Below are 49,574 nucleotides of genomic sequence, written 5' to 3'. Positions count from 1 at the left end.
GCAAATGATTTAGCGAAAGCTAACCGAATGCGGAGCGGTAGTTCAGTCGGTTAGAATACCGGCCTGTCACGCCGGGGGTCGCGGGTTCGAGTCCCGTCCGCTCCGCCACTAACAAGAAGCCCAGTCGATTGACTGGGCTTTTTTTATTTCAGTTTGCTCCCATCTCATCTTTATTTGCCCGCTTATGCTGTACGACCCCGATTCACGGCCATCTGACATTCGCCGCCGCCCATGGTTGTCGCTATAATGGCCGCCCTCAATCAAGGTGGTGGTATGAAAGCAGAGTATCTACAGCGATTCGGGGGCATTGCCCGTCTTTATGGTCAGAGTGCGCTGCGCTCCTTCAGCCAGGCGAAAGTCTGCGTGGTTGGGATCGGCGGCGTCGGCTCCTGGGCGGCAGAGGCGCTGGCCCGTGCTGGCATCAACCAGATCACCCTGATCGACATGGATGACATCTGCATCACCAACACCAACCGCCAGATCCACGCCATGCAGGGCACGGTTGGTCGCCTCAAGACGGAGGTGATGGCCGAGCGTATTCGCGCCATCAACCCGGATTGCGAGGTGATCGAGGTGGATGACTTCGTTACCGCCGACAACCTGGCCGAGCATATCAAGCGGGAGTTTGACTATGTGGTGGATGCCATCGACTCGGTCAAGGCCAAGGTGGCGTTGATTGCTTTCTGCAAGCGCAACAAGATCCCGGTGATAGTGGCGGGTGGTGCAGGCGGGCAGATGGACCCGACCCGGATCACCGTGGCCGATCTGGCCAAGACCATTCAGGATCCGCTGGCCGCCAAGGTGCGCTCTGACCTGCGCCGGCTACACAACTTCAGCAAGAATCCGGCGCGCAAGTTCGGAGTGGAGTGTGTCTTCTCAACCGAGCAGTTGAGCTACCCGGATGGTAATGGCGGCACCTGTCAGGCCAAGGCGGCCAGCGACGGCAACATGAAGATGGATTGCGCCTCTGGCTTTGGCGCCGTGACGCCGGTGACGGCGACCTTCGGTCTGGTGGCCGCCTCCCGGGTATTGAAGAAGATTGCCGAACGGGGAGCCCGTGCCGAGCAAGAGGCTGGGAATGAAGACACAGGGTCGATTGGTGAGGCCTGATCGACCACTGAACAAGGCGGGTTAGACGGCCTGTTGCCGGATCGCCAACACGATTGCCCTGAGCCCGTTGCCCCGCGACGGGCTCAGGTGTTTCTCAAGCCCCAGTTCGGTGAAATAGTCCTCCATGTCGAAGGACTGAATCGCCGCCGCAGGTTGGTGGTTAAGCGCCGCCAGCACGATGACGATGAGGCCACGCACGATGCGGGCATCGGAGTCGCAAGCAAAGTGCCAGTTGCCGTCCTCACTTTTTTCTCCCTTTAGCCAGGCCTGGCTTTCGCACCCTTTCAGGCGGTGCTCTTCCTGTTGCCACTCTGCGGGCAAGGCGGGTAGCAGCTTGCCGAGCTGGATGATGAGGCGGTACTGGTTCTCCCAGCCGTTCGCCGCAGCAAACTGCTGGCGGATGGTATCGGCGTCGGGCTCAAGGCCGATCCGGGTATAGGTTGCGAGGCTGTTCATCGGGTTGTCTGCCTTAGAAGAAGTCACTGAGTTTGTGCAGGGCGGCCAGCAGGGCGTCTACATCGTCACGGTTGTTGTAACAGGCCAGCGAGGCTCGCATTGTGCCGCCTATGCCAAGGCTCTCCATCAACGGCATGGCGCAGTGGTGGCCGACCCGCAGGGCGATCCCCTGCATGTCGAGCAGGGTAGCCGCATCCTGGGGGTGGATATCCGCTAGCAGGAAGGAGACCGCGCCGGCGCGTTGGCGAGGTTCGCCGACAAGATGCAGCCCCGGCACCTGCCGCAGGCCGGCGACCAGATAGTCGGTCAGCACCGCTTCATAGCTGGCCAGCAACCCCCGGTCTTGCTCCATCACAAAGTCGATGGCGGCGGCCAGGCCGATGGCGCCGGCGATATGGGGCGTACCCGCCTCGAACTTGAAGGGCAGGCTATTGAAGGTAGTACCGCTGAAGCTGACTCTGTCGATCATCTCGCCGCCGGCCTGCCAGGGAGGCATCCGCTCCAGCAGTGCAGTGCGCCCCCACAGTACGCCGATGCCGGTCGGGCCGTAGAGCTTGTGGCCGGAGAAAGCGTAGAAGTCGCAGCCGATGGCCTGCACATCTACCTCTAGGTGAGCCACTGCCTGGGCACCGTCGATCAGGGTCATGGCACCGACCGCCTTGGCGGCCGCCACTATCTGCTCAACTGGATTGACGGTACCGAGGGCATTGGAGACGTGAGCCACGCTCACCAGTCGGGTACGTGGTCCCAGCATGGCCAGATAGGCAGCCATGTCGAGATTGCCCCGCTCATCGAGGGGGATGACCCGGATGACGGCGCCGGTGCGCTGGGCGACCAGTTGCCAGGGGACGATGTTAGCGTGGTGTTCCAGGGTGCTGAGCACGACTTCATCCCCCGCCCTCAGCTCGCTCACCCCCCAGCTCTGGGCCACCAGGTTGATCGCCTCCGTGGTGCCACGGGTCCATATCACCTCGTGGCTGCGAGGGGCATTGATAAAGCGGGCGACAGTCTCGCGGGCATCTTCGAAGGCGCGGGTGGCCCGGTCGCTCAGGGCGTGGGCGGCACGGTGCACATTGGCGTTGTCGGCCCGATAGTAGTGATTGATCGCATCCAGCACGGCTTGCGGCTTCTGGGTGGTGGCGGCGTTGTCCAGATAGACCAGCGGGTGGCCGTTGACCTCCTGCGCCAAAGCCGGAAACTGGCTGCGCAGCCGGTCGTGCTGTTGCTGGTTCATGCTCCCCTCACTGTCTGGAAAAGTGGTCATCATCTCGAAAAGTCGGTCATGATCCTGAAAACCGCCGCCGAATACAAGGCATCTGGCGAGCTATTGCTCGATGGGGCTGGCCGGGTGATTTCTGTTACAATGCCGCCCCTCATCATAAGCCAAGAGATCCGGCCCATGAAGCTCAACCCCAATCAGAACGAAGCGGTCAAGTATGTCTCCGGCCCTTGCCTGGTGCTGGCGGGTGCCGGATCGGGCAAGACCCGCGTCATCACCAACAAGATTGCCTATCTGGTGCAGCAGTGCGGCTACAACGCGCGCAACATAGCGGCGGTCACCTTTACCAACAAGGCGGCGCGAGAGATGAAGGAGCGGGTCGGACAGACCCTGGGCCGCAAGGAGGCGCGGGGGCTGATGGTCTCCACCTTCCATACCCTGGGGCTCGAGATCATTCGCCGCGAGCACAAGAGCCTGAATCTGAAGGCGAACTTTTCCCTGTTCGACGATACCGATCAGTTGGCCCTGCTCAAAGAGCTGACGGAAGCCGAGCTCGACAACGACAAGGATAAGCTCTCGGCCCTCATCAGCCAGATCTCCAACTGGAAGAACGATCTCATCCTGCCGGCCAGAGCCATGCGCATCGCCCGCGGGCCGGAAGAGGTGCTGATGGCCCAGCTCTACGAGCGTTATCACCGCCAGATGGTGGCCTACAACGCCCTGGATTTCGACGACCTCATCGTGATGCCGACCCTGCTGCTCAAGAGCAACCAGGAGGTACGCGAGCGCTGGCAAAACAAGATCCGCTACCTGCTGGTCGACGAATACCAGGACACCAACACCAGCCAGTACGAGCTGGTGAAGCAGATTGTCGGCGAGCGGGCCCGCTTCACCGTGGTGGGGGATGATGACCAGTCCATCTACTCCTGGCGCGGGGCAAAGCCGCAGAACCTGGTGCTGCTGAACGAGGATTTCCCCAATCTGCGGCTCATCAAGCTGGAGCAGAACTACCGCTCCAAGCGGCGCATCCTCAAGTGCGCCAACATCCTGATCGCCAATAACCCCCACGTCTACGACAAGGCGCTCTTCTCCGAGCTGGACGAGGGGGTGAAACTCAAGGTGCTGTTTGCCAAGAATGAGGAGCATGAGGCGGAGCGCATCGCCGCCGAGCTGATGGGCCACAAGTTCATGAATCGCACCCGCTTCAAGGACTACGCCATCCTCTACCGGGGCAACCATCAGTCGCGCATCTTCGAGAAGGCGCTGATGACCAACCGCATTCCCTACCGCATCTCGGGGGGCACCTCGTTTTTCTCCCGCACCGAGATCAAGGACATCATGGCCTACCTCAAGCTGCTGGTGAATCCGGATGAGGACACCGCCTTCCTGCGGGTGGTGAACCTGCCGCGCCGCGAAATCGGCCCCACTACCCTGGAAAAACTCGGCCAGTACGCCAATCAGCGCGGCAAGAGCCTGTTTGCCGCCAGTTTCGAGCTGGGGCTGGAGCAGCACCTCTCCGGGCGTGGCCTCAGTGCGCTGCAGGCCTTCACCAATTGGTTGGTGCGGCTCGGCGATCAGGCCCTGCGTGGCAATCCGGTCGAGGCGGTGCGGGATATGATCAAGGAGATCCACTACGAGGAGTGGCTCTACGAGACCTCACCCAGCCCGAAGGCGGCCGAGATGCGGATGCAGAACGTCTCGACCCTCTATCGCTGGATCACCGAGATGCTGGAGGGGGACGAGCTGGAAGAGTCGATGACGCTCGCTCAAGTCGTGACCCGTCTCACCCTGCGCGACATGATGGAGCGCAACGAGGGAGAGGATGAAGCCGATCAGGTACAGCTGATGACCTTGCACGCCTCCAAGGGGTTGGAGTTCCCCTATGTCTACATGGTGGGTATGGAGGAGGGGTTGCTGCCTCACCAGACCAGCATCGACGAGGACAACGTGGAAGAGGAGCGGCGCCTCGCCTACGTGGGCATCACCCGGGCCCAGACCGAGCTCACCTTCACCCTCTGCAAGGAGCGGCGCCAGTTTGGCGAGTCGGTGCGACCGGAGCCGAGCCGCTTCCTGCTGGAATTGCCCCAGGATGATCTAGAGTGGGAAAACCAGAAGAAGGTGACCGCCGAGGAGCGCCAGCAGAAGGGGCAGATGGCGGTGGCCAACCTGAGGGCCATGTTCAAGAAGGATTAGGCCTGCGGGCTGTCCGGGGTCAACAAGGGGATGATGTCCGTTCCCGGCATTGGGGGGGAGATATAGCGCCCTTGCCCCATCTGGCAGCCGATATCGATCAGCTTCTGCAACTGCTGCTGGTTCTCGATCCCCTCGACTACCATGGTGTAATCGAGATCCTGACAGATATCCCTCATGGCGCGGATCAGGGCCAGATCCTTGGGGGATTGCAGCATGCGCTGGGTGAAGCTGTCATCCACCTTGATGTAATCCACCGGGAAGTGGAACAGGGCGTTGAGGGAGGAGAAGCCGGTCCCGAAGTCATCCAGGCTGATCTGGATTCCCTTGGCCCTCAGATCGTGCAGTGATGCTAGGGCGTCCGAGTCTTGCCGCGACAGCTCCCGCTCATTGAATTCAAAGATGAGGTAGCCGTGGGAGATCCCTTCCTCCTCGATGATCTTCATCAGCCGCATGATGTGCTCATGGTTGACCAGGTGCTTGCCAGAGAGATTGATCGCCACCTTGAACTTGCCTGGCCCTGACAACGGCAGCCAGTTTTTCAGCTGCTGGCAGGTGTGGCGCAGGATCTGGTAATCCAGCTCCAGGATCAGGCCGCACTGCTCTGCCAGCGGGATGAAGTCGAAGGCATCCTTGATAACCCCCTCTTCGGTTAGCCAGCGGGCCATCACTTCCAGCCCGGTCAGGCGGCTGTCCTGCAACCGGATCACCGGCTGGAAATAGGGCACGATCCGCCCGTCCCGCAGGGCCCTGGCCAACATCTCTTCCGGCGAGTTCCAATTCTGGCTGATGCACTCTTCCGAGTAGGTGACGATGCGGCTGCGACCATTGCGTTTGGCCTGATACATGGCGAGATCGGCCTGATGGAGCAACTGGCTGATGTCCGTGGTCTGCTCGGATACGCTTGAAACTCCCAAGCTGACGGTGATGCCCAGTTCGTTACCCATCAGCCGGAACGGGTAGGAGAGCCGGCTGACGACGCGGTTGAGTACCGGGCTGATGTCATCTTCGTGCCTGCTGTTGTCCAGATAGATGACGAACTCGTCTCCCCCCAGCCTGGCCACCATGTCATTTTGCCGGATGCAGGTCTGCAGGCGGCGGCTGATCTCCTTGAGCAACATGTCTCCCGCGCTATGGCCCAGGGTGTCGTTGATCTGCTTGAAATGATCCACATCGATGAAAATCAGGGAAAATCCCGGCGACTTGTAGCGATTGAAGTGGGTCATGGCGTGGTTGAGGTGGTTCATCAGCAGCGCCCGGTTGGGTAGCTGGGTCAGCGGATCGTGGAGGGCGTCGAATTGCAGGCGCCGTTCCAGCTCCTGATGCTGCTTGAGCTGCTTCTGCAGCCTTATGTTGGTTTGGCGCAGCTGTTGCAGCCGCTGGTTGATGGACTCTTCCGAATTGATTTCATGGAGCTGCTGACGGATCCGCTTCAGTTCCAGCAACAGGGTCAGTTGAGCGCGAAGGAAATCGAGAAACAGCTTGTCGTCTGTCTCCAGTGGCTGGGATGTGCTGATGATGAAATGAGCGAAATATTGTTGCTGTAGCCGCAGTGGCATGCTGTGCCAATAGTGTGACTCTCGGTTGACCTCGATATTGCTGGTGCCATGGCACAGTCCGCTGATGAAGGCGTCACTCTGGTGAGGATGAGTGGGGTAGATCCGTTCCAGCTTGTGGTTGTTGAGCCGTACCAGCAGCATGTCATCGATGGCCAGCATTTGGCGCAAAACGGCTTCCAGCTGGGAAAAGAGCGCTTGACCGGGCAGGGTATTGGCCAGTCGCATGATGCGGCTGATGCTCTCTATCTTTTTTTTCCAGTTCGGATCCTTGCGGATCAGGGGGGAAGGAGGCTCGGCAAGGTGGGTGCCCGCCTGGGTTTCGGTCAACCGTTTGGCCAGACACTCCAACAACAGACGCAGAGTCGGGAGATCGGCCGGGGTGCCCCGTGCCAGCAGCCACTGCACCTGGCCATGTTCGATAGGGAACACGCACCAGCCTTCCACTTCATCCAGCTGGGTGAGCTGTTCCGTGATGCGGGACTGCTCCCGCCCCAGCTGCTGTTTGAAGGCGTTGCTGATCTTGTAGGCATAGAGCCAGTGCAAGCCTGAGCCAGAGAGGCCCAGCATGCCAAAGTGCTGCAGTGGGCAAAGCTCGTCGATCTGGTGGATGAGGGCGTCGTAATCCTGGGTCGTGGCGGTATGGGGCGCAGGGAAATCCATGATAGTGGAAACCAACGCCAGCAAGGGAGTCGAATAATGGGGTTCGATGGATTGGGCCGACATGAGCAACTCCCGAGGTATCTACCCTACAAGAGTAGCCGGAAGCCGAGAGATTAAAAGGGCCGCAATTGCGGCCCTTTCAAATACTTAGAGGTTGTCGGTCATGTAATGAATCGCGTTTTCAATCTCTTCATCGCTACAATTCGCGCAAGTCCCTCTCGGCGGCATCATACCGGATTTGCCAGTGAAGCCTTCGATGGCATGTTTCTTCAGTGTGTCTATCCCCTGGGCAACACGGGGTTCCCAGGCGGCTTTGTCACCGCGTTTGGGGGCACCGGCAGCGCCCGTATCGTGGCAGGCAAAGCAGGCGCCCTTGTAGACGGCTTCACCATCACGGGGACCGGATGCGGCCGCCGCGGCCGGGGCTGCACCCGCACCGGCAATGCCTTCCAGATCCTTGGCGGTGTAGACTTCACCGACCGGTTTGATCCGCTCGGCAATCGCTTCCGGTGACAGTTCATCGGCAGCCAGTACGGCACCAGACAAGCTGGCGGCCGTCATCCCGACAGCCAGCAAATAGCTCAGTTTTTTCAACACGCTCATATACTCCCAGCAGTCTTTTATTATCCCTGTAAACGACGGGATTATAACCGAATAGTTACAGCCATTTAAACGCTTGTGTGTGAAGTGTTAAACACTCTGCGTACAAAGTTTTGCCCGTATCGGGTCGTGTCAGGGAGCCCTGATCGTAAAAAACCCGGCATTGAGCCGGGTTTCGTGGTCACAGGCGTAGAAACGCTTATTTGTCCCAGCTCAGGATCACCTTGCCGGATTGGCCAGACCGCATGGCATCGAAGCCTTGCTGGAAGTCGTCGATGTGGAAGCGATGGGTGATGATGGGGGAGAGGTCCAGCCCGGACTGGATGAGGCTTGCCATCTTGTACCAGGTTTCGAACATCTCGCGGCCGTAGATCCCCTTGATGAACAAGCCCTTGAAGATCACCTTGCCCCAGTCGATGGCCATGGTGGAGGGCGGAATGCCGAGCATGGCGATTTTGCCGCCGTGGTTCATCTTGTCGATCATGTCCTGGAAGGCGCTGGGTACGCCGGACATCTCCAGCCCCACGTCGAATCCCTCGGTCATGCCGAGCTCACTCATCACATCGGAGAGCTGCTCCTTGGCCACGTTGACCGCGCGGGTGGCGCCCATCTTGCGAGCCAGTTCGAGTCGGTACTCGTTGACGTCGGTGATCACCACGTGGCGGGCACCGACATGGCGGCAGACGGCAGCAGCCATGATGCCGATAGGGCCGGCGCCGGTGATGAGCACGTCCTCACCCACCAGGTCGAAGGAGAGGGCGGTGTGTACCGCATTGCCGAACGGATCGAAGATGGCGGCCAGGTCATCCGGGATGTTGTCCGGCAGTTTGAAGGCGTTGAAAGCGGGGATCACCAGATACTCGGCAAAAGAGCCGGGACGGTTGACGCCGACCCCTATGGTGTTGCGGCAAAGATGGGTGCGACCGGCACGGCAGTTGCGGCAGTGACCACAGGTGATGTGACCCTCACCTGAGACCCTGTCGCCGACCGCGAAGCCGCGCACTTCCTGACCCACTGCGACTACTTCGCCTACGTATTCGTGGCCGACCACCATGGGGACCGGGATGGTCTTCTGGGACCATTCGTCCCAGTTGTAGATGTGGATATCGGTGCCGCAGATGGCGGTTTTGCGGATCTTGATCAGCAGATCGTTATGGCCGAGTTCGGGGGCCGGGACGTCCGTCATCCAGATGCCGACTTCTTTCTTGAGCTTGGAGAGGGCTTTCATGCTTGTTCCTCCTTCACGATGAATACAGAAAAAGGGGCGCTTGGCCCCTTTTGTTCAAATCAGATGACGCCGAGTTCGCGGCCGATGCGGATGAAGGCATCGATGGCCTTGTCCAGCTGCTCGCGGGTGTGGGCGGCAGACATCTGGGTACGGATACGGGCCTGGCCCTTGGGTACTACGGGGAAGGAGAAACCCACCACATAGATGCCGGCAGCCAGCATGCGACTTGCCATCTCGGACGCCAGTTTGGCATCCCCCAGCATCACCGGGATGATGGCGTGATCGGCACCGGCCAGAGTGAAGCCGGCGGCGCTCATCCGCTCGCGGAAGTATTGGCTGTTCTCTTTCAGGCGGGCGCGCAGGTCATGCCCTTCGGCCAGCATGTCGATCACCTTGATGGTGGCCGCGACGATGGAGGGGGCCAGGGAGTTGGAGAAGAGGTAGGGGCGGGAGCGCTGACGCAACCAGTCGATCACCTCTTTCTTGCCGGAGGTATAGCCACCGGAGGCGCCACCAAGCGCCTTGCCCAGGGTGCCGGTGATGATGTCTACCCGATCCATGACGCCACAGTATTCGTGGGTGCCGCGGCCATTCTCGCCGATGAAGCCGACGGCGTGGGAGTCATCCACCATCACCAGGGCGTCGTATTTGTCGGCCAGATCGCAGATGGATTTCAGATCGGCGATGACGCCATCCATGGAGAAGACACCGTCGGTGGCGATCAGTTTGAAGCGGGCTCCATCGGCGTCGGCCTGCTTGAGCTGGGCTTCCAGTTCGGCCATGTCGTTGTTGGCATAGCGATAGCGCTTGGCCTTGCACAGGCGTACGCCATCGATAATGGAGGCGTGGTTGAGAGCATCGGAGATGATGGCATCTTCGGCGCCAAACAGGGTCTCGAAAAGACCTCCGTTGGCATCGAAGCAGGAGGAGTAGAGGATGGTGTCCTCGGTGCCGAGGAAGGCGGACATCTTCTGCTCCAGCTCCTTGTGCTGGTCCTGGGTGCCGCAGATGAAGCGCACCGAAGCCATGCCGAAGCCGTGGCTGTCGAGCCCCTGATGGGCTGCCGCGATAAGGTCCGGGTGATTGGCCAGCCCAAGGTAGTTGTTGGCACAGAAGTTCAGAACCTGTTCGCCTGCGACGGCAATGCTTGCCTGCTGGGCGGAAGTGATGACGCGTTCCTGTTTGTACAGGCCCTCGGTTTTGACCTGGTCGAGCTGCTCGGTCAGGTGACGATAGAATCCGTTAGACATCCTCGATCCTTATTGGCTATTTCAGCTGCGTATCAACAGAGAGCAACATTTTACTGCAATTTGTTGCGCGTAATTCAAATGATTGTGCTGATTTTCAACAAATGTGAAAAGGATCTCACCTGGCTGGTTGGGCCAGCTGGCGGTAATGGTGCTCCAGCTGACGGATCTGGTTAGCCACCTGGGGCTGTACGTAGGGACGCAGCAGGAACAGCACCTTCAATACGCCCTGATAAAGCAGGGGCTTGGTGATGCGGGTATTGGGGGCCTGGGCGATCTGGAACGGGATCCAGCAGGTGACCACCATCTTGATGGTCTGACCGAGATCCGGCAGATCCTCGTCGTTGACGTCTATGATGCCGCCCTCGCGCAGGCTTTTGAGCAGGGCGACCACGGAGGCGCGCATCTGCTCCTGGGCTTTGAGATATTTCTGCTGGAGCGGCTCGTCGCGGCTCAGGATGTCCGGCAAGTTGGCGTAGAAGAAGCGGAACTGCCACATCAGGTAGAAGATGGCATCCAGATAGCCCATCAAATCCTGCAGGGTGATCTCGCGGTTGCGTGCCGGGACGAAGCTCTCGCTCAGGTGGCGGGCATATTGATCGAAGATGGAGTGGATGATGTCTTCTTTATTGCGGAAGTGGTAATAGAGGTTTCCCGGGCTGATGCCCATGTGTGCCGCAATGTGGTTGGTGGTGATGTTGGGCTCACCCTGATCGTTGAACAGCTCGGTCGCGCTGTGAATGATCCTGTCTCTGGTTTTCATCACGCCTCTCTCCTGCGGGATTCGCCCGGGTCGACTTAACGTGGTCGAATCCCCTGACTGCCCATGATAAACTTTTCGGCAATTTCAAATTGGCTCACTATACACAGCTTTAACAAGCAGTCACATGTAGCCATCAACGTACGCGAGGCAAACTCCATGATCGTAGTAACTGGCGGTGCTGGCTTTATCGGTAGCAATCTGGTCAAACAGCTGAACGCTCAAGGACGGACCGATATCGTGGTCATCGACGACCTGACCGACGGCACCAAGTTCGTCAACCTGGTCGACCTGACCATCGCTGACTACATGGACAAAGACGAATTCCAGGCGCGGATCGTCTCCGGTGATGAGTTTGAAGAGTGGGATGACGGTATCGAGGTGATCTTCCACGAAGGTGCCTGCTCTGCTACTACCGAGTGGAACGGCAAGTTCATCATGGAGGTCAACTACGAGTACTCCAAGGATCTGTTCCACTACTGCATCGAGCGGGAAGTTCCCTTCATCTACGCTTCCTCCGCCGCTACCTACGGTGGCCGCAACGACAACTTCATCGAAGATCCCAAGTTCGAGCAGCCGCTTAACGTCTATGGCTACTCCAAGCAGCTGTTCGATCAGTACGTGCGCCGCCTGATGCCGGAAATCAATTCCCAGGTGGTGGGCCTCAAGTACTTCAACGTCTATGGCCCGCGCGAGCAGCACAAGGGTTCAATGGCTTCCGTTGCCTTCCACCTCAACACCCAGGTGAAGAAGGGCGAAAATCCCAAGCTGTTTGAAGGTTGCGATGGTTTCCCGAACGGCGGCCAGATGCGCGACTTCATCTATGTGGATGACGTCTGCAAAGTGAACCTGTGGTTCTGGCAGAACCCGCAGCACTCCGGCATTTTCAACTGCGGTACCGGCCGCGCCGAGCCGTTCCAGAACGTGGCAGAGGCGGTGATCAAGTATCACCAACAGGGGTCTGTCGAATACATCCCCTTCCCGGATCACCTGAAAGGCCGCTATCAGAGTTTCACCCAGGCCGATATGACCAAGCTGCGCAGCGTGGGTTATGACGCCGAGTTCATGACAGTGGCCGAAGGGGTGGCCGATTACATGGCCTGGCTCAATAGATAACGCGTAATAGCAATATATTGATACTGTTAGTGAAACCGGAAGCGGACTCTACTCCGCTTCCGGTTTTTCTGGGCTGACTTTCCCTTTCTGCAACGAGTAACCACGCAATGAATATCTTGATGGCACTCTCCCAGCTCGAAGTAACGGGCGCAGAGGTCTATGCCACCACGGTCGGTAACGAACTCACCCGGCGTGGTCACAATGTTTTCTATGTGTCAGATACTCTGACCAAGCCCACGTTGGGCCCGGTATTCAAGCTGCGGTTTAACAAGCGCAGCATTCTGCGCCGTTTCTGGCACGTTTTTTACCTCATCTATCTCATCAAGAAGCATCACATCCAGCTGGTTCATGCCCACTCTCGTGCCTCCGGCTGGAGCAGCTATGTGGCTTGCAAGCTGACCGGTACACCCATGATCACCACAGTGCATGGCCGCCAGCCGGTGCATGCTTCCCGCAAGGCCTTCCATGCCCTCGGCTATCGGGCTGTGGCGGTGTGCGAAGATATCGCCAGTCAGATTATCGACAATCTGGGAGTCGAACCGGCCATCGTTCAGGTACTGCGCAACGGCATCGAGACCGACAAATTTCAGCCCGCCGCCGCGCCCGCCAATGACAAGCCGGTGATCGCCATCATTGGTCGCCTGAGTGGTCCCAAGGGGGAGCTCTGTTATCGCCTGCTGGACGAGGTGCTGGATCTGGACGCCTGCCAGGTGCGGGTAGTGAGTGGCAGCCAGGTGCCCGAGCGCTTCGCGCGTTTTCGTGACCGGGTCGACTTCGTCGGTTACGTTGACGATGTCCCCGCTCTGATGGCGCAGTGCGATCTGGTGATCGGTGCCGGCAGGGTGGCGATGGAGGCCCTGCTGTGTGGTCGCCCGGCGTTTGCCATCGGCGAGGCCAAGGCCATCGGCCTGGTGACGGAAGAGAATCTGACCGAGGCGCTCGCCAGCAACTTCGGCGATATAGGCCCCAAGGATCTGGCGATCGATTTTGTCGCCCTCAAAGCCAGTATTGCCCCTGCGCTTGCCAGCAAGGAGGTGCCGGAGGCGATCCGCCAGCGTATCCAGGACGAGTATGGCTTGCAGGGGGTTGTCTCTGGGCTGGAGTCCATCTACCAGGATGCAGTGGTCGAAACCCTGCGCCGGGAGATGCCGGTCATCATGTATCACCGCTTTATCGAGCATGAGAGCGAGAAGGGGGTACACGGTACCTGGATGCCGATCACCATGCTCGAGAAGCACCTTCGTTTAATGAAGTGGCTCGGCTATGAGACCCTGACGTTTGGTGATTTGGCTGACAAGGGCTTTATCCATCGTCTGCAGTACGGCAAGAAGTATCTGATGATCACCGCCGATGACGGCTATCAGGACAACCTGACCCGTATGCTGCCGCTGCTGGAAAAATACGGTTATAAAGCTGTGGTATACGTGGTCACGGGGGAAGGATATAACCGCTGGGATGTGGAACATGCAACCAATCCGGATACCCGGGTGTCCCTGATGAACGGTGAGCAGATCAAGGCGCTGGCGGCCAGCGGCCATGTGGAGATCGGGGGCCATACCCTGACCCATCCCCGCCTGAGCCAACTGTCTGTGGAGCAGCAAGCCCATGAAATTCAGGAAAATAAGCGTCAGCTTGAGGCCCTGCTTGGTTATCCGTTGATGTCGTTTGCCTATCCTTACGGGGATATGAACGAGAGTGCCAAGGAACAGGCCAAAAATGCTGGTTATCGCTTTGCCGTCGCCACCAACAGCGGTCCCAAAGCTATGCACCAGGACCCTTTCCAGATCCGCCGGATCGCCATCTTCCCTCGTACCGATGTGTTCGGGCTATGGCGCAAAATCCGCGGGAATTATGTTTTTAGAAAGGCATAATGAATATGGCGCAGCACTTTCATCGGTTGAATGTTTTTCTTTTTTCTTGCACTTTATTTTTTACATTGTGTGGGTTATTTCTCGTTCCACAGGGAAATCATTATCTTTCCAAACTATTGGTTCTGTCATCTGTTGTTGGCGTCATAAATTATTTTATTGGAAACAAGGATAAGCTTGGCGTATCAGCTAGGAACCTTTACGTCTGTGTTCTTATTTATATTGCTGCTATTGGTGCCAGTCGACTGGTACATGATGATGAAAGCTGGTTGATCCGAAACTTGTTCTATATTTTGGTGTTCTTTCTGCTCATTCCGAGAGAGGCTATCGTCATTCGTGCTTTCAAATTAGGGGCACTTCTTGGTGGTATATCCATTGGTTTACTTGCCAGTTGGCAGCATCACAATGGTATGTTCAGAGTCGAAGGTTTCACCAATGCTATATTATTTGCTCAAGGTGCATTTATTCTGGTGATTCTAAATGGATTCTTCAGTCAAGTTGAATCCAACAAGTTTGTTAAGTGTGGTTATTTTATCGGTGCTGGGGCTGCTGTTATCGCTATTTATTTATCACAGAGTCGAGGCGTGTGGCTTGCTTTATTGATGCTTACAATGCTGGCACTTTCGATAAAAGCAATTAAAAAACCAGTGAGGTATATAGCTCTATTCATCATGGTATTTATTTTGCTTACTATCGTTTTTTCTGAAACTGAAATATTTAAAATTCGCATCCAGGAAAGCCTATCTGAATTGAGCATGATGGAGAGCAACAACTACAATACCTCTTGGGGATTGAGAGTGATGGCTTGGAAAAGTGCCTGGTTTGGTTTTATTGAACATCCAGTATTGGGGATCGGTCTGGATGGATTTAAGAACATACAACACCAGCAACTATTGGATGGGATAGTTGACAATTTCTATGTCAATTATGGCATGTATCATGCCCATAATCAGTTTATGCAGAACATGGTAGTTCGTGGCATTTTTGGGTTGCTTGGCGCAATTGCTGTTCTTGTTTACCCAATGATATTTTTTTACCATAGAACAAAAGTGCTCTCTGCAGGCTTTATGGTATCTTTTGGTATCTTTGTTTGTGCTCTTTCCGATGTGCCAATGGAGCATCAAAACACTTTATATATATACATGATAACATTGTTTTCATTGTGCTTGTCCTATGAGATAGAAAAAAATAAAGAGGCTATGTCATGACCAAGAACCTTTTGTTTTTTATCCACTCATTGGGCATGGGAGGGGCTGAAAAGGTTCTTCTTTCTTATGTACGCAGTTTGGTTGACCGCTATGGTTATCAAATAACGGTAGCAACAAACGAAGACAGTAGTCAGCATATAGTTGCAAAATCAATAGCTGACGTGGCAACAGTGGTTCATTTCGATTTTGATGGCAGTAAAAAAAATAATTTTATTGAAAAGCTAAGATTTTCTTTCAAAAAGCAATCAAAAATAAACAAGTTGATTGATGAGCATGATGTCGTAATTGATTTTTTGGATGGCGATTTTTTTAAATATCTGAAGAGATGCAAGAAGCCTAAAGTGATGTGGCTGCACTCCAGTTTCTTTAATCTTGAAAAGAGAAAAAGGCACATGGGTAAACGATGTGCCAGCTATGATCGCGTCGTTCTTATTTGTCAGGATATGCTGACCGAGCTCCAGCGTGAACATGTTAGTTGGTTGCACAAGGCTCGTGTGATTTATAACCCTTTCGATTTTAACCGGCTACTCAATCTGGCAGAGCAGACCGCTGAAAACTCGCAGGAAGAGAAAGTACTGCTTGAGCAAGATTATATATTGAGTGTCTCTCGCCTTGACGAGCAGACCAAAGATATTGAAGGTCTGCTTCTTGCCTATGCCAAAGCGGTTGAAGGGGGACTAGATAAAAAGCTGTTAATCATTGGAGATGGGCCGGACAGGATACATCTGGAGATTGTGGCTCAACGCCTGGCGTTGCAGGACCGAGTCCATTTTCTCGGGCTTAAGGCCAACCCCTATGTATGGATGAAACATGCCGATACGTTTGTCCTTAGCTCCAAGGGGGAGGGATTCGGATTGGTACTGGTGGAGGCACTGTATTTGTGTGGCAGAGTCATCTCGACAGATTGTCCCGTGGGGCCAAGTGAGATCCTTGAGCGAGGACGATTGGGCACTTTGATCCCCATGGGGGATGTCTCGGCATTGGCCGAGGCTCTTTCAAACACGGGGCCAAAGCTTCCAAATATTGATCTTGATAAATATTCAAGCGAGAGTGTGTTGCGTGACTTTGATACTATGCTGCAAGAGCTTTTATAGCCGTTATGACGCTTGGCGTTTCAGCATTTTTCGGCCTCTTGAGTGATATATTCCATGATTCCAGTTTTTGTCATTAGTCTTTCCCGTAGCCTCGAACGTCGGGAAATGGCGCGTAAACAGATGAGCCACCTAGGCATCGGCTACAGTTTTTTTGATGCCGTGGATGGCCGCAATCTGATGGATGAGGATGTCCGTCGAGTCGACCAGGTTGAAGCCAAAAAGTTTTCTGGCCATGATTTGAGCCCGGGCGAGATCGGTTGTGCGCTCAGCCACATTAAGCTCTATGAGATGATGGTGGAAAAGGGGATTGAACGCTGCGTCATTCTCGAGGATGACGCTTATCTGCACATGCATTTCAAGAAAATTGTTGAGGCCATCGTCTCCTGCAATCACTCTGACATTGTTTTTCTGCATCATGGCAAAGCAAAAAAATGGCCTATTTTTCGTGCCTTGCCAGAAGGTTACCGGCTTGCCAGATATCGAACGCCCAGCAAACATTCCAAACGGGCTGTGCTTTCCGCCGCAGGTTATGTACTGACTCTTGAAGGGGCCAAAAAGCTGTTGGCTCAGGCTTATCCCGTTCGTATGCCGGCAGACTATCTTACTGGTCGGCTGCAAATGACTGGCCTGAGCGCCGCCGGTGTCGAGCCCTGTTGTCTGGATGTGGATCTGTTCGCCACGACCATAGAGGACCGTGCCTATGGCCACTATCTCGAGCAAAACGAGAGTGATAAGGGTTAAGAGCAAGGCTGTTGCGTTATGAATCTGAAAAAATGGGTCAAATACCGGTTTGCTCGCCGTCTAATGACGGCGCAGCCGGCTGCCGCCGAGATAAATGAGCCGGTCAAATCTCTGCTGATGATCTGTTTCGATGCCATCGGGGATTTTGTGCTCTCCCTGCCGGCGCTTGATGCACTGCGGCGTCGTTACCCTGATGCGCAGATGGAGTTGCTCTGCAGCCCGCGCAATCTGGTGCTGGCCAGACAGGTGGATGGCGTGGTGGCATGCCATCCGGTGACGCTCAATGATCGTCTGTTTGATCGCGCCGGTTGGAATACGCTTCGTGAGCTGAAGGCTCGGCGGTTCGATGCGGTAATTAACCTTTTCGATGAACCGGACGAGCTGGCGATGGCCAGAATGCTCTATGTGGCCAATGGCCGCCTGCTTTCACTGCCGCTGCGTCGAAAGAGCGACAACCAGCAAAAACTGTTACCGCTTTTTCGCCAGTGTGCGCGTGAGGTGGCCGCAACGACCCAGCCCCATTTCGTCTACCGGATGCTGGCCATCGTGGAGGGAGAGGGGGCCTTGCCTGCCAATATTCCCTGCCCATACAGCCCGGGCTATGACACGCGCCGGTTTGGGCGTTATGTCGTTGTCAACCTGGCGGGAAGTCAGAGCGGCAACTCCATCAGCCGGGAGCGGCAAACGACCATTCTGGCCGCCCTGCCGATATTGGAGGATGTGCGCTATCTCTGCTTCAGCTCCGAGCCGCTGACGGTCGAGCGTTCCGACCTCACTGCGCTCTACCCCGATTCGATCCTGGATGCCGCCAGCCTGGTGCGTGATGCGGTGGCGGTCGTCTCGACAGATACCTCGATCGTCCATATCGCCGCCTCCCATGAAGTGCCGACCCTGATCCTGATGAACGACGAGCCCTGGCGCGAGGCCTTCATTCCCCTGCACGGTCCTCACCGCATTATCAAGGTGCCTGGCAACAGTCTGGATGCACTCAAGTCTGGTGAAGTGGCTGCCGCCCTGAGTGACATGCTGGTATCCTGAGCCCCTTTTCTCTGCATTCGAGGATCCCATGGCGTTGATTAACAAGCTGCAGCTGGCGCGCGATGTGCTGCGTCGCCGACTGGGGCGCTGGCTGTTTGACAAAGCCTGCTCGCGCCCTGCCGATGATGGCAAGAGCAAGGTCGTATTGTTGCGCTGGGATGCCAAGCTGGGAGACGCCATCGTCTCCTCCTGGGTGGCGCGGGAGATCCACAAGGCCCAACCCGGCCGTGAAGTCTGGGTGGTGACGACACCGGCCATGGCACCGCTGTTTCGCGAGCATTTCGGGGTGGACAGGGTGGTAGAAATCCCAAAACGTCCCGGTTATGGTGAACTCAAGCGGTTGGCTCGTTCCCTGGGGCGGGTCGGCTATCTGGTGCATCTGGGCAAATCGCTGAAGATGAAGGATATCTACTTCCTGAGCCAGGTCGATGCTTGCCACGTGGCCGGGATGGATGACGAGCTTGCCTGCATCGATATCAAGCTGGGAGCCCGCACAGTAGGGCGCCATTTTGCCGACAAGTTCGCCGAGCTGCTCGCCTGCATGGGGATCGCATCCCCTGACACTCGCTACATCATCCCGGCAAAAGCTGAATGGGAGAGTGCCCTGGCCGTATGGTGGCCGACGGATCGACCCGTTATTGCCTTCAATCCCTATGGTAGCGGTGGTGCCCGTCGGCTACGGCCGGACCGCATCGCTTTCATGCTGGAAATCATGCTGGCAGGCTGCTCGCAATCCATCTGTCTGTTGTTTCCACCCGGGTTGGAACAGGAAGTTGCCGGCCTCAAGGCCGGCGCTTCTGCGCCAGAGCGGATCCTGCTCTCTCCCGAGCAGCCCTCACTCGGCGGCCTCTTTACCCAGCTTCGGCACAGCACCGCGTTGGTGTCGGTCGATACGGCAACTGTGCATATCGCGGCCGGACTGGGTCTGCCCATCCTCGGGCTCTACAACCCGGATCTGGGTGGTGGAGGCGAAAATTACGCCGAATGGCATCCGTACACACCGGATGCGATGATCCTGTTTTCAACATCGCTGGAGACCCAGGATATCAACTCGCTGGATATGCAGGCTTTCGAGCAGGCATTTGCCAGATGGGTTGCCACCATGGGAGGAGAAAATCGTGCTTAACACCGCAGTGACAACCAACCGAGCCACAGGGGCTGAATGACATGAATGAGACAGCGAAGTCGGACAGACTTTTTTATCTGGGGGTTATCGGGGGCTTGCTGATGTCCCTTGTCTTCTTCCAGTTTCAGATCCTCACCGGCGACCAGACCCAGATGCTCTACAAGGGCTATCTGGGTGCCTATGAGGGGGTCTGGCTCAGCTACGGCAACGCGGCGAGTGCGGTGGGCAATGTGCCGGGCAGCCTGTCGGCCTGGCTGATCGGCGGGCCGCTGCTGCTGTGGGATTCTCCCTACGCGCCCGTGCTGTTGTTGCTGGCGATGCGGCTGGTGGGCTTCCTGCTGTTTGATGCGGTGATCCGTCAGGTGTTTGGTGACAGGGTACGGCTGCTGTTTCTGGTGCTCTGCTGGCTCAACCCCTGGTTCCAGTACGAGAGCCTGCTCTACAACCCTTCCTATCTCTTCCTCTTCTCGGCCATGCACTGCTGGTCGGCCTGGCATATGCGCGAGCGGGCCTCCTTCTGGCACATGATCGTCCATCTGCTGGCCATCGGCATGGCGATGCAGCTGCACTACTCCTGGCCGCTGCTGGCGGTGATGTCGACCTACCTGTTCTGGCGTCGCATCCTCAAGGTGAGCTGGAGCGGCGTGGCGGTGGCGGCCCTGTTGATCGGTGCCTCCCTGATCCCCTACGCCATGGAGGTGATGAGCAACAGCCAGATCACCCAGAACGTCGACCCCGAGGCGCGCCAGCGCTATATCGGCTGGGGTCTGGTGCACGTCTATCCGGTGCTCAAATCCGTACTCTACTGGCTGCGTTACGGCTCCTGGCTGTTTGCCAGCAAGCTGGTCAACGATACCCAGTTCATCTGGCTGGCGGGCCATGAATATTTGCAACTGGCCGCGGTCTGGCTGTGGCGCCTGGTGATCTACGGGGTGGGCTCGGCCACCGTGCTGCTGGCAGCCAAGGCCAACTGGCAATTGTGGAAGAGGCTCAAGCCGCGGCTGATGCGCAGCGACCGCGCCCCCGTGGATGGCGAAAGCTGGCTCGGCCTCTATGCTGTCGCGGCCGTGTTGGCGGTGCTGGTGAGTGCGGCGCTCTCGCCCATCATCTTCAACTACTGGCACCTGATGCTGATATTCCCCTATGCCCTGTTCCCCATGCTGTTGTTGCTGGTGGAGTGGAGTCGCCGTTATCCCCAGTGGGTGGGCAAGGGACTGCTGGCGGCGACCCTGTTTTGCACTGTCGTCAACCTGATCGCCGCCACCGACAGCACCAAGTTCTCCTATCAGGCGGATTACCAGCAGCAGGTCGAAACCTATCTGCAAGAGGAAGGCCTCGCCCCTCGCCAACCCTGATAACCCATCAGCCCCGCCCTCGTGCGGGGCTGATGCTATTTGGGGGCGTGCTGGCTGGGCCGGTTATCTCTTCACATACATCAAAGGTGCGATCGCGCCGCGCTCCTATACTCCATCAAGATGCTCATCTCAGGAGTAAACGGCCATGCGTCTACTGTTTCTCTGCTGCTTGTTCGTAGGGACTCCGCTGCTGGCGGCGCCGATCCAGCTCAAGTTGCTGGAGTGGGGTTATCTGCCCGCCGGGTATGAGCAGCAGTTTGCCGACTATGCCAGGGCCAACGGGATGGAGGTGACGGTCAGCCGGGTCGAACCACTGCTGACTGACTTTGACAGCGTTTACCGGGCTTTGCGGACCCGCTCTGCCGATGTGGTGATGCCGACCAGCTATTTCTACAAGGCGCATCATCACCCCCTGTTCAAGTTGCTGCTGCCCATCGACTTCAGCCGTTTGAGCCACTATCCGGAGCTGAAACCGACCCTCAGGAATACCGAATATGACAAGCAGGGGGAGCGCAATTACTCGGTCCCGTTCACATACGCCATGTTCAGCCTGGCCTACGACAGTAAGCAGATTGCCCAGGCGCCGACCAGCTGGCAGGTGTTGGCTGACGATCTGCCCCAGGGGCAATTTGCCGTGTTTTGCGATCAGTTCGAGCCCCTGTTGTTCTCCGTGCTGCTCTCCCTTGGCAAATCGCCCGCCCTGTTTGCCAGTGGCGAGATGCTGGCCGATCAACCATTGCAGCAGGAGGTGGAGCGCCTCCTGACCCGGCGTCTGAAGTCCAGTCGCGGCTTCTGGTTCAATCAGACCAATAGCTGCGAGGCTCTGCGTCAGCAGCGGCTGGCCACCACCTGGGGACTGGAGCTGGTGGAGTGCAACCGGCAAAACGGCCAGCAGTGGCGGATCGCCATGGTGCAGGAGGGGGCCATCTATGCGCTGGATGCGCTCTCCATCGCCCGCCATGTGAAGGATGACCCTGACAAGCTCAAGGCTGCCTACATGCTGATCGACTTTCTGCTGAGTGCCCCGTTGCAAAGCCGGATGCTGGTGGGCACCCCCACCATATCGGGCAGCAACCTGGCTGCCCGGCCCCCGCTCACTCCCGAGGAGCAGGCTGTGCTGCCTGAACGTGCCCTGCCTGAATTTGATGAACGGCTGCTGGTGCCCGCCCTGCCAGCCCATATCAAGAACCGCTACAAACGAATGGTGCAGCAGGCGCTGGTCGCCAGCGGCAAGGCGGAACTGGCCAAGCAGTGTCCTTGGGATGTGGAGAACTGACGTCTGCCCCGTGATTGACCGTATCGTGGGAGTCCCAAAACAACACTGCGGCAATTCTGGCTTTTTCTTGAACCGAGTGGCCTGGCCTTTCCGTCATCCCGAGGCTTGGCATGGTTCACGCCTCTTTCTTTTCCCGGCCTTCTCCCGGCGTTTATACCGGATCGATCTGTGCTCTCTTGCCGGTCTGACCGTGACCGCTGCGACAATATTGTGCGCGCACTCTTGATAGAGTGGTCATTTTGAGACTGGAGAACACCAGATGAAGCGAGTGCTATTTCCCATCCTGATGGCGGGCATGCTGGGTGCCTGCAGCAGCGCGCCGCAGCAACCGCAATGTGCCACGCTGGCCGGTGGCTGGCAGGTTCAGGCTCTGCCCAATACCCAGGCCGACGCCGCACTGGCCAGCGTGCTGGCTCGCATGAACACGGCCGCCAAGCTCGATAGCATCCGCGAGGTGCGCAGCCAGGTGGTATCCGGGGTCAATTACGATATCGAATTCCAGCTCGACAACGGCGAGGTGTGGAACACCCGCGTCTATCGGGATCTGCAGGGCAACTACCAGATGACCCGGGTTGCCCAACAGGGCGAGCTGCCCCCGCTGCCATGCATCAAGGGGAAGTAACAACGACTCCCATCAAGCCCCTCGCCTGAGGGGCTCATCTGGCCAGCCGACTTCCACTTTTCCTGTGCCGTGCGGCAAAGGTAGGATGAGCGTCCACCTTTAGCGCCCGTGCCACAGGAGCCCGCCATGAGCCGTCACCCCTGCATCAAACACTGGAGCGAACTGCAAGAAGCGGAGCCGGGTTGCTACGCCGGCAGCCAGGAGCGGCTGTCCCGGGGTAGTCCCCTCGGCAGGCACTACGGCTTTGCCCGCATCGGCATTCACCACGAACTGCTGGCCCCAGGTCATCGCACCAGCTGGCCTCACGCCGAAGAGACCGAGGATGAATTTGTTCACGTGCTGGAAGGTACCCCGGATGTCTGGCTTGATGGCATCCTCCATCGGCTGCAGCCCGGCGACTCGGTCGGCTTCAAGGCGGGCGATGGCCTGGCCCACACCTTTATCAACAACACCGACAAGCCGGTGCGGCTGCTCTGTGTCGGCGACAGGGATCGGGATGACAATCGCATCCACTATGCCCTGCACCCCGAGCGCAACCGCCATATAGGCGAGCGCCACTGGGACGATGTGCCGGCCCGCGAGCTGGGTGATCACGATGGCCTGCCCGACAAGCTGCGCGAGAGCCAGGGGCCGTTTTAACGCCTGGTTGCCCCTCTGAAACGCAACAGCCTGCCGAATGGCAGGCTGTTGGTTATCTGGTGGCTTGTTCTCGCGACGGTGAGTCGATGTAGTGCCTGCAATCCTTACTGCAAATTGATCCCGCCCAGATAGTCGCGCTTGCCGAGATCGACCCCGGCCTGGCGCAGCAGGGCATAGGTCATGGTGAGGTGGAAGTAGAAGTTGGGAATGCCGTACTCATGAACGCAGGTATGGCCGTCCATCCCCTTGCCACCGGCCCAGTAGGGGAAGTAGTGGCCGCTTTCGTAATCGCTGTAGTCGGCGTCCAGCCTGCTTTGCAAAAAGGCGATGGTGTTGCCGATATGGGCGCGCAGATCCGCCATGGTTTTGGGTTCGTCCCCCATGGCCGGTGTCTCGCTGTGGCTGGCGGTGGCCACCACGGCGCGGGCCGAATCGCAGCAGATCAGTACCTGTTTGGCGAGCGGCAGCATGTCGACGATAAGGCGTTCGTTGAAGAAGTTCTCCACATTGAACTGTTTCGCCTCGGCATGGGATTGCGCCTTGGCCAGGCAGTGGTCGAGGTTGGTCAGCATCTTGATAAACTGGGCTGTGATATCGCGATTCATGGTGCATTCCCTGTAGGTTGAAAGCGGCTTGGTGCGAGCGAGGTTCACTATAACGGATCCGCCTTTTGCTTCGAGCCCATGGCGGCAGAAAGCGCAGCATGCACGCATGTAGCGCGACAGGCTCTGCCTGCGATCCCGGGTTTCCTCGCCGTGATGAGTCCCTCTTTGCCCCTTTTTTGATCTGTGACATACATCCCGTTTTTTCAGGGGCGTAGTCTGGCTCCGTTGTCCCGGGCACAGGCCCGGACACAGGAAAAGGAGAAAGTAATGAAGATCTATGATCGCAACAGAAACGTGCTGAACATCGGCCAGCGCGTAATGATTGCCGCCACCGGCGCCGTCGATACCCTGAAGGAGGCCCACACCGACAATATGACCCCCTATGAGGCAGAGCATGAGAAGTGTGTGCTGCTGGCCAACTCTCAAGAGCGTTACGCGCCCATCGAGTTGATTAGACTAGGCTGATAACCCGCTTTATCTGTCACCCTACTCTTTACAATTCACCCGGCCGCCGCGTCCCGTCTGATGGCCGGGTTTTTGACTCACCTCCGGCTTTACCTCCAGCGTTTATTACGTGGATGTGAGCCTGCGCCCCAGCCTTATCCATGGCCTCTTATGATGCCAATACGATGCAACTGGCCGGTATCCAGCCAGATTCGCCTCGTTCCCCTTGCACCCAGAGCCAGCCGGCCAGCTCACGTACTACCGTGACCAGCTCCCCCACCGCCACATCCAGCTCGCGGGCGGTGTAATCCTGCAGCGCGAGTGCCTCTCCCTCGCCGATGGGGGTGAGCAGCGACAGCGGGGCCCACCCCTCGTTGCCATCGGCCGTGACGGTACGTACCCAGCCTGGAAATTCGTCGTCTTCATGGCCGATACGAACCCGCTCTCCGGCCTGAAAGCCGATGGGATTGGGGTAACTGGTTTGGTGAGCAGTGGTGATCAATGCCTGCATGGTCTCTCTCCAGATGAGTCATCCTCTCGCCACTATCGCAGCAACCGATCAGCTTGGGGGAGAGAAGCTGCATATTGGCCTCGATTAATTCCCGGAAAAGAGAGGCGGGTCACGGCTTGAAGGGCAATGGGTAATTGCTTGCCAACCAAGCTCCATGCGAACCTCTACCTCCCTTTAATCCAATAAAAACAAAGACTATGTTCAGGAAATTAATGGTAACCGCCGCCCTGCTGTCGGCGGGTCTGTTGTCTGGTTGTGCCTCCGTGCCGATGGCCGATACCTCGGCGGATGCCCAGGCCAAGCAGTTTGTCGCCCCGGCCAATGCCGCCAACCTCTATATCTATCGCAATGAAACCTTCGGGGCCGCCGTCAAGATGCCGGTGCTGGTGGATGGCATGGCGGTTGGGGACACGGTGGCCCACACCTATATCCTCAAGCAGGTGACGCCGGGCAGCCACACCATCACCTCCAAGTCGGAGAACGATGCCACCCTGACCCTCAGCACCGAGGCGGGTAAAAACTACTACGTCTGGCAGGAGGTCAAAATGGGCCTGCTGATGGCCCGCTCCAAGCTGAGTCAGGTCAGTGAAGAGGAAGGCAAGCAAGGGGTGATGGAGAGCAAGCTGGTTAAATAACCAGATATTTCCCCTAACAAACACGGCGTAGCCTTATCAGCTACGCCGCTGTCAGAAAGGTGGGTGTCCCATATTTCCTGTCCGTGTAGGTTCGATTAGCGAAGCGTAATCGGACGATCGCGTAATGGAACATCCGCGTCATCATGGCCTGCAAGCAGATCGAAGTGAGGCAAGGCTATGCTTGGCTTTTCGGCCGAGGCGAGAGGAAGGGCATGGCCAACTGGCGGCGGGCATGGTGGCCCGGAGGAACCTGGTTCTTTACCGTCAACTTGCTGGAGCGGCGCAACAACCGGCTGCTGGTGGAGCAGATCGACCTGCTGCGTCACAGCGTTGCCAGGGTGCAACAGGCTCACCCCTTCGCCATTCACGCCTGGGTGGTGTTGCCCGACCATCTTCACTGCATTCTCTCTTTGCCGGAAGGGGACACTGATTTCCCCCTGCGGTGGCGACTAATCAAGAGCCACTTTTCCCGCGCCTTGCCAGTGACCGAGCGCCGCAGCCAGACCCGGTTACGCCACGGGGAGCGGGGAATCTGGCAACGTCATTATTGGGAACACCTGATCCGGGATGAGCAGGATTACCGCCGCCATATGGATTACGTCCATATCAACCCCCTCAAACATGGGCATGTTACGCGGGTGGCCGATTGGCCGTATTCCACCTTCCATCGTTATGTGGCGAGCGGTATCTACCCACCGGATTGGTGCGGGTCGGTGGATGGGGTGCTGGGGGGATTGGAGTAGACCTCTCAAGGGTTGAACGTCCGATTACGCGATCGTCCGATTACGCTTCGCTAATCGAACCTACGGCCCTCCCTTTAATCCAATAAAAACAAAGACTATGTTCAGGAAATTAATGGTAACCGCCGCCCTGCTGTCGGCGGGTCTGTTGTCTGGTTGTGCCTCCGTGCCGATGGCCGATACCTCGGCGGATGCCCAGGCCAAGCAGTTTGTCGCCCGGGCCAATGCCGCCAACCTCTATATCTATCGCAATGAAACCTTCGGGGCCGCCGTCAAGATGCCGGTGCTGGTGGATGGCATGGCGGTTGGGGACACGGTGGCCCACACCTATATCCTCAAGCAGGTGACGCCGGGCAGCCACACCATCACCTCCAAGTCGGAGAACGATGCCACCCTGACCCTCAGCACCGAGGCGGGTAAAAACTACTACGTCTGGCAGGAGGTCAAAATGGGCCTGCTGATGGCCCGCTCCAAGCTGAGTCAGGTCAGTGAAGAGGAAGGCAAGCAAGGGGTGATGGAGAGCAAGCTGGTTAAGTGACCAGATATCCTCACCTAAAAACAGGGCGTAGTGTTACCAGCTACGCCTCTTTTAGAAAGGTGGGTTTCCTAGATTGTTTTCATTGTGAATATTCGTACCTACGAACTGCAATTTGTGACTCATATGGGTTTATGTACTTAATTAAGTGAGTTATCATTATTTTAGTTTTAAACTTATTCACTGTAGAGCGCTAAATGATATTCTCATTGTTTTTAAGAAACTATAAAACCTATCGTGGTTGGAACTTCATTCCTGTCTCAAATGGAGAGTTTTTTTCTGCCTTTGTTGGTGAAAATGGTGTTGGTAAAAGTTCTATTCTAGAAGCATTAGATATCTACTTTAACAATCCAAATTCAGATTGGAACTATAATCACAGTGTAGCTAAAAGTGGTTTTAGTTCAACAGAGCCGACAATATGTCCTGTTTTTATAATACCAAAAAAATATATAAACAAAACTAGAAATATATATAAGTGGCTTGAAGTTGTAAGTCAAATAACTTGGCAGTTAGAGTTTCAACAATTTAATTCGTCACATATAAATATCGCTAATGAATTCATTAGACAACTAGACAGATTCAAAACTGAAGAAAAAGGTTATGAGAAGTCATTCTTTATATTTCCTTTAGCGTTTGAAAAGAAAAGTCAACGAGAAACAAAATTATCACTCTCTATTTTTAATGGCGTTTCTGATTATAATGACGACTTGAGTGAACAATTCAAAATAACAGTAGATGATTTCATAGAGGAAGCTAGAAGTTTAATTGATGAGCTTTTTGAGTATATATACATACCTTCTGAAATTGATTTCGAACACTATACAAAAATAGAGAGCAATACAACTCAGTCGCTAATGGGTACTACCGTCGATGAAATTGTAAGGAAAGCTGTAGACGAAAAATTAATAAAAGAAATAAATACAAAATTAGATGTGTTCATTAATGAGGTAAGTAGTTATCTAGAGATATATGAATATAAAAAGCCAGCAAAAAAACAAACTTTATTCAATTTGACACATTTATCTTCAAAAATAATTGAGACATATTTCGAATCCAAAGTTTTAAACCTAAATATAACAGGTGAGTCAACCCCAATATTTCATTGCAGCTCTGGGGAAAAAAGAAAGGCAATTATAGATTTAGCAAGAGCTTTTATCATGAAGTCAACAGATAGAAGGCGACATGTGATATTAGCAATAGATGAGCCTGAAATATCATTGCATACATCATCTTGCTTCTCACAATTTGAAAAACTTCATGATATATCATCTCATAATGTGCAAACTCTTGTTGCAACCCATTGGTATGGGTTCATGTCTGCGATTCCGGCTGGCACAGCAACTTATATTGCTGAACAAGACTCTGAGAAAAAAACTTATCTAATAGATCTTTCTAGATTCAGGGAAGACATAAAAATTATAAAAACAGAATCAAAAGGAAAGCAGCCTTCAAGTATCGAGTTGAAAAACATTAATGACCTTGTTCAATCCATTATTGCATCAGTCACTTCTGAAAATCGTGGATGGATAATTTGTGAAGGTAGCTCAGATAAAAGATATATAGAGCATTGGCTGGGTCAAAGAAATAATATTAATGTTATTTCTATCGGTGGTTCTAAGTATGTTAAAAAATTATATGAATACTTTCATTTAGCGCTTGAGGAGGATCGCCAAGAGATTAAAGGGAAAATATTTTGCCTTTTAGATACAGATAAGCATTATGAAAAATACGGGTCTAAAACTGCGATTAAAGCAATCGATATTAAACGACTGCATAATTGCATAGACAAAAATGAGACTACGCTAAAAACTACAAATGACAACAATTTCTTCCCACCGACAGAGATTGAAGATTGCCTAGAGCCATATGTTTTTCTTCAGACATTCGCTCACTTTGCACAGCATATCAATGACCCTTCATTTCAAGAACTATCAGACAAAATGAAGGTGCACATTGATAATGCTCCTGCAGGTCTCTCCTTAAATCTAGGCCATATCGAGAAAAAAGAGTTGGAGCGATTCTTTGATTTACGAGGAATGAAGACATCTTTCTCAAAAAAATATTGTGAACTAGATGATCCCAAAGCTATTCCTGTGTGGATCGATGAGGTAATAAACTTTTTAGAGTCGAGTTGATTATTTCATAAAAAATCATAGCCAAGGCTGTAGTTTCAAACAGCGAGGCGTATTATGATGATCGTATAATAAAGTTTTCGTGATGAATCATAAAAAAACCAACCCGGCCTAAGCCGGGTTGGTTTTTTCAAAAGGCAGGAAAAATCAGAGTGCTTCCAATCTGGCATACGCTGTTACCAGCCACTTGGCGCCGACGTCGTCGAACTGGATCTGCACCCGGCTCTGCTGGCCAACCCCTTCGAAGTTCAGCACTATGCCTTCGCCGAATTTCGGATGGAGCACCCGCTGGCCGAGCTTGATGCCGCTGGCATCGAAGCTCTGCTGCACCTCGTTCTGGCTAAAGCGGCCGTACTGGGTGGGGCGGCTGACCTGGGTGCGCAGCCGGATCTCCTCCAGGCACTCGGCGGGCATTTCGCGGATAAAGCGGCTCGGCTTGTGGAACATCTCGCGGCCGTAGATGCGGCGGCTCTCGGCATAACAGATGTAGAGCTTCTCCATGGCGCGGGTCATGCCGACGTAACACAGGCGCCGCTCCTCCTCCAGCCGGCCCGACTCCTCGGTCGATTGCTGGCTGGGGAACATCCCTTCCTCGACGCCGACCAGCAGCACCAGCGGGAACTCCAGCCCCTTGGCGCTGTGCAATGTCATCAGCTGCACCGCATCGGCGTATTCGTCGGCCTGATTCTCGCCGGATTCCAGCGCCGCGTGGGCGAGGAAGGCGGAGAGATCGCTCATGTCTTCCAGCTCGTCCGGGCGCTGGTACTGGCGGCAGGCGGTGACCAGTTCGTCCAGGTTCTCTACCCGCGCCTGGGATTTCTCGCCTTTTTCCGCCAGATACATGGCCTTGAGGCCGGAATTCTGGATGGCGATGTCCGCCTGCTGGTGCAGCGGCAGCAGGGAGACCTGCTCCTCCAGCGCGTCGATCAGCTCCACAAAGCCGCGCACCGCGTTGCCGGCGCGGCCGGTCAACACCTTGTCATTGAGCAGCGCCTTGGCCGATTGCCACAGGTTGAGCCCCTGATCGCGGGCGTTGCCGCGCAGGATCTCGAGGGTGCGATCACCGATGCCACGGGTCGGGGTGTTCACCACCCGCTCGAAGCTGGCGTCGTCGCCCCGGTTGTTGATAAGGCGCAGGTAGGCCATGGCGTCTTTAATCTCTTGCCGCTCGAAGAAGCGCAGGCCGCCGTAGATGCGGTAGGGCATTGCATCCTGCATCAGCGCCTCTTCCAGCACCCGTGACTGGGCGTTGGAGCGATAGAGGATGGCGCAGTCGGCGAGCAGGCCACCTTTCTCTTTCCAGTCTTTGAGGCGGCCGACCACGAAGCGCGCCTCGTCCACCTCGTTGAAGGCGGCGTAGAGGGAAATCGGCTCGCCCTCGGCCCCCTCGGTCCACAGCTCCTTGCCAAGGCGCTCGGCGTTGTTGGCGATGACGCTGTTGGCGGCTTTCAGGATATTGGCGGTGGAGCGGTAGTTCTGCTCGAGGCGGATGGTCTGCGCCCCCTCATAGTCGGTCAGGAAGCGCTGGATGTTCTCAATCTTGGCGCCGCGCCAGCCGTAAATGGACTGGTCATCGTCGCCGACGATCATCACCCTGCCGGTGTTGCCCGCCAGCATCCGCAGCCAGGCGTACTGGATGCCGTTGGTATCCTGAAACTCGTCCACCAGGATGTTCTGGAAGCGGTCGCGGTAGTGCTCGAGGATGTGCGGCTTGTTCAGCCACAGCTCGTGGGCACGCAGCAGCAACTCGGCAAAGTCCACCAACCCGGAGCGATCGCAGGTCTCCTGATAGGTCTTGTAGATCTGCTGATAGGTGCGGGTGACGGGGTCGCCGTAGAGGTCGATGTCGCCGGGGCGCAGCCCCTCGTCCTTCTTGCCGTTGATGTAGCCCATCACGGCGCGCGGGGCCCAGTGCTTCTCGTCGAGGTTGAGCGCCTTGAGCACCCGGCGAATGAGACGGTACTGGTCGTCGGAGTCGAGGATCTGGAAATCCTGCGGCAAGCCCGCATCCAGATGGTGGGCCCGCAGCAATCGGTGAGCGATGCCGTGGAAGGTGCCGATCCACATGCCGCGCACATTGTCGCCAATCACCTTCTCGACCCGGCCGCGCATCTCGGCCGCCGCCTTGTTGGTAAAGGTCACCGCGATGATGGAGAAGGGTGAACAGCGTTCCACCTGCATCAGCCAGGCGATACGGTGCACCAGCACCCGGGTCTTGCCCGAACCGGCACCGGCCAGCACCAGCAGGTTGCAGCGGGGGGCCGCTACCGCGTCTCTTTGCTTGTCGTTGAGCCCGTCGAGCAGGGTTGAAACGTCCATCACCACTCCTGTTTATTTATACAGGCGGCGATTATACGGCCATCCCCCCGTCAGACCAAACCCAAAGTCAGGGGGCGGACATCAGGGGAGGGGCCAGCATTCCGATGTGATGTCTATCTCGGGCGTAAACCGAAGAAGGGGATGAAGGGGGGCGGCGGCGCGCCTTGTCGGTACAGCTTCGGTGCCGCGCGGGAATCTGCGAGCCGGATCACGGACGGGCAGGGGGAGAGATGAATTTCAGGAAAACGATTTACATTAACCCATTGAACAATAAGAGAAATGTCGTTTGGGTCTTTATCTATTCAGAACAAAAAACTTAAAAATCGCCAAAAAACAACATGTTATATAGTTACTTGCTTATAACTCAAACCGTTAGCGCAAACGTTTTTCTATTATCATCTGCTTGACCCCCACCCGGGCTGACTTAGAGTAAGTCTGCGTGCTAGTTGGCCTGCCCGGGCAGGCAAGCAGGTTCCCTCACTTAATAACAATCAAGGATACGATCGTGACTAAAGTGCTCAAGCTGGCCACCGTGGCCACCCTCACCCTCGCCGCCCTCTCAGCTCAGGCTGCTTCCGAGCCCGCCGTGATCTACGACACCGCCGGCAAGTTTGACAAATCATTCAACGAAGCCGTGTTCCGCAACGGCGTCGAAGTCTACAACAAGGACAAGGGGGTCAAGGTCAAGGAGTTCGAACCCCAGAACGAAGCCCAGCGCGAGCAGGGCCTGCGCCGTCTGGCCAGCCGTGGCAACGGCCCCATCGTAGCGGTCGGTTTCAACATGGGATCGGCAGTAGAGAAGGTCGCGACCGAATTCCCGAAAACCCAGTTCACCATCATCGACATGGTGGTCGACAAGCCGAACGTGCAGTCCGTCATCTTCAAGGAGCATGAAGGCTCCTTCCTGGTGGGTGCGCTGGCGGCCATCGCCTCCAAGAGCGGCAAGGTCGGTTTCGTGGGCGGCATGGATATCCCGCTGATCCGCAAGTTCCAGTGCGGCTACGAGCAGGGCGCCAAGTACGTCAATCCGAAGATCGACGTGTTCCAGAACATGACCGGCTCCACCCCGGCGGCTTTTGCTGACCCGGCCAAGGGGGCTGAGCTCGCCAAGTCCCAGTTCGCCAAGGGCGCGGACGTGGTCTATGCCGCCGCCGGCGGTACCGGCATCGGTGTCTACCAGGCTGCCAAGGACGAGGGCAAGCTGGCCATCGGCGTGGATTCCAACCAGAACCACCTGCAACCGGGCACCATGCTGACCTCCATGGTCAAGTCGGTGGGTCTGGCCGCCTACCAGACCTGGGATGACGCCGCCAAGGGCGAGTGGAAGCCGGGTATCAAGAACCTGGGCCTGGCCGAGGGCGGTGTGGATTGGGCACTCGACAAGGATAACGAGAAGCTGATCACTCCGGAAATGAAGGCCAAGGTAGACGCCATCAAGGCCGACATCATCGCTGGCAAGATCAAGGTTCATGACTACATGAGCGACAACTCCTGCAAATACTAATCAGAACCTAGCTACGACTCTCAACGCACCGACCGGCCCGCACGGGCCGGTTTTTAGTCTTACTTCATGACACGCAGGGCTGCATCATGGACCAGACAGATCGCTATGCCATCGAATTAAGAGGTATCGATAAGCGGTTCGGCGACGTATACGCCAACAAGCTGATTGACCTCCAGGTTCGTAAAGGCAGCATTCACGGCATTGTCGGCGAGAACGGCGCCGGCAAATCCACCCTGATGAGCATCATTTACGGTTTCTATCATGCCGACAAAGGCGAGATGCTGATCGACGGGAAACCCTTCAAACCCCATGGCTCACAAGATGCGATTGCCGCAGGGGTGGGCATGGTGCACCAGCACTTCATGCTGGTGAACAACTTCACTGTTTTGGAAAACGTCATCCTCGGCGCCGAGAACGGCTGGCACTTGCGCCAGAGCGTGGCGGCGGCGGAAAAGCTGCTCGGCGAGCTGGCCCGGGACTATGGTCTCGAAGTGCCGCTGCACGAGAAGGTGGAAGATCTGCCGGTGGGCCTGCAGCAGCGGGTCGAGATCCTCAAGGCGCTCTATCGCGGCGCCCGCATCCTGATCCTCGACGAGCCGACCGGGGTGTTGACCCCGCAAGAGGCGGATCACCTGTTCGAGGTGCTGAAAAAGCTGCGGGATCAGGGGGCGACCATCATTCTCATCACTCACAAGCTGCGGGAGATCCTGGCCATCACGGATCAGGTCTCCATCATGCGCCGTGGCGAGATGGTGGCCCACGTGGCCACCAAAGACACCGACAAGGAGCAGCTCGCCGAGCTGATGGTGGGGCGCAAGGTGCGCCTCAAGGTCGACAAGGGGCCGACCCGGCCGGGCGAGGCCAAACTCAAGGTCGAGGGGCTTTGCTATGTCGATGCCAGCAAGGTGGAGCGGGTCAAGTCGGTCAGCTTCGAGGTGCGTGCCGGTGAAGTGGTCGGCATCGCCGGGGTCTCCGGCAACGGTCAGTCCGAACTGCTCAGCCTGCTGGGGGGCATCCTCAAGCCGAGCAAGGGGGGCTTTACCATCAGCAGTCGCGACGGGGTGCACCGGGTAAGCGCCGAGCATCCCGCCGATCCCGAGCGAGTGCGCAACTTCGGTCTCGGCCATGTGCCGGAAGACAGGCACAAGATGGGCCTCATCAACCGCTTCGAGGCGAAAGAGGCCTTCATTCTCGGCTATCACCGCCGCCCGCAATACAACAAGGGGTGGCTGCAGGACAAAGACGCGATCCAGCAGGATTGCCAGGCCAAGATGGAGAAGTGGGACGTGCGCCCGCCCAGCCCCGAGCACAAGACCGCGAACTTCTCCGGCGGCAACCAGCAGAAGCTGGTGATCGCCCGTGAGGTGGAGCAGGACCCGGACGTGCTGCTGATCGGCCAGCCGACCCGGGGCGTCGACATCGGCGCCATCGAGTACATTCACCAGCAGGTGATCGCCATGCGCGACAAGGGCAAGGCGGTGCTGCTGGTGTCGGTGGAGCTGGACGAGATCATGAGCTTATCCGATCGCATCCTGGTCATCGCCGATGGCCGCATCGTTGGCGAGCTGGATGCCGCCAGGGCGGATGAGCGCACCATAGGCCTGATGATGGCGAATATCGTACCCGATGACGTGGCGGCCAGCCCGACACAAGGAGCGACGTCATGAGGATCACATCTGTTTGTCGTCAGCGCGGTCTGATGATGGTCAATACATCCGAGCCTGATGACGTTGCCAAGGAGGCCCGCTGATGAGCCAAGTTCGTGTCCCTGCCTGGGTCTCCGTGGGCGTCTTGTCTGCGGTCAATATTCTGCTGGCCTTCCTGGTGTCGGCCATCCTGTTCTACTACCTCGACATCAACCCGGTCGATGCCGCCGAGATCATGTGGTACGGCGCCTTCGGCACCGGCGAGGGGATAGGTTTCACCCTCTACTACGCCACCGGCTTCATCTTCACCGGTCTGGCGGTGGCGGTGGCCTTTCACGCCGGCCTGTTCAACATCGGCGGTGAGGGGCAGGCCTACATCGGCGGCCTCGGCGTCGGTCTGGTCTGTCTGCTGCTCGGCGATGTGCTGCCGTTTGTCCTGCTGTTGCCGCTGGCCATCATCGCCGGCGGCCTGTTTGGTGCGGCCTGGGCCTTTATCCCGGCCTGGCTGCAGGCCAAGCGCGGCAGCCACATCGTCATCACCACCATCATGTTCAACTTCATCGCCGCCTCCCTGATGGCCTATCTGCTGGTGGAGGTGTTCAAGCCGCCCGGATCCATGGCCACCGAGAGCCGGGTGTTCGCCGAGGCGAGCTGGCTGCCCAAGCTGAGCACCATGGCGGCCAGCTTCGGGATGGAAGTGCCCAACAGCCCGCTCAACATCAGTTTCGTCTGGGCGTTGATCTGTGCGCTCCTGGTGTGGGTCTTCATCTGGCATACCCGCTGGGGTTACGAGATCCGGGCGGTGGGGGCGAGCCAGAGTGCCTCCGCCTACGCGGGCATCTCCTATCCCAGAGTGGTGATCCTGGCCATGGTGATCTCCGGCATGCTGGCGGGCTTCTTTGCCCTCAACGTGCTACAGGGGGAGCTGCACCAGATCAAGCTCAACTTCGTGGAAGGGTTTGGCTTCACCGGCATCGCGGTGGCCCTGATGGGGCGCAACCACCCGGTCGGCGTCATCATCGCCAGCCTGCTGTTCGGCTTCCTCTATCAGGGGGGCGCCGAGCTCAGCTTCGAGTTCGGCGTTGACCGCAACATAGTGGTGGTGCTGCAGGGGCTGGTGATCCTGTTCTGCGGCGCGCTGGAGCACATGATGCGCCCGCGCATCGAGCAGCTCTATCTGGCCTTTGCCAGCCGCTCAACTGCACAAGTGAAGGGGGCCTGATCATATGTTTGAACTGCTGATCCTGATGCTGGATGCCACCATCCGCACCGCGCCGCCCCTCATACTGGCGGCCATGGCGGGCATGTTCTGCGAGCGCTCCGGGGTGGTCAACATCGCCCTGGAGGGCAAGCTGCTGGCGGCCGCCTTCGCCGGCGGTGCCGCCGCCGCGGTCTCCGGCTCGGCCTGGGTCGGGCTGGGGGCCGGGGTGCTGGTCTCGGTGCTGTTTGCCCTGATGCACGGCTTTGCCACCATCACCCACCGGGGTGATCAGGTGGTGAGCGGCATGGCTATCAACATACTGGCGGCCGGCCTGACCGTTACCCTGGGTCGTTACTGGTTCGATCAGGGGGGCCAGACCCCGGCGCTCTCCGGTGATGCCCGCTTCGCCCCCATCGATCTGCCCTATGCCAAGGAGCTGTATGACGTGCCCGTCATAGGCCAGCTCTACAGCGAGCTCCTGAGCGGCCACTCCCTGCTGGAGTACCTGGCGTTCGCCGCCGTGCCGCTGGCCTGGTGGGTGCTGTTTCGCACCCGCTTCGGTCTGCGCCTGCGGGCGGTGGGCGAGGCCCCGGCGGCGGTCGATACTGCCGGCATCTCTGTGGTGCGGATGCGCTACACGGCGCTCGTCATCGGCGGCCTGCTGGCGGGGCTGGGCGGCGTCTACCTGTCGGTGGCCCAGACGGCCCAGTTCATCCCCAACATGAGCGCGGGCAAGGGCTTCATGGCGCTGGCGGCGCTGGTGTTCGGCAAGTGGCGCCCCTGGAACGCCATGGCTGCCTGCCTGCTGTTCGGCTTCCTTGATGCGGTGGCCATCCGCCTGCAAGGGGTGAGCGTGGGGGGCTTTGCCATCCCGGTACAGGCCATCGAGGCGCTGCCCTATATCCTGACGGTGTTCCTGCTGGCCGGTTTTATCGGTCGTGCGGTGGCGCCCAAGGCGCTCGGCACCCCTTATGTGAAGGAGCGGGAGTAGCGTCTACGCGTTCTCTATGCCCGGGGCCCCATTGGCGGGCCCCGTTCCAAAGCCCCCTCGTCATAGAGGGGGCTTTTGTTTTTACAGGATCTGGCGCTGGCAAATTGCCCGACAAGAAGTTGATGCGCGATGACGACCCGTTTCCGGCCCATTGGAGTTACAATGACGCCCTCCATGTGACCACTGCAGGTCAGATGCACCGAACTGAAAGGGTCTCTTGTTATGATGAAGCTTCGTTATCCCCTGATTTTTCTGCTGTTGACAAGCTGCCTCATCTTCGCGTTCTACGTTACCCGGCCAGAGATGCCGGAGCATGCCGACTACTATCCCGCCGCACGGGACATCAATGACTTCACCTTTACCGACGCGGACAATCTGCCCTTTACCCCCGCCAATCTGCTGGGACACTGGACCTTCCTGTTCGTCGGCTACACCTTCTGCCCCGATATCTGCCCCACCACCATGGCCGATTTGCGTTCCATCTACGGCGAGCTCAAGCAGCTGGCACCCAACAGCCAGGTGGTGTTCGTCTCGGCGGATCCCCAGCGGGATACCCTGGAGCGCCTCAAGACCTACACCGCCTTCTTCAATCCCGAGTTCAAGGCGGTGACGGCGGATCACGACAAGCTGTTTCCCTTCGTGCGCAACCTGGGGCTCATCTACTCCATCGCCAATCAGGGGGAGAAGGATTACCTGATCGATCACTCCGCCTCCATCGTGCTTATCAACCCCAAGGGCAAGCTGCAGGGCGTGTTTCGCCCGCAGGTGGCGCCGGGTCAGGTGCCACGGGTGCAGATGGCGACCCTGCTCTCTGACTTCTCCCGCATTCTGAAGCTGTCGGGCAACCGGGAGTGACCCGTCCGGTTGCGCCCTGGTGGCGGGATCCCGCCCGCCACGGCGCCGTCTTTGCCCTCGCCCTGCCCATGGTGTTTTCCAACATCACCACCCCCATGCTGGGGCTGGTGGACACCTGGGTGATCGGTCATCTCGGCCAGGCCTGGTTTCTCGGCGGCGTGTCGGTCGGCTCGACCCTCATCAACCTGATCTTTTGGCTGCTCGGCTTCCTGCGGATGTCCACTACCGGGCTCACGGCCCAGGCCCATGGCGCCGCCGATCAGCGCGCCCAGCTTGATGCCCTGGTGCGGGCGCTGGGGCTGGCCATCATCATGGGATTGGGGCTGCTTGTGCTGCTCTTTCCCCTGTTGCCCTGGCTTATCGCCCTGAGTGGCGGTTCCGCCGAGGTGCAGCTCTATGCCGGTCAGTACGTGGCGGTGCGGATCTGGAGTGCGCCGGCGGCGCTGTGCAATCTGGTGATCATGGGCTGGCTGCTGGGGATGCAGGATGCCCGCAGTCCCATGGTGATGCTGATCCTCACCAATTTGGTCAACATGGCGCTGGATGCCTTGTTCGTGCTGGGGCTGGGCTGGCAGGTGCGCGGCGTGGCGGCGGCCTCGGTGCTGGCGGATTACGGCGCGCTGGCGGTTGGCATCTGGCTGGTCCGCCACCATCTGCGCCAGTTGTTGCCAGAGGTGTGGCAGGACGGCTGGCAGCGCTGGCGGCGGCTCGCCCCCCTGAAGCGGCTGCTCGGGCTGAACCGGGACATCTTCCTGCGGGCACTCTGCCTGCAGCTCTGTTTTGCCTTCATGACCCTGCAAGGGGCCAGGCTGGGGGACGTGGCGGTGGCTGCCAATGCGGTGTTGCTCAACTTCCTGATGCTGATCTCCTACGGGCTGGACGGCTTTGCCTACGCGGTGGAGGCCATGGTGGGCCGCGCCATCGGCCAGCGGGATCGCCAGAAGCTGCGGGAGGCCATCCTGCTCAATCTGGGCTGGGCCGCCCTGATCGCGGCCGGATTTACCCTGGGATTTGCCCTGCTGGGCAGCCAGTTTATCGGCCGGATCACCGATATCCCGGAGGTGGTGGTCGAGGCCAATGGCCAGCTGCCCTGGCTGGTGGCCATGCCGCTGCTGGCGGTCTGGTGCTTCCTGCTGGACGGGGTCTTCATCGGCGCCACCCGGGCGAAGGATATGCGCAACAGCATGCTGCTGGCGGTCTTCGGCGGTTTCTTCCCGGTCTGGTGGCTGACCCAGTCGTGGGGCGTGGCCGCCCTGTGGGCGGCGATGGCCGCGCTCATGGTGGGGCGTGGCCTGACCCTGGGGTTCCTGTGCTGGCAACTGGAGCGCAGCGGCCACCTGCTCGACGCCCGCCACTGATTTTCCAACCTTAGAGGGCGCCTTCGTAGCCCAGCTGGCGCCAGCTTTCGTAGACGAACACCGACACCGCGTTGGAGAGGTTCATGCTGCGGCTCTGGGGCAGCATGGGGATGCGCAGCCGCTGTTCAAACGGCAGGCTCTCGATAAGATCCGCAGGCAGGCCGCGGCTCTCCGGGCCGAACAGCAGGGCATCGCCCAAGGCAAACTGGGCCGCCGAGTGGGCGGTGCGCCCCTTGGTGGTGCAGGCGAACACCCGCTTCGGCGCCACCGCCGCCAGGAAGGCTTCAAAGTTCGGCCAGCGCTTCACCTCGGCAAATTCGTGATAGTCGAGCCCCGCCCGCTTCACCCGCTTGTCATCCCACTCGAACCCCAGCGGCTCTATCAGGTGCAGCCGGTAACCTGTGTTGGCACAGAGCCGGATGATGTTGCCCGTATTGGGCGGAATTTCGGGTTGGTAGAGCACGATATCGAGCATGGCAGGGCTCCTGCTGGGACGGAAAGGGCGCCAGCATACCCAGCGCCCGCGGCGTTGAAAAGATCAGGCGATGGGCAGGCGGATGGTAATGGTCAGTCCGGTCGGCTGGTTGCTGCTGGCCTGGATGGTGCCGCCATGGCGATGGATCGCCTCCGAGGCGATGGCGAGCCCGAGCCCTGTGCCACCCGTCTTGGCGTTGCGGGCATCATCGACCCGGAAGAAGGGCAGAAACAGCTGCTCCTGCTGCTCCGGCGGCACGCCTGGGCCGTCGTCGCGGATGATCATCACCCACTCCAACCCTTCCCGGTACCACTCCACCTTGATGAATTCACGGGCATATTTGAGCGCGTTGCGCAACGGATTTTCCACCGCCCGCGCCAGCAGCTCGGGCCACATCGGCAGCGACTCGGCCGGCAGTGGCGGCAGACGCAGCTGCTTGCCGCTCTGGTTGGCCTCGAACATGGCGTCTTCCAGAATGGGCTCCAGCAGCTCGGCCAGCGGCTGCACCACGGGGGCCTCTACATGCTGCTGCACCCGCGACAGATCCAGCAGGTCGCCGATCAGCTTGTCCAGCCGGCCAATCTCCGACTCTATCCGCGCCAGTTCGGCGCTGTCGCCCTGCTTGCGGCGGATCAGGGCCTGGGCCAGCTGCATCCGGGTGAGCGGGCTGCGCAGCTCGTGGGAGATGTCGGAGAGCAGCTGTTTCTGCTTCTGGATCATGCTCTTGAGGGTATCCACCATGTGGCTCACGTTGTCGGCCAGCTGGCCTATCTCGTCACCCCGGCCGAGGTTGGGGATCTGGGTCTCCAGGCTGCCGGCAGCCAGCAGGGAGACCGCTTTTTGCAATTGCAGTATGGGGCGGGTCAGGCGCCAGGCGAGCAGCAGGCAGAGCGGGGTGCTGACCAGCATGGCGACCCCGAGGATGCGGATCGGGTGATCCAGGATCTGGATGAACAGGAACAGATAGGGGGTATCGACGTTGAGCCCGAAATAGACGTGGTATTGCTGGCCGCGATGCTCCATCAGGAAGGGGCCGGCGATGGCCTTGCGATCCTCGTGACCCAGCATGGGATGGTTGGGGTTGTCGGCATCCACCATGAAGCGAACCACGAACTTGCGAGGATGGACGGTGGACTGGATCTGGCCGTTGACACCGCGTACATAGACGTTGTCCACCGGCAGCATGGTGATCTTCTCCATCGCCTTTGCCAGCTCGAAATCCCGCGCCGGGTCTGCGGCATCCTTGAGGATCTGCACGTTGTGTTGCATCCGCATCACCTCGTGGGCAGGCAACGGGAGCTGGTTGCGCGGATCCAGGTTGGGCAGGCTGATGACGGCGGCCATCATCACCAGCAGGATCAGCCAGAACCAGACGAAGATCTGGGTGGAGAGGCCGCTGATCGAGGGTGCCTTGATTACTCCTGTTCTAGCCACAGATAGCCGCGCCCCCGTACAGTCTTGAAGCGGGGCTGGCCATCGAGCCGTTCCGGCAACTTCTTGCGCAGGTTGCTCAGGTGCATGTCGATGGCGCGATCGAAAGGCTCCAGCTTCTTGCCGAGCACCTGTTCCGAGAGGTGACTCTTGCTGATGATCTGGCCCGGGTTGCGCAGCAGGCACTCCAGCAGGCCGAATTCGGTGGCGGTCAGCTCCAGCGGCTGGTCGCCACAGCGCGCCTGCTGCAGGCCCGGCTGCAGTACGATGTCCATGAAGTGGATTTCGTCGGAGCCATGGCCGCGCTGGGGTTGATGGCTCTGGGTGCGGCGCAGGATGGCCCGCACTCTCGCCAGCAGTTCCCGATCATCAAATGGCTTGGCCAGATAGTCGTCGGCGCCGGCCTCCAGGCCGTTGACCCTGTCCTGGCTGTCGCCGCGGGCGGTCAGCATCAGCACCGGGGTGTCGTGGGTCTTGCGCAGCCGGGTCAGCATGGCAAAGCCGTTCAGTTTGGGCATCATCACGTCCAGCAGCACCAGGTTGAAGCGTTGTTCCGCCAGGCGCTGCAATCCCTCTTCACCATCCTCGGCGACCGTGACCTGAAATCCTTCCAGGGTCAGAATTTCGGTGAGCAGCTGGGTCAATTCAAGATCGTCATCGACCAGGAGTATTCTGTTCATCGGGTGTTCTTCCGCAGATTTTCGCGCCAAACTGACGCCGGGGTGAAGGTATAATAATTTTTTACGCGACAGAGGAAAGCCGGATTTGAGCCATCAACACTATTCCCGTTGGGTGACCTTTGCCAGCATGGCGGCGGTTGCGACAGCCACCCTGCTAATCATCGGCAAGCTGATCGCCTGGATCATGACCGACTCGTCGACCCTGCTGGCCTCCCTCACCGACTCCTTCATGGATGTCAGCGCCTCCATCATCAATCTGCTGGCGATCCGCTATGCGCTGGCTCCCGCCGATGACGAGCACAGCTTCGGCCACGGCAAGGCCGAGTCCCTGGCCGGGCTCATCCAGGCGGCATTCATCTCGGGCTCGGCCCTGCTGCTGGTGATGCACGGCATTTCCTCCCTGCTCAACCAGACGCCCATTCTGCGGCTGGAGGCGGGGATCTGGGTGACGGTCGGTTCCATCGTGCTGACCCTGCTGCTGGTCAGCTTCCAGAGTTTTGTCATCCGCAAGACCAACAGCGTGGCCATCAAGGCGGACATGCTGCACTACCGCTCCGATCTGCTGCTCAACGGTGGCGTGCTGCTGGCACTGGTGCTGGCGGGGCAGGGCTGGTATTGGGCAGATGGCCTGTTTGCCGTGCTGATCGGGGGCATTTTGCTGTGGGGAGCCGTCCATATCGGCTACGAGTCGGTACAGGCGCTGCTCGATCGTCAGTTGCCAGCGGAAGAACAAGCGAGAATAATGGCCCTCTGCTGTGCCGTAGATGGCGTTCACGGCGTCCACGATCTGCGTACCCGTCAATCCGGGCCGACCCGATTCGTTCAGTTGCATCTGGAGCTTGACGATCAGATCCCCCTGGTCAAGGCCCATCAGATAGCCGATGAAGCCGAGCAGGCGATACGCCAGGCATTCGAGCGAATGGATGTCATCATCCACATGGACCCCATCTCGGTACTGATAAAAGAACAACAGAGTCCTCACTCCGAACAACAGTAGGTTGCACCACATGGATGATCTGGTTGCCAAAACCTGGCAAAAAATTCAGCAAGAAGCGCTCTGCATGGCGGCCGAAGAGCCCATGCTGGCCAGCTTCTTCCACTCCACCATTCTCAATCACAAGAATCTGCGTTCGGCTCTCAGCTTTCAGCTGGCCAACAAGCTCGACAGTGCCACCATGCCCGCCATCGCCCTGCGCGAGGTGATCGAGCTGGCCCTGCGCAGCGAACCCGAACTGCTGGCCATGGTGGCGGCCGATATCTGCGCGGTGCAGGAGCGCGACCCGGCGGTCGATCTCTTCTCCACCCCGCTGCTCTACCTCAAGGGCTTCCACGCCCTGCAGGGTTACCGGGTCGCCAACTGGCTGTGGCGCCAGGGGCGCCGTTCCCTGGCGCTCTATCTGCAAAACCAGATCTCCGTGGTGTTCGGGGTGGATGTGCACCCGGCGGCGCGCATCGGCAAGGGCATCATGTTTGACCATGCCACCGGCATAGTGGTGGGTGAGACGGCGGTGATCGAGGATGATGTCTCCATCCTGCAGAGCGTGACCCTGGGCGGGACCGGCAAGGAGAGCGGCGATCGTCATCCCAAGATCCGCGAAGGGGTGATGATAGGGGCGGGCGCCAAGGTGCTCGGCAATATCGAAGTGGGCAGGGGCGCCAAGATAGGTGCCGGCAGCGTGGTGATCAACCCGGTGCCGCCCCATACCACGGTGGCCGGGGTGCCGGCCAAGATTGTGGGCCACCCGGAGTGCGACAAGCCTTCCCTGGATATGGATCAGTGCCTCTGATCCCCTGACCGAGACGATTCGATGGCCAAGCGCTGGTCAGGTTATCTGATCCTGGGGATGTGGCTGCTCAACCTGCTGCATCTCTATCTGGGATTCTCCCCCTGGCCCGCGGCCATCGCGGCCTGGGCAGCCTCTCTCCTCACCTGGCCCTGGCTGGTGGGGGCGGCCAGACGTCAGGCGCTGGCCCTGTACGGAGCGGCCCTGTTGCTGTTGCTCTTCGCCTGGTCGCAGGGGGCCAGCCTCAAGGCCGGCGACTGGCTGCTGCCCAACATCAACATGCTCACCATGTTTGCCGCGGTGAGCACCCTCAACCTCGCCACTTCCGGCCTGCTCACCGGCACCACCTCTTGGTCCGGTCGCAAGGGGTTGTGGAGCACCATGGCCAGCCTCAACCTGCTGGGGGCCGTCATCAACCTCTCGGTGCTCTTCATCATCGGCGATCGGCTGGAGCGCAACGGCACCCTGGAGCGGCGCCAGGTGATGGTACTGAGCCGGATCTTCTGCGCCGCCGCCTTCTGGTCCCCCTTCTTCGTCGCCATGGCGGTGGCGCTTACTTATGCCCCCGGTCTGCAACTCTCGGCGATCCTGCCCTTCGGCATCGTAGGCGCCCTGCTGGCGATGGGGCTGACGGCCTGGCAGGTGGAGCTGCTCGGCGTGCAGGATTTTGCCGGTTATCCGCTGCGTCTGCAGACCCTGGGGCTGCCGGTGGCGCTGGCGTTGCTGGTGCTGCTCATCAAGCAGATCTGGCCAGAGCTCGGCATTCTGGCGGTGATCGCCCTGGTAGCGCCGCTGCTGGCACTGATCTTCATGCCAAACGCCGGTCGTAAGGCGGCCCTCAAGCGCCAGGTGGTGGAACGCTTCCCCGCCATCGGCGGTCAGCTGGTGCTGTTTCTCGGGGCGGGTCTGCTGGCTGCCGGTATCAACAGCGCCCTGTCGGTGATCGATCTGGGAGGCGGCCACGGGCTGCCGTTCTTCAACCACTTCGGCTGGCTCGAAGCCTCCCTCACCCTGCTGCTGATCCTGCTGGTGGCCATCGTCGGGGTGCATCCCCTCATCAGCATCTCGGGGTTGGCACCCCTGCTCTGGCCCCTGGCGCCGGATCCCAGCCTGCTCGGCATGAGCTTTTTGCTGGGGTGGGGGCTCGCTACCGGCACCAGCCCGCTCTCTGGATCCAACCTGGCGCTGGCCTCCCGCTATAACCTGAGTGCGGGGTCTATCCTGCGCTGGAACCTGGGTTATGGCCTGTCGATGTACGGTGTCGCCTGCCTGCTGCTGGGGGCCTATATCGCCCTGCACGGCTGATGGTCGGGGTTGGCCCAGTCTTGGGGAGCAGGATGCGAGAAAAATAGACGCATATTTGGACAATACCTCTACGGAAGGCGCATTTTACAGCGTGCTGGCTTGTTTGTGCCGATGTGCTCGGGGTATGCTGGCTTCACGCGCTTGAATCGCCCTTTGTGGGGCATCGCAATTGAACAAACAGGTATGCATATGTCACTAGAAGTCCTTGAGCAACTCGAATCCAAAGTACAATCCGCCGTCGACAACATCTCCTTGCTGAAGATGGAGCTGGACGAGCTGAAAGAGCAGAACAGCAAGCTGCAAGACGAGAACCATCAGCTGCGCAACGAACACGTTGCATGGCAAGAGCGTCTGCGTGCCCTGCTGGGCAAGATGGATCAGATGGGCGAAAGCATCTAATCCGCCGCTATACGCGAGAATTGAAAACGGGCCGCTCCATGAGCGGCCCGTTTGTCTTGGTGAAGCGGGGGATCACAGGGCAAGCAGCTGCTTGACCGTCTTCTCGATGCCGTCTGCGGCCTCCACTATGTTGCTGGCCAGCATGTAGGCAGGAGTGGAGATCACCTTGCGCTCCTGATCCACCACGAACTCGTTGACCGGGCAGTTGAGATGGCTGCCACCCATCGCCTCGATGGCGTTGGCGGTACCCTCGTCGTGGCCTATGGTGGCCAGGGTGCCGGCGCCGTAGATAAGCGGGATCATGGCCGGGGCGATGCAGATATAGGCCGCCGGTTTGCCGGCCCTGGCAAAGCTCTGGCAGGCCTTCAGCACATCCGGCTGGATCTGGCACTCCGCCCCCTTGATGGCGAAGTCGCACAGGTTCTTGGCGGCGCCAAAGCCGCCGGGTACCAGCAGGGCGTCATAATCGGCCGCATCCAGTTCGGCCACGTCCTTTATCTGGCCGCGGCAGATGCGGGCGGCCTCGACCAGCACGTTGCGACTCTCTCCTTCACTCACCTCGCCGGTCAGGTGGTTGATCACGTGGAGCTGTGCCACGTTCGGGGCAAAGCATTGGGTGGTGGCGCCATGGCGAGCCAGCGCCAGCAGACTGATGACGGCTTCATGGATTTCTGCCCCGTCGAAGACGCCACAACCACTCAAAATCACGGCCACTTTTTTCATGGAAAACTCCTCGTTGTTGAAAATGTGAGCCAGGATGGATTGTTGTACTTTTGTATGGTTATCGCTCGCCATCCGCTGGTCAAGTCATCTTGCTGTGCTAGGATTGTTTCGTTTTGGATCCTGCCGTACCTACTCCCTTAAAACTTTTTCCACATTGATCGAGATCATTTTAACGATCTGCCGATCTGGCTCTGTATTTATATTTAATTGTTTTTAATGGCATTTTTGGTTTTTGTGCACAGTTTTATCACTGCTGACAATAATTCGCCCCATTTTTGAACACAGAGTTATCCACAGATTTTTGTCCCGTCAGCAGCCATGCAGGCTGTTACCAGGCCCCTTGGTGTGAAGGGGGCCCTGTGGCATCCTAGCGGCTGTTTATCTCTGGCAGGACGATTTCATGGCCCCTAGCAACCCCCTTATTCTGGTCGACGGCTCCTCTTATCTTTATCGCGCCTTTTTTGCCTCCCAACAGGCCGATCTGCGCACCTCGACCGGTTTGCCGAGCGGCGCCGTCCGTGTCATGGCCAACATGATGCGCAGCCTGCGCAAGCAGTATCCCGACTGCCATGTGGCCGTGGTGTTCGATGCCAAGGGCAAGACCTTCCGCGACGACATCTATCCCGAATACAAGGCCAACCGGGCCAGCATGCCGGATGATCTGCGTAGCCAGGTTGCCCCCATCCACCAGATGATCAAGGCGATGGGCTTCCCCTTCCTGATGGTGGAGGGGGTCGAGGCCGACGACGTGATCGGCACCCTGGCTCGTCAGGCGACCGAGAAGCAGTTGCCCGTGCTAATCAGCACGGGGGACAAGGACATGGCGCAGCTGGTCTCCGACCATGTCACCCTGATCGACACCATGAAGGACGTGAAGACCGATCGGGAAGGGGTGATCGAGAAGTTCGGCGTACCGCCCGAGCTCATCATCGACTACCTAGCCCTGATGGGAGACAAGGTGGACAACATCCCCGGCATGACCGGCGTCGGCGAGAAGACCGCACTGGCCCTGCTGCAGGGCATCGGCAGCATCGACGAGATCGCCGCCAATCTGGACAAGGTGGCGGCCCTCGGTTTCCGTGGCTCCAAGACCTTTGCCGACAAGTTCCGCGAGCAGGAGGAGCAGGTACGCCTCTCCTATACCCTCGCCACCATCAAGACCGATGTAGTGCTGGAGCAGGAGCTGGAACAGCTGACTCTGGGGCCGGTCGACAAGGAATCCCTGCTGGCGGTTTACCGCGAGTACGAGCTGCGCAACCTTATCAAGGAGCTGGAGTCCGGCGACGCAGAGAGCGCCAGCGAGGAAGGGGAAGAGGGGGAGGCCGCGACGCCGGTTGCCGCCATCGAGACTGACTATCGCTGCATCCTGGACGAGGCCGAGTTTGACGACTGGCTGGCTCGATTGCAGGCGGCCCCGCTGTTTGCCTTCGACACCGAGACCACCAGTCTCGACTATATGGAGGCGCGGGTGGTTGGCGTCTCCTTTGCCATCGAACCGGGCAAGGCGGCCTACGTGCCCTTCGGTCACGACTATTTGGGGGCGCCGGTGCAGCTGACCGAGGCTGTGGTACTCGGCAAGCTCAAGCCGCTGCTGGAAGATCCGGCCCGCCTCAAGGTGGGGCAGAACCTCAAGTACGATCGCAACGTGCTGCTCAATCACGGCATCGAGCTGCAGGGCATCGCCTATGACACCATGCTGGAGTCCTATGTGCTCAACTCCACCGCCAGCCGTCACGACATGGACTCGCTGGCTCGCAGGTATCTGAACGTCGAGACCATCTCGTTCGAAGAGATTGCCGGCAAGGGGGTCAAGCAGCTCACCTTCAACCAGATTGAACTGGAGCAGGCGGCCCCCTACGCGGCGGAAGATGCCGATATCACCCTGCGCCTGCATCAGGCGCTGTGGGGCAAGCTCGCTGCCGAGCCGGGCCTCGCCAAGGTATTCAGCGAGATCGAACTACCCCTGCTGCCAGTGCTGGCACGGATGGAGCGGCTCGGGACCACCATCGAGCCCAGGCTGCTGCATCAGCAGAGCCAGGAGATCGAAGTGCGGCTGGCAGAGCTGGAGAAACAGGCCCACGAGCTGGCCGGGCAGGAGTTCAACCTCTCCTCGCCCAAGCAGCTGGGGGAGATCCTCTTTACCAAGCTGGGGCTGCCGATCATCAAGAAGACCCCCAAGGGAGCGCCATCCACTGCGGAAGAGGTGCTGGCCGAGCTGGCGGAGACCTATGAGCTGCCGCAACTGCTGATGGAGCACCGTGGCCTGGCCAAGCTCAAGTCCACCTACACCGACAAGCTGCCGCTGATGATCAAGCCGCAGACCGGGCGGGTGCACACCTCCTATCATCAGGCGGTGGCGGCGACCGGGCGGCTCTCGTCTACCGATCCCAACCTGCAGAACATCCCGGTTCGCAACGAACAGGGGCGTCGCATTCGGCAGGCCTTCATCCCGTGCACCGGTTACAAGCTGGTGGCGGCGGACTACTCCCAGATCGAGCTGCGGATCATGGCCCACCTCTCCGGTGACAAGGGGCTGCTGACCGCTTTCGCCGAGGGCAAGGACATCCACAAGGCGACCGCTGCCGAGGTATTCGGGGTTGAACTTGATGCGGTGACCAGCGACATGCGCCGCAGCGCCAAGGCGATCAACTTCGGCCTCATCTACGGTATGAGCGCCTTCGGTCTGGCCAAGCAGCTGGGCATCGGCCGTGCCGAGGCGCAGAAGTACATGGATCTCTACTTCGAGCGCTACCCGGGCGTGCTGGAATACATGGAGCGCACTCGCCAGCAGGCAGAAGCCCAGGGCTATGTCGAAACCCTGTTTGGTCGCCGTCTCTATCTGCCGGACATCAAGTCGCGCAACGCCGGTCTGCGCAAGGCAGCGGAACGGGCCGCCATCAACGCCCCCATGCAGGGCACGGCCGCCGACATCATCAAGCGCGCTATGATCAACGTGGATGACTGGATCCGGGGCATTGAAGACGAGTCGATCCGCATGTTGATGCAGGTGCACGATGAACTGGTGTTCGAAATCCGCGAAGAGAAGCTGGAGGAGTACATCGCCATCATCAAGGAGAAGATGTCAGCCGCCGCCGAGCTGCATGTGCCCCTGGTGGTCGAGGCGGGCACCGGTGACAACTGGGATCAGGCCCACTGATCGCTGGCAGTCGTCATCGACACCTATATAGCTATATAAGACAGGAAGCCCGGCATCATGCCGGGCTTCCTGTTTGTGGCTATCTGGATTCAGACCTCTTGCAGGTATTCGTCCTTGAGCAGGACATAGTTGTCGGCCGAGGTCTTGAGGAAGGCGATCTCGGCGGGCTTGAGCGGGCGAGCCTGTTTGATGGGATTGCCCATATAAAGAAAGCCGGCCTCGAGTCGCTTGCCCGGTGGCACTAGGCTGCCGGCACCGATCATCACATCATCTTCGACCACGGCCCCGTCCAGCAGGATGGCCCCCATGCCGACCAGTACCCGGTTGCCAATGGTGCAGCCATGCAGCATCGCCTTGTGGCCGACCGTGACATCTTCCCCGATCAGCAGCGGATAGCCGGCAGGGTTGCTGGTACTCTTGCGGGTCAGGTGCAGCACTGTGCCGTCCTGAATGTTGCTGCGCGCGCCGATGCGGATGTGATTGACGTCCCCTCTGGCGGCCACCATGGGCCAGATGCTGGCATCGTCGCCCAGTTCGATGTCGCCCACCAGGGTGGCGCAGGGGTCTACATATACCCGTTTGCCCAGTTGCGGGCGTTTTCCCTTGTAAGGTCTCAGTCGCAAGTCCATCTTGGCCTCCTTGTTTTCGGCCATTCTAGCAATTCGGTACCGGTTTCTGTGGATAAGTTTGTATAAAAGCTGTGCTTGGATATGAATAACTAAAAAAGTGCAGTTTTTTACAATTTTATTGCAGGGGAGGGGTTGTCAGAACGAATTCACTCCCTATAATGCGCCTCCATCGACACGGCAAGCGGCAACGCAAACAAGCCGGTCGGTAACCTCGAAAAGCCTGTGAAAATAAGGCTTGACTCGAGAAGGCGGTTGAGTAGAATGCCACTCCCGCAGCGATGAAAGTCGCGCAGCTCTTTAACAATTTGAATCAAGCAATCTGTGTGGGCACTCACAGCATCGAGCATCAAAAACAATTTTTGATTTTCAATGTCTGATGAAGTGACCAAAGCAACTTTCAAGT

At 58.3% G+C, this 49,574-nt stretch carries 45 protein-coding genes and 1 tRNA gene; 30 read left to right on the top strand and 16 right to left on the bottom strand.

Annotated elements, in window-relative coordinates:
* Positions 1–31: 31 nt before the first annotated feature.
* Together ACB028_RS20020 and tcdA are read left to right on the top strand one after the other, a co-directional pair.
* A tRNA-Asp gene (locus ACB028_RS20020) sits at positions 32–108 on the top strand.
* 165 nt (positions 109–273) lie between these two features.
* On the top strand, positions 274–1,110 hold the full coding sequence (tcdA, locus tag ACB028_RS20015) for a tRNA cyclic N6-threonylcarbamoyladenosine(37) synthase TcdA (RefSeq protein WP_371145043.1): 837 nt from the start codon (positions 274–276) through the stop codon (positions 1,108–1,110).
* 21 nt (positions 1,111–1,131) lie between these two features.
* Here tcdA and ACB028_RS20010 read toward each other — a convergent pair whose 3' ends face one another.
* Positions 1,132–1,566 carry a SufE family protein gene (locus tag ACB028_RS20010; RefSeq protein WP_371145042.1) on the bottom strand — a complete coding sequence of 145 codons (435 nt, stop codon included), beginning with the start codon at positions 1,564–1,566 and terminating at the stop codon, positions 1,132–1,134.
* Between the two features lie 13 nt (positions 1,567–1,579).
* Complete coding sequence (locus ACB028_RS20005) at positions 1,580–2,800, bottom strand: aminotransferase class V-fold PLP-dependent enzyme (protein ID WP_371145041.1); 1,221 nt, start codon at positions 2,798–2,800, stop codon at positions 1,580–1,582.
* A 165-nt stretch (positions 2,801–2,965) separates the two neighbouring features.
* Between ACB028_RS20005 and rep the strand changes: the two genes are divergently transcribed.
* On the top strand, positions 2,966–4,978 hold the full coding sequence (gene rep, locus ACB028_RS20000; RefSeq protein WP_061476894.1) for a DNA helicase Rep: 2,013 nt from the start codon (positions 2,966–2,968) through the stop codon (positions 4,976–4,978).
* Here the strand turns inward: rep and ACB028_RS19995 are convergent.
* The 5 genes from ACB028_RS19995 to ACB028_RS19975 form a co-directional block, all read right to left on the bottom strand.
* A complete protein-coding gene (locus ACB028_RS19995; protein ID WP_371145040.1) occupies positions 4,975–7,257 on the bottom strand; it encodes a putative bifunctional diguanylate cyclase/phosphodiesterase in 2,283 nt (760 codons plus the stop codon). The two genes, rep and ACB028_RS19995, sit on opposite strands and share 4 nt — an antisense overlap.
* A gap of 84 nt (positions 7,258–7,341) precedes the next feature.
* Positions 7,342–7,797, bottom strand: coding sequence for a cytochrome c5 family protein (locus tag ACB028_RS19990; RefSeq protein WP_026458477.1), 456 nt, complete (start codon positions 7,795–7,797; stop codon positions 7,342–7,344).
* Positions 7,798–7,993: 196 nt separating this feature from the next.
* A complete protein-coding gene (tdh, locus tag ACB028_RS19985; protein ID WP_042027022.1) occupies positions 7,994–9,022 on the bottom strand; it encodes an L-threonine 3-dehydrogenase in 1,029 nt (342 codons plus the stop codon).
* A gap of 59 nt (positions 9,023–9,081) precedes the next feature.
* Positions 9,082–10,272, bottom strand: coding sequence for a glycine C-acetyltransferase (locus ACB028_RS19980; RefSeq protein ID WP_026456569.1), 1,191 nt, complete (start codon positions 10,270–10,272; stop codon positions 9,082–9,084).
* A gap of 115 nt (positions 10,273–10,387) precedes the next feature.
* Positions 10,388–11,032 (bottom strand): TetR/AcrR family transcriptional regulator, encoded by a 645-nt coding sequence (locus ACB028_RS19975; protein ID WP_026456568.1) that lies wholly within the window; start codon positions 11,030–11,032, stop codon positions 10,388–10,390.
* Between the two features lie 156 nt (positions 11,033–11,188).
* On the opposite strand from ACB028_RS19975, the gene rfaD reads away from it, so the two are divergent.
* From rfaD to ACB028_RS19920, 11 genes are all read left to right on the top strand, one after another.
* The gene (rfaD, locus tag ACB028_RS19970) at positions 11,189–12,145 is read left to right on the top strand and encodes an ADP-glyceromanno-heptose 6-epimerase (RefSeq protein ID WP_268856537.1); all 957 of its coding nucleotides are present in this window, start codon (positions 11,189–11,191) and stop codon (positions 12,143–12,145) included.
* A gap of 107 nt (positions 12,146–12,252) precedes the next feature.
* On the top strand, positions 12,253–14,016 hold the full coding sequence (locus ACB028_RS19965) for a polysaccharide deacetylase family protein (protein ID WP_371145039.1): 1,764 nt from the start codon (positions 12,253–12,255) through the stop codon (positions 14,014–14,016).
* A gap of 5 nt (positions 14,017–14,021) precedes the next feature.
* Positions 14,022–15,221: an O-antigen ligase family protein gene (locus tag ACB028_RS19960; RefSeq protein ID WP_371145038.1), complete on the top strand. Its 1,200-nt coding sequence runs from the start codon at positions 14,022–14,024 to the stop codon at positions 15,219–15,221.
* Positions 15,218–16,315 carry a glycosyltransferase gene (locus ACB028_RS19955; RefSeq protein ID WP_371145037.1) on the top strand — a complete coding sequence of 366 codons (1,098 nt, stop codon included), beginning with the start codon at positions 15,218–15,220 and terminating at the stop codon, positions 16,313–16,315. Before ACB028_RS19960 ends, ACB028_RS19955 begins: the two co-directional genes overlap by 4 nt.
* Before the next feature lie 54 nt (positions 16,316–16,369).
* Positions 16,370–17,056: a glycosyltransferase family 25 protein gene (locus ACB028_RS19950; protein ID WP_371145036.1), complete on the top strand. Its 687-nt coding sequence runs from the start codon at positions 16,370–16,372 to the stop codon at positions 17,054–17,056.
* An 18-nt stretch (positions 17,057–17,074) separates the two neighbouring features.
* Positions 17,075–18,094: a glycosyltransferase family 9 protein gene (locus tag ACB028_RS19945; protein WP_371145035.1), complete on the top strand. Its 1,020-nt coding sequence runs from the start codon at positions 17,075–17,077 to the stop codon at positions 18,092–18,094.
* A 28-nt stretch (positions 18,095–18,122) separates the two neighbouring features.
* Complete coding sequence (locus ACB028_RS19940) at positions 18,123–19,220, top strand: glycosyltransferase family 9 protein (protein ID WP_371145034.1); 1,098 nt, start codon at positions 18,123–18,125, stop codon at positions 19,218–19,220.
* A 152-nt stretch (positions 19,221–19,372) separates the two neighbouring features.
* Positions 19,373–20,575: a 3-deoxy-D-manno-octulosonic acid transferase gene (locus tag ACB028_RS19935; RefSeq protein ID WP_328706102.1), complete on the top strand. Its 1,203-nt coding sequence runs from the start codon at positions 19,373–19,375 to the stop codon at positions 20,573–20,575.
* Between the two features lie 145 nt (positions 20,576–20,720).
* Positions 20,721–21,851, top strand: a complete 1,131-nt coding sequence (locus ACB028_RS19930) for a PotD/PotF family extracellular solute-binding protein (protein ID WP_371145033.1) — start codon at positions 20,721–20,723, stop codon at positions 21,849–21,851.
* A gap of 259 nt (positions 21,852–22,110) precedes the next feature.
* On the top strand, positions 22,111–22,473 hold the full coding sequence (locus ACB028_RS19925) for a cystatin domain-containing protein (RefSeq protein ID WP_371145032.1): 363 nt from the start codon (positions 22,111–22,113) through the stop codon (positions 22,471–22,473).
* A 126-nt stretch (positions 22,474–22,599) separates the two neighbouring features.
* Positions 22,600–23,112 carry a cupin domain-containing protein gene (locus ACB028_RS19920; protein ID WP_342014074.1) on the top strand — a complete coding sequence of 171 codons (513 nt, stop codon included), beginning with the start codon at positions 22,600–22,602 and terminating at the stop codon, positions 23,110–23,112.
* 104 nt (positions 23,113–23,216) lie between these two features.
* Here the strand turns inward: ACB028_RS19920 and ACB028_RS19915 are convergent, their stop codons facing one another.
* A complete protein-coding gene (locus ACB028_RS19915) occupies positions 23,217–23,717 on the bottom strand; it encodes a DUF1993 domain-containing protein (RefSeq protein ID WP_371145031.1) in 501 nt (166 codons plus the stop codon).
* 267 nt (positions 23,718–23,984) lie between these two features.
* On the opposite strand from ACB028_RS19915, the gene ydfZ reads away from it, so the two are divergent.
* Entirely contained in the window at positions 23,985–24,182 is a 198-nt protein-coding gene (gene ydfZ / locus ACB028_RS19910) for a putative selenium delivery protein YdfZ (protein WP_026456493.1), read from the top strand.
* Between the two features lie 148 nt (positions 24,183–24,330).
* Here the strand turns inward: ydfZ and ACB028_RS19905 are convergent, their stop codons facing one another.
* Positions 24,331–24,672, bottom strand: coding sequence for an SH3 domain-containing protein (locus tag ACB028_RS19905; RefSeq protein WP_371145030.1), 342 nt, complete (start codon positions 24,670–24,672; stop codon positions 24,331–24,333).
* Positions 24,673–24,869: 197 nt separating this feature from the next.
* Between ACB028_RS19905 and ACB028_RS19900 the strand changes: the two genes are divergently transcribed.
* From ACB028_RS19900 to ACB028_RS19885, 4 genes are all read left to right on the top strand, one after another.
* Positions 24,870–25,307 carry a DUF2846 domain-containing protein gene (locus ACB028_RS19900; RefSeq protein ID WP_042027037.1) on the top strand — a complete coding sequence of 146 codons (438 nt, stop codon included), beginning with the start codon at positions 24,870–24,872 and terminating at the stop codon, positions 25,305–25,307.
* Between the two features lie 212 nt (positions 25,308–25,519).
* Positions 25,520–26,050 carry a transposase gene (locus tag ACB028_RS19895; RefSeq protein ID WP_371145029.1) on the top strand — a complete coding sequence of 177 codons (531 nt, stop codon included), beginning with the start codon at positions 25,520–25,522 and terminating at the stop codon, positions 26,048–26,050.
* 97 nt (positions 26,051–26,147) lie between these two features.
* Positions 26,148–26,585 carry a DUF2846 domain-containing protein gene (locus ACB028_RS19890; RefSeq protein WP_371145028.1) on the top strand — a complete coding sequence of 146 codons (438 nt, stop codon included), beginning with the start codon at positions 26,148–26,150 and terminating at the stop codon, positions 26,583–26,585.
* Between the two features lie 194 nt (positions 26,586–26,779).
* A complete protein-coding gene (locus tag ACB028_RS19885) occupies positions 26,780–28,717 on the top strand; it encodes an AAA family ATPase (RefSeq protein WP_371145027.1) in 1,938 nt (645 codons plus the stop codon).
* Positions 28,718–28,861: 144 nt separating this feature from the next.
* Here ACB028_RS19885 and uvrD read toward each other — a convergent pair whose 3' ends face one another.
* Positions 28,862–31,033 carry a DNA helicase II gene (uvrD, locus tag ACB028_RS19880; RefSeq protein ID WP_371145026.1) on the bottom strand — a complete coding sequence of 724 codons (2,172 nt, stop codon included), beginning with the start codon at positions 31,031–31,033 and terminating at the stop codon, positions 28,862–28,864.
* 505 nt (positions 31,034–31,538) lie between these two features.
* On the opposite strand from uvrD, the gene ACB028_RS19875 reads away from it, so the two are divergent.
* The 6 genes from ACB028_RS19875 (at position 31,539) to ACB028_RS19850 (ending at position 38,588) form a co-directional block, all read left to right on the top strand.
* Positions 31,539–32,537 carry a BMP family protein gene (locus tag ACB028_RS19875; protein ID WP_026457413.1) on the top strand — a complete coding sequence of 333 codons (999 nt, stop codon included), beginning with the start codon at positions 31,539–31,541 and terminating at the stop codon, positions 32,535–32,537.
* An 86-nt stretch (positions 32,538–32,623) separates the two neighbouring features.
* Positions 32,624–34,204: an ABC transporter ATP-binding protein gene (locus tag ACB028_RS19870; RefSeq protein ID WP_371145025.1), complete on the top strand. Its 1,581-nt coding sequence runs from the start codon at positions 32,624–32,626 to the stop codon at positions 34,202–34,204.
* Between the two features lie 82 nt (positions 34,205–34,286).
* Positions 34,287–35,405, top strand: coding sequence for an ABC transporter permease (locus tag ACB028_RS19865; RefSeq protein WP_201983431.1), 1,119 nt, complete (start codon positions 34,287–34,289; stop codon positions 35,403–35,405).
* Positions 35,406–35,409: 4 nt separating this feature from the next.
* Positions 35,410–36,375 carry an ABC transporter permease gene (locus tag ACB028_RS19860; RefSeq protein ID WP_371145024.1) on the top strand — a complete coding sequence of 322 codons (966 nt, stop codon included), beginning with the start codon at positions 35,410–35,412 and terminating at the stop codon, positions 36,373–36,375.
* Between the two features lie 222 nt (positions 36,376–36,597).
* Positions 36,598–37,230 carry an SCO family protein gene (locus ACB028_RS19855; protein WP_371145023.1) on the top strand — a complete coding sequence of 211 codons (633 nt, stop codon included), beginning with the start codon at positions 36,598–36,600 and terminating at the stop codon, positions 37,228–37,230.
* Positions 37,231–37,298: 68 nt separating this feature from the next.
* A complete protein-coding gene (locus tag ACB028_RS19850; protein WP_371145044.1) occupies positions 37,299–38,588 on the top strand; it encodes an MATE family efflux transporter in 1,290 nt (429 codons plus the stop codon).
* 10 nt (positions 38,589–38,598) lie between these two features.
* Here the strand turns inward: ACB028_RS19850 and trmL are convergent, their stop codons facing one another.
* From trmL to ACB028_RS19835, 3 genes are all read right to left on the bottom strand, one after another.
* Entirely contained in the window at positions 38,599–39,063 is a 465-nt protein-coding gene (trmL, locus tag ACB028_RS19845; RefSeq protein ID WP_042072469.1) for a tRNA (uridine(34)/cytosine(34)/5-carboxymethylaminomethyluridine(34)-2'-O)-methyltransferase TrmL, read from the bottom strand.
* A gap of 63 nt (positions 39,064–39,126) precedes the next feature.
* Positions 39,127–40,497: an ATP-binding protein gene (locus tag ACB028_RS19840; RefSeq protein WP_371145022.1), complete on the bottom strand. Its 1,371-nt coding sequence runs from the start codon at positions 40,495–40,497 to the stop codon at positions 39,127–39,129.
* Complete coding sequence (locus ACB028_RS19835; protein WP_371145021.1) at positions 40,479–41,174, bottom strand: response regulator; 696 nt, start codon at positions 41,172–41,174, stop codon at positions 40,479–40,481. The genes ACB028_RS19840 and ACB028_RS19835 overlap by 19 nt, the downstream gene beginning before the upstream one ends.
* 85 nt (positions 41,175–41,259) lie before the next feature.
* Here ACB028_RS19835 and ACB028_RS19830 point away from each other — a divergent pair, with 85 nt between their 5' ends.
* The 4 genes from ACB028_RS19830 (at position 41,260) to ACB028_RS19815 (ending at position 44,662) form a co-directional block, all read left to right on the top strand.
* Entirely contained in the window at positions 41,260–42,171 is a 912-nt protein-coding gene (locus tag ACB028_RS19830; RefSeq protein ID WP_371145020.1) for a cation diffusion facilitator family transporter, read from the top strand.
* A gap of 10 nt (positions 42,172–42,181) precedes the next feature.
* Positions 42,182–42,961: a serine O-acetyltransferase gene (gene cysE / locus ACB028_RS19825; protein ID WP_026457437.1), complete on the top strand. Its 780-nt coding sequence runs from the start codon at positions 42,182–42,184 to the stop codon at positions 42,959–42,961.
* Positions 42,962–42,982: 21 nt separating this feature from the next.
* Positions 42,983–44,263, top strand: a complete 1,281-nt coding sequence (locus tag ACB028_RS19820) for a hypothetical protein (RefSeq protein WP_371145019.1) — start codon at positions 42,983–42,985, stop codon at positions 44,261–44,263.
* Positions 44,264–44,452: 189 nt separating this feature from the next.
* Positions 44,453–44,662 (top strand): cell division protein ZapB, encoded by a 210-nt coding sequence (locus tag ACB028_RS19815; protein ID WP_005307594.1) that lies wholly within the window; start codon positions 44,453–44,455, stop codon positions 44,660–44,662.
* A 72-nt stretch (positions 44,663–44,734) separates the two neighbouring features.
* Here ACB028_RS19815 and elbB read toward each other — a convergent pair whose 3' ends face one another.
* The gene (elbB, locus tag ACB028_RS19810) at positions 44,735–45,385 is read right to left on the bottom strand and encodes an isoprenoid biosynthesis glyoxalase ElbB (protein ID WP_216993292.1); all 651 of its coding nucleotides are present in this window, start codon (positions 45,383–45,385) and stop codon (positions 44,735–44,737) included.
* 400 nt (positions 45,386–45,785) lie between these two features.
* Here elbB and polA point away from each other — a divergent pair, with 400 nt between their 5' ends.
* Entirely contained in the window at positions 45,786–48,542 is a 2,757-nt protein-coding gene (gene polA / locus ACB028_RS19805) for a DNA polymerase I (protein ID WP_371145018.1), read from the top strand.
* A gap of 89 nt (positions 48,543–48,631) precedes the next feature.
* Here the strand turns inward: polA and ACB028_RS19800 are convergent, their stop codons facing one another.
* Together ACB028_RS19800 and ACB028_RS19795 are read right to left on the bottom strand one after the other, a co-directional pair.
* Positions 48,632–49,171, bottom strand: a complete 540-nt coding sequence (locus ACB028_RS19800; RefSeq protein WP_223379656.1) for a gamma carbonic anhydrase family protein — start codon at positions 49,169–49,171, stop codon at positions 48,632–48,634.
* Positions 49,172–49,317: 146 nt separating this feature from the next.
* The coding region (locus tag ACB028_RS19795; protein ID WP_371145017.1) for a hypothetical protein at positions 49,318–49,574 on the bottom strand (257 nt) is incomplete at its 5' end.

The sequence above is a fragment of the Aeromonas sp. S9(2024) genome (genome assembly GCF_041403185.1).
In the GTDB taxonomy this organism is placed as follows: Bacteria; Pseudomonadota; Gammaproteobacteria; order Enterobacterales; family Aeromonadaceae; genus Aeromonas; species Aeromonas enteropelogenes.
Note: the sequence above shows the minus strand (reverse complement) of the source record. Positions and strands in the feature narration are given on the sequence as shown.

What these genes read in the sequence shown, in the direction of transcription:
- ACB028_RS19990 (WP_026458477.1), bottom strand. Translation starts at nt 7,797, where the DNA reads ATGAGCGTGTTGAAAAAACTGAGCTATTTGCTGGCTGTCGGGATGACG.
- rfaD (WP_268856537.1), top strand. Translation starts at nt 11,189, where the DNA reads ATGATCGTAGTAACTGGCGGTGCTGGCTTTATCGGTAGCAATCTGGTC.
- ACB028_RS19800 (WP_223379656.1), bottom strand. Translation starts at nt 49,171, where the DNA reads ATGGACTTGCGACTGAGACCTTACAAGGGAAAACGCCCGCAACTGGGC.
- ACB028_RS19905 (WP_371145030.1), bottom strand. Translation starts at nt 24,672, where the DNA reads ATGCAGGCATTGATCACCACTGCTCACCAAACCAGTTACCCCAATCCC.
- ACB028_RS19890 (WP_371145028.1), top strand. Translation starts at nt 26,148, where the DNA reads ATGTTCAGGAAATTAATGGTAACCGCCGCCCTGCTGTCGGCGGGTCTG.
- ACB028_RS19900 (WP_042027037.1), top strand. Translation starts at nt 24,870, where the DNA reads ATGTTCAGGAAATTAATGGTAACCGCCGCCCTGCTGTCGGCGGGTCTG.
- ACB028_RS19870 (WP_371145025.1), top strand. Translation starts at nt 32,624, where the DNA reads ATGGACCAGACAGATCGCTATGCCATCGAATTAAGAGGTATCGATAAG.
- ACB028_RS19960 (WP_371145038.1), top strand. Translation starts at nt 14,022, where the DNA reads ATGGCGCAGCACTTTCATCGGTTGAATGTTTTTCTTTTTTCTTGCACT.
- ACB028_RS19835 (WP_371145021.1), bottom strand. Translation starts at nt 41,174, where the DNA reads ATGAACAGAATACTCCTGGTCGATGACGATCTTGAATTGACCCAGCTG.
- ACB028_RS20005 (WP_371145041.1), bottom strand. Translation starts at nt 2,800, where the DNA reads ATGAACCAGCAACAGCACGACCGGCTGCGCAGCCAGTTTCCGGCTTTG.
- ACB028_RS19940 (WP_371145034.1), top strand. Translation starts at nt 18,123, where the DNA reads ATGGCGTTGATTAACAAGCTGCAGCTGGCGCGCGATGTGCTGCGTCGC.
- trmL (WP_042072469.1), bottom strand. Translation starts at nt 39,063, where the DNA reads ATGCTCGATATCGTGCTCTACCAACCCGAAATTCCGCCCAATACGGGC.
- tcdA (WP_371145043.1), top strand. Translation starts at nt 274, where the DNA reads ATGAAAGCAGAGTATCTACAGCGATTCGGGGGCATTGCCCGTCTTTAT.
- ACB028_RS19995 (WP_371145040.1), bottom strand. Translation starts at nt 7,257, where the DNA reads ATGTCGGCCCAATCCATCGAACCCCATTATTCGACTCCCTTGCTGGCG.
- ACB028_RS19935 (WP_328706102.1), top strand. Translation starts at nt 19,373, where the DNA reads ATGCTCTACAAGGGCTATCTGGGTGCCTATGAGGGGGTCTGGCTCAGC.
- ACB028_RS19865 (WP_201983431.1), top strand. Translation starts at nt 34,287, where the DNA reads ATGAGCCAAGTTCGTGTCCCTGCCTGGGTCTCCGTGGGCGTCTTGTCT.
- ACB028_RS19975 (WP_026456568.1), bottom strand. Translation starts at nt 11,032, where the DNA reads ATGAAAACCAGAGACAGGATCATTCACAGCGCGACCGAGCTGTTCAAC.
- ACB028_RS19925 (WP_371145032.1), top strand. Translation starts at nt 22,111, where the DNA reads ATGAAGCGAGTGCTATTTCCCATCCTGATGGCGGGCATGCTGGGTGCC.
- ACB028_RS20010 (WP_371145042.1), bottom strand. Translation starts at nt 1,566, where the DNA reads ATGAACAGCCTCGCAACCTATACCCGGATCGGCCTTGAGCCCGACGCC.
- rep (WP_061476894.1), top strand. Translation starts at nt 2,966, where the DNA reads ATGAAGCTCAACCCCAATCAGAACGAAGCGGTCAAGTATGTCTCCGGC.
- ACB028_RS19820 (WP_371145019.1), top strand. Translation starts at nt 42,983, where the DNA reads ATGGCCAAGCGCTGGTCAGGTTATCTGATCCTGGGGATGTGGCTGCTC.
- ACB028_RS19920 (WP_342014074.1), top strand. Translation starts at nt 22,600, where the DNA reads ATGAGCCGTCACCCCTGCATCAAACACTGGAGCGAACTGCAAGAAGCG.
- ACB028_RS19895 (WP_371145029.1), top strand. Translation starts at nt 25,520, where the DNA reads ATGGCCAACTGGCGGCGGGCATGGTGGCCCGGAGGAACCTGGTTCTTT.
- ACB028_RS19855 (WP_371145023.1), top strand. Translation starts at nt 36,598, where the DNA reads ATGATGAAGCTTCGTTATCCCCTGATTTTTCTGCTGTTGACAAGCTGC.
- ACB028_RS19885 (WP_371145027.1), top strand. Translation starts at nt 26,780, where the DNA reads ATGATATTCTCATTGTTTTTAAGAAACTATAAAACCTATCGTGGTTGG.
- ACB028_RS19945 (WP_371145035.1), top strand. Translation starts at nt 17,075, where the DNA reads ATGAATCTGAAAAAATGGGTCAAATACCGGTTTGCTCGCCGTCTAATG.
- ACB028_RS19965 (WP_371145039.1), top strand. Translation starts at nt 12,253, where the DNA reads ATGAATATCTTGATGGCACTCTCCCAGCTCGAAGTAACGGGCGCAGAG.
- ACB028_RS19980 (WP_026456569.1), bottom strand. Translation starts at nt 10,272, where the DNA reads ATGTCTAACGGATTCTATCGTCACCTGACCGAGCAGCTCGACCAGGTC.
- tdh (WP_042027022.1), bottom strand. Translation starts at nt 9,022, where the DNA reads ATGAAAGCCCTCTCCAAGCTCAAGAAAGAAGTCGGCATCTGGATGACG.
- cysE (WP_026457437.1), top strand. Translation starts at nt 42,182, where the DNA reads ATGGATGATCTGGTTGCCAAAACCTGGCAAAAAATTCAGCAAGAAGCG.
- uvrD (WP_371145026.1), bottom strand. Translation starts at nt 31,033, where the DNA reads ATGGACGTTTCAACCCTGCTCGACGGGCTCAACGACAAGCAAAGAGAC.
- ACB028_RS19955 (WP_371145037.1), top strand. Translation starts at nt 15,218, where the DNA reads ATGACCAAGAACCTTTTGTTTTTTATCCACTCATTGGGCATGGGAGGG.
- ACB028_RS19950 (WP_371145036.1), top strand. Translation starts at nt 16,370, where the DNA reads ATGATTCCAGTTTTTGTCATTAGTCTTTCCCGTAGCCTCGAACGTCGG.
- ACB028_RS19915 (WP_371145031.1), bottom strand. Translation starts at nt 23,717, where the DNA reads ATGAATCGCGATATCACAGCCCAGTTTATCAAGATGCTGACCAACCTC.
- ACB028_RS19815 (WP_005307594.1), top strand. Translation starts at nt 44,453, where the DNA reads ATGTCACTAGAAGTCCTTGAGCAACTCGAATCCAAAGTACAATCCGCC.
- elbB (WP_216993292.1), bottom strand. Translation starts at nt 45,385, where the DNA reads ATGAAAAAAGTGGCCGTGATTTTGAGTGGTTGTGGCGTCTTCGACGGG.
- ACB028_RS19860 (WP_371145024.1), top strand. Translation starts at nt 35,410, where the DNA reads ATGTTTGAACTGCTGATCCTGATGCTGGATGCCACCATCCGCACCGCG.
- polA (WP_371145018.1), top strand. Translation starts at nt 45,786, where the DNA reads ATGGCCCCTAGCAACCCCCTTATTCTGGTCGACGGCTCCTCTTATCTT.
- ACB028_RS19930 (WP_371145033.1), top strand. Translation starts at nt 20,721, where the DNA reads ATGCGTCTACTGTTTCTCTGCTGCTTGTTCGTAGGGACTCCGCTGCTG.
- ACB028_RS19850 (WP_371145044.1), top strand. Translation starts at nt 37,299, where the DNA reads ATGGTGTTTTCCAACATCACCACCCCCATGCTGGGGCTGGTGGACACC.
- ydfZ (WP_026456493.1), top strand. Translation starts at nt 23,985, where the DNA reads ATGAAGATCTATGATCGCAACAGAAACGTGCTGAACATCGGCCAGCGC.